Here is a 56,692-nt window from a genome sequence, read left to right on the forward strand (position 1 = left end):
TCCAGGATGCGCACCAGATGCGTCACCACGTCAATGGCCGTGCCCGGATCGTTGACGGCGGGAGAAAGCGCGCGCAGCGCGACTTGCGACATAACCGTCACTCCGTAAAGCGGATCCTGCGTGTAGGACCGTTCATGGCCGATGGTGAATGCCCTTGCGGCTTCTGCCACGACGTCCTCGTCCACGACGCCGTCGTCCTGTGTCAGCCTGATGCCGGCGATATGGCGGCCTGGTGCGACGAAAGCGCCCGGCCGTTCCAGCACGTAGATATCGGCATTCAACTTGCGGGACACCGCGTCCAGGGTCGCCATGTCGACAAAGCGCAGATAGCCGGACTCGGGCGGTTCGATGAGCTGCAGAACGCCCGGCATATCGCCGTCGAATTCGGTTCCGCCGAGAAAGGGTTCGGCGCGATAGTTGCGCATCGAGGTGACGGCCTGATCCTCGACCTGCTCGATCGTTCGGCTGACCTTGCCGAGACGACCGAGATAGTTGATCCAGCGCAGCAATGTGCCGATGATCAGCACGATGATGGCAATGGTGGCGATAAACAGAACCAGCCGGCCGCCGGTGCCGTAGAGTTTGGTGTTGAGCGCGATAAGGCCGACAAGGCTGAAGATGAACGAGCCGAGAAAGGTCGAAAGTGCCGACTGCGCGGTGCGGTCTTCCAGAAGCGTGCCGACCGCCCGCGGCGTGGCGCTGCTGGCCGCCGACGACGATGCCTGCACCACGGTGTTGAGCGAGAAGATCAGCACCGTCAGCATGCTCGAGGCGATGATCGACAGCAGCGATCCTACCGAATCGACGCCGATCGTGTCGCCGATATCCTCAGGAATATAGCGGTTCAGAAGAATACCCAGAAGCGCGGTGGCAATGCCGGCAACGCAATAGATCGCGGCCACAAACCACAATTGCCGCATGACCTGGGAGATGACCCATAACCGCCGGGACAGCTGAAGTTTCATAGCGCTCTTTCTGTCAGGACGGCATTTCCGCAGTTCAACTGGAACTGGTCGATCCCGCCTTCATCCCCGCCGGTATCGGTCCACGATGTCGGTTGTCCAACGCCGCTCATTGGTCTCGCGTTCCATTAGGGCGCGTGAACCTGATGGCGTCAACTCGCTGTATACAGTTTCGGTTCCCCTGAGACATTTTGGGGGACGTCGAAACCGCGCCCGAAAGTGATCGGCAATGTTTGCGCTCTGCTCAGCGTTCCGCCTTGCCTGCGACCTTCAGCGCGAAGGCGTATTCCAGCGCCTTTTCCTCCAGCCGCTGGAACCGCCCGGATGCCCCGCCATGGCCGGCGTCCATATTGGTTCTGAGCAGGACCGGCGCCGTGCCGGTGGTGGCCTCGCGCAGCTTTGCCACCCATTTCGCCGGCTCCCAGTAGGTCACGCGCGGATCGGTGAGCCCGGCAAGCGCCAGAATGGCGGGGTAGGGCTTCGGTCCCACATTGTCGTAGGGGCTGTAGCTGGCGATATAGTCATAGGCCTCCTCGGAGGCGATCGGGTTGCCCCATTCGTTCCATTCCGGCGGGGTGAGCGGCAGGCTATCGTCCAGCATCGTGGTCAGGACATCGACGAAAGGCACGGCGGCAATGATGCCGACGAATTTTTCGGGCGCCATGTTGGCGACGGCGCCCATCAGCATGCCGCCGGCCGAACCGCCTTCGGCCACGATCTTGCCATGGCTGGTGAAGCCTTCGGCGACCAGCGCGTCCGCGGCGGCGATGAAATCGGAGAAGGTGTTCTTCTTGTGCATCATCTTGCCGTTTTCGTACCAGGCAAAACCCTTGTCCTTGCCGCCACGGATATGGGCGATGGCATAGACGAAGCCGCGATCGACCAGCGACAGGCAATTGGTGGAAAACGAGGCCGGAATGGAGATGCCGTAAGCGCCGTAGCCGTAGAGCAGGCAGGGCGCGCTGCCGTCGAGCGGCGTATCCTTGCGATAGACGATGCTGACGGGCACCAGTTCGCCATCGGCGGCCTTCGCCTGGATACGGCGGGTGACATAGTCGTCCGGGTTATGGCCGGAAGGCACTTCCTGCGTCTTCAGCAAGGTCCGTTCGCGCGTCGCCATGTTGTAGTCATAGAGCTGGCTCGGCGTCGTCATCGAGGAATAGGAAAAGCGGATCGTGTCCGTGTCGTATTCGGCAGCGCCCTGCAGTCCGAGGGAATAGGCCTCCTCTTCGAAGGCGATGGCGTGTTCCTCCCCGGTTGCCCGGTCGCGGATGACGATGCGCGGCAGGCCCGCGAATCGCTCCAGCCAGACCAGATGCCGCGCGAAGGCCGTATGCGCCAGGATCAGCCGGCCCTCCTGATGCGGCACGACCTCCTTCCAGTTTGCCTTGCCGGGCGCGTTCACCGGGGCTTCCATGATCTTGAAATCCTTGGCCCCGCCGTCATTGGTGAGAATATAGAAGACATCGCCGCCCTCGGTGACGTCATATTCCACCATGGTCTCGCGCGCCGCCACCAGCGCGGGCTCGGCGTCGAGGTTCGAGGTCGGGATGATCCGGACCTCGGAGGTCTGGTGATCGTGGATGTCGATAGTGATGAAATCGTCGAGCAGCGAGCCGGCAATGCCGACGAAGAAGCCGGGATCGCTTTCCTCATAGACCAGTCGGTCGTCTTCCTGTTTCGTGCCGATCACGTGATGGAACACTTTCGAGGGGCGGTGGTTGTCGTCGACCTCGGTATAAAAGAAACTCTTGCCGTCGGGCGCCCAGACGCCACTGCCGCCAGTATTCTCGATCCTGTCCTCGATATCCTTGCCGGTTTCAAGATCGCGAACCTTCAGCGTGTAGAACTCCGATCCCTTGTCGTCATAGCTCCAGATCGCGCGGCTGTGATCCGTGGTCTGGTCGAAGCCCCCGAGATCGAAATAGGCCTTGCCCTTGGCCTCCAGATCGCCATCGAGCAGGGTTTCGCGGATGCTCTCGTCATTGAAATCGCCATCGCGCGGGATGCGGAAGAAATAGGGTTGTTCGGCTCCGGTGCGAAACGCCGTGCCATAGGCATAGGGACCCTCCTTCATCGGCACGGAACTGTCGTCCTCCTTGATACGCCCGCGCATCTCCGCAACCAGCTTTTTCTGCAGCGCTTCGGTGTCGGCCATCGCGGCCTTCATATAGGCGTTCTCGGCCTCCAGATGCGCGCGGATATCGGCTTCCAGGATCGTCGGGTCCTTGAACATCGCCTGCCAGTTGGCGGCCCTCAGCCAGGCGTAATCATCCGTGCGGGTCCTGCCGTGGCGGGTGTCTCTGAGGGCTTTTTTTATTGCCTTGGGAGCATCGGGCAGCGTCTTGAAGGGGGTCACGGGCAGGCCTTTCGGGTCATTCATGTCGGCGCAAGATAGGGGGGCTTAAGGACGACATCAAGCGCGGGTCTCAGACTTGCCGCATTCGGCTGCTCTGTGCTTACAATATACGATGCGCTTGCGGATGCCGATTTCCGGACGGAAGCGACAAAGACAGATTTCCATGAACGGAGACAGAGACTTGACCAAGGCCTTCCTTGCGCTGCTGACGCTGACGCTCGTTGCTACGCCCGCCCTCGCCATCAGCCAGCGGATCGAAAACGAGCTCGACCGGCTCGATCCCGAGGAAAAGCTTGAGCAACGCTGCGACGTGGAGGCGCTGAGCCGGATCGACGCGGCGCGCAAGGACATGACGCCCGACAAGGTGATTGCCTACACATTCGCGCCGACAAAGGTGAATGGCACGACGATCGATGCGCCGGGCGCGGCCGTGCGCTCGCATGGTCACTGGTACAAGCTCTCCTACCACTGCGCGACGGCAAGCGATGAGCTCGCGGTCAAATCCTTCAGCTTCAAGCTCGGCGAAGAAATCCCGCGCAGCGCCTGGGAGCGTCTTTACCTTTATCCGTAGGTCCGGTCGGCCTGAACGATCCGCAATTGCGCACATGAAAACGCCCACCGGGGGAGGAGGATCCGGTGGGCGTCATCGTGGTGATCGGCGATTTGGGAGGAGGAGGATCGCCGATCGTAATCGAAGGGGGCCGGGAGGAGGATAGCACCCTTCGAAAGCTCTGTCAGATCGCGTCCTTGCGGGCGACGCGACGGATATCAGCGCGGCTGATACCGAGGTCGGAAAGTTCGCGATTGCTCATGCGGCCAAGTTCGGCGACGGTTTCGCGATACTTGAGCCAGTTGTTGAACGAGCGTTGAATGTTCATGTTGCGGCTCCTTTCGTGTGTTCGGTGCGCTGTTGTTGATTGGATATATACAGAGCCTGCGGGGCATGAGGCAGGGGGTTAACAGCATTGCCCCTATGCAAAAAACGCAGGGCTCGGGAGGGGTGCCTCGAAAATGGGCATCCTGCCGAACGGGCAGGCACGAAACGGGCCGGTTGAAGGTGCAGGTCGCCCGCGCTCAGTCCTCCTCCACGAACACCTCCGCGCGGCGGCGATTGACCGAGGGGATCAGCACGATCACCAGGACGATCGCGGACACGATCAGCAGGCCCAGGCTGATGGGGCTGGTGAGGAACACGCTGGCATCGCCGCCCGAAAGCAGCATGGTGCGCCTCATATAGACTTCCATCATCGGCCCCAGCACGAAGCCGAGCAGAAGCGGCGCCGGCTCGCAGTCGAGCTTGCTCAGCGCATAGCCGGCAGCGCCCGACACCGACATGACGATCAGATCGAAGGGGTTTTCGTTGATCGAATAGACGCCGATGGCGGAAAAGCCGACGATTGCGGGATAGAGGAAATTGGCGCGCACGCTCAGAAGCTTCACCCACAGCCCGATCAGCGGCAGGTTGAGCACGACCAGCATCAGATTGCCGATCCACATCGAGACGATGACGCCCCAGAACAGCGAGGGCTGTTCGTTGATCAGGTTGGGGCCGGGGGTGATGCCCTGGATGATCAGGGCGCCAACCATCAACGCCATCAGCGGATTGGACGGGATGCCGAGCGTCAGCATCGGCACGAACGAGGTTTGCGCGCCGGCATTGTTGGCCGATTCGGGACCGGCGACGCCGGCGATCGCACCGCGGCCGAAGGTCTCCGGCCTTTTCGAGACCTGTTTCTCCACCATGTAGGAGGCGAATGACGACAGCATCGCGCCGCCGCCCGGCAATATGCCGAGAAACGATCCGAGAAACGTGCCGCGCAGGATCGGCATGCCGGCCTCGCGCAGGTCCCGGCGGCTCGGCAGCAGGGCCGAGATGTTGGTCTTGAGCGGTTCGCGCGGGGTTTCATCCTCCAGGCCCTTGAGGATTTCGGACAGGGCGTAGATGCCGACGCCGAAACCGAGGATCGGTATGCCTTCCGCCAGATCGAACATGCCGAAGGTGAAACGCGCCTGGCCGGTGTAGAGATCGGTTCCGACCGTGCCGAGAAGCAGGCCGAACACGATCATGATGATGCCCTTGAGCACCGATCCGTGGGCGAGCGCGATCGAGGCCACCAGTCCCAGCACCATCAGCGAAAAATAGTCGGGCGGCGTGAATTTCAGCGCAAGCATTGTCAGCGGGATCGCGAAGATGGCGATCAGCAGCGTCGCGAAACAGCCGGCGATGAACGAGCCGATCGCCGCCAGCGCCAATGCCGTGCCGGCCTTGCCCTGTCGCGCAAGCTGGTATCCATCGATAGCGGTCACCGCCGAGGATGCTTCCCCCGGCAGGTTGATCAGGATGGCGGTGGTGGACCCGCCATATTGCGCGCCGTAATAGATGCCGGCCAGCATGATCAGCGAGGCCTCCGGCGGAAAGCCGAAGGTCACCGGCAGAAGGATGGCAATCGTGCCGAGCGGCCCGATGCCGGGCAGAACGCCGATGGCGGTGCCGAGGAAAACCCCGAGGAAGCAGAACAGCAGGTTGATCGGCTGAAAGACCGTTTCCAGTCCGAGGGAGAGATGCGCGAAAAGGTCCATGGATCAACCCGTGAAGACCGAACCCCAAAGGGGGATGGTCATGCTCAGAAGATAATGAAAGACGAGGACGCAGAAGAGGCTGAAGGCGGCGGAAAGCAGTAGCGCCTGGCGCAATGTCGTCACCTGGCTTGCAAGGCAAGACACGAAAATTGACAGGAAAACAGCGATCAGCAGGCCGAAAGGTTCGATGGCGAAGCCGAAGATCATCGGGCAGGCGATGATGATCACGATCGCCCGCGGCGGCGCTATGGCAAAGGGCTCTGCGTCGGCGGGGGCGGGCAGAAACAGCACGATCAGGGCAAGCGCCGCAAGGATTGCCGACAGGACGACCGGAAAGAAGGCCGGTCCCATCCGGTCCAGCGTGCCCATGTTCATGGTCGTCAGCGCATAGCCGCCCATGGCTATGGAGATGATCAGAAATATGCCGGAGAAGATGATATTCTTCTGCCGCGCGCCGTAGTCTGCACTCATGTCGATCTCCCGCCTGCTGAACCTGCCGCCTTGCCGCACAGCCCCCAATCAATTGTCTCGCTCCGGAGGGCAGGGCCATCGCATATGACTTTGTCGCATAGCCCCCCAATCTTCTCGCCCCGGAGGGGAGAGATGTCGCGACAGCGACAGTGAGGGGGGAGACTATCACCGCGACCGCCCTCACGGATTGCTATGCCGCGCCACCCTCACTGCCCCTTTCGGGGCATCTCTCCCGCCAGCGGGAGAGAGCAATGGGAGCAAGCCGTCCGCCCGGCACGCTAGTTGTTGCGGATATTGTACTTCTTGATGATATCGCGCCAGGTGGCTTCCTCGCGTATCGCCATTTCCTGCAGTTCCTCCGGCGTCGACGAGGTGGCGCGCTGGTAGTTCTTGGCGAAGGCCGCCTGCGCTTCCTCGCTCGCCAGGAAGTTCGCGATCGCCTCGTTCATCTGCGCAATCACCGCGGGCGGCGTTCCCTTGGGCGCGAGAATGCCGGACCAGAGCGGCGCGACCAGATCGACGCCGGCCTCCTGGAAGGTCGGGACATCCCGGAAATCGGGGTTGCGCTCCGCGGACGCGATGCCGAGCGCCTTCATGGTGCCCGACTTCAGATGTTCGGTATAGGCCTCCGACAGGAAGTCGACCGAGATGTCGAGGCTGCCGGACAGGAGGTCGACGAGGGTCGGCGCGGTTCCCTGATAGGGCACGATCTTGAGATCGGCCTCGGCCTGTTCGCTCATCATCAGTTCGATCATGTGGCCGTAGGAGCCGATGCCCGGATTGCCGGCGCTGACCTCGCCCGGATGGGCCTTGGCGTATGCCAGAAGTTCGCCGAGATCGTCGGCGGGAAAATCCGCCCGCGCCACGACCACCATATCGCCATGGGTGATCTGGCTGACATAGTCGAAATCTTCCAATGGCGTATAGGGCAGGCCGGTATAGGTATTGGTGTAATTGGCGGTGGGGCCGGGAAAACCGACGACGAAGGTATAGCCGTCGGGCTTGGCGTGGGCGACCGAGGCCATGCCGATCGTACCGCCGGCGCCGGGCTTGTTGTCGACGATCACCGTCTGGCCAAGCTGTTCCTCGAGATCGGCGGCCATCATCCGCACCAGAAAATCAGGCCCCGCCGGAAACGGAAACACGATCCGGATCGGCTTGGCGTCCGGCCAGTCCGCGGCCAGCGCCGCGGTTGCCGGGCCGAGCGAGATGCACATCGCGCCGGCGGCGGCGATCGCGGTCCCGATGGTTTTAAACAATGTCGTCATGAGTTCCTCCCCTCAAACGCGATGCGGCTCTCCCAAACCGCATGATCCACGCTAGTCCGATCGGTCGCCGACAGCCAATTCGATCACGCTGCGTTTCAACGCGTGAAATGCCGGGCGCTCTTGCCTGCTGCGGATGGCGAAGCTTTTCGGCCTGTCGAAGCACCCGGATGCCCCCCTTCAATCATGACAAATCGGTCATCTTCTTGAACCGCCGCATGCGGCGCACCAGTTTAGCATTCTCTCCCGCGGTGAAAGCCGCATAGCCCGGTCGGCCGCAAGGTCAGGCCGGGTTTTTTTAGCTGCGTCGCCGGCGACCGATCGTGGCCAGCGTCGGCTCGGCGGCAAGCAGGCGTTTTGTATAAGCCTCATGCGGGGCATCGAGCAGTTGCGGCACAGGGCCCTCCTCCACCACGCGGCCGGTCTGCATCACCACAGCGCGGTCGCAGATCTCGTCGACAACGGCGATATTGTGGGTGATCAGCAGCACCGACAGGCCGTGTTCGGCGCGCATCTTGAGAATGAGCCGGAGGATCTGCGCCTGCACCGTCACGTCCAGCGCCGAGGTCGGCTCGTCGGCGACCAGCAGTTTCGGGCGGGTGATCAGCGCGCGGGCGATCGCGATCCGCTGCCGCTGGCCGCCGGAAAATTCATGGGGGTAGAGATCGATATCCCGCCCCTTCAGCCCGACCTCTTCCAGAAGTGCGGCCACCCGCATCCGCCTTGCCTTGCCGGTCGGGGCGTCGGGGTCAAGCGCCAGCGGTTCGGCGATGATGCGGCCGATCGTCTGGCGCGGGTCGAGCGCGCTGTAGGGGTCCTGAAACACCATCTGGAAGTGACGCCGCAGCTTGCGGAGATCGCGCGGTGATTGCGCGTAAAGGTCGGCGCCTTCGAACAGCACCCGGCCGCCACTCGGGCGGTCGAGCGCCATGATCAGCCGGGCAAGGGTCGATTTTCCGGACCCGCTCTCGCCGACAATGCCGAGGATTTCGCCCGACGCGAGGGTAATCGAGACATCGTCCAGCGCGGCGCGTTCGCCATAACGTCGCGTTAGCCCCTCGGTTTGAAGCAGCGGGGTCATGATCCGCCCTCCAGTCCAGCGCGGACCCTTCGGGGCAGGGATGCCAGCAGCGTCTTGGTATAGTCATGGGCGGGATGGCGCAGCACGTCTTCGGTTCCGCCCTCTTCCATCTTCTCGCCGTCATGCATCACCAGAACCCGATCGGACATGCGGGCGATGACGCCGATATCGTGGGAGATCAGGATCAGGCCGACGCCGAGTTCGGCGACGAGATCGTCAATAATGTCGAGGATTTCGGCCTGCACGGTGACATCAAGCGCGGTGGTCGGTTCGTCGGCGATCAGAAGCCGGGGTTTGAGCGCCAGCGCGATCGCGATGCCAACCCGCTGGCGCTCGCCGCCGGAAAGTTCGTGCGGATAGGAATTTATTCTTGCCTTCGCATCGCGGATGCGGACCATGTCCATCAGCCGCAGGGCTTCCAGTCTCGCTTCGGCCCGGGAGATCGGACGATGAAGCCGCAGCGCCTCGGCGATCTGGCTGCCGGCGGTCATTGCCGGGTTCAGCGCGGTCATCGGTTCCTGAAAGATCATCCCGATCTTTGCCCCGCGCAGTCGGGTGAGCCTGCGTTCCGGCAGCGCCAGCAGGTTTTCGCCATCGAGCAGGATTTCGCCCTCCGCCCGGGCCGTTCGCGGCAGCAGGCCGATCACCGCCAGCGCCAGCACCGATTTGCCCGATCCGCTTTCGCCGACAATGCCGAGCGTCTCACCCTTTGCCAGCGACAGATCGATGCCGTGCAATACTTCACGCTGCCCGCCGCGCCGGTCGGGGAAACTGACCCTGAGATTGCGGATATCGAGCATCATGACGCCTCGCGCGGATCGGTCAGCCGCCCGAGACCGTCGCCCAGAAGGTTGAGCCCGAGAACGGAGAAAGCGATCGCAAGGCCGGGGGCGAGCACCAGATGCGGCGCGCTCGCGAGATAGGTCTGGGCATCGGCCAGCATCCGCCCCCAGCTCGGCGTCGGCGGCGCGACGCCGAGACCTAGAAACGAGAGCCCGGCCTCGGTGAGGATCGCAAGCCCGGTCTGGATCGCGACCTGAACGATGATCTGGGCGGCGATATTGGGAAGTACATGTTCGAGCGTGATCCGCGTTCCAGTCTTGCCGGCCATGCGGGCGGCGAGAATGTAGTCGCGCGCCCAGACCTGCAGCGCCGCGCCCCGGCTGACGCGGGCAAACACCGGCACCATGAACAGCGCGATCGCGGTAATGGTGGTTACCGGTCCGCCGCCCAGCACCGCGGCCAGCAGCAGGGCCGACAGCACCGGCGGGAAGGCGAAGACGATATCGTTGACGCGCATGATCGCGGCCTCGGCCACGCCCCGGCGCGCCGCCGCCATGGTGCCCAACACGGTTCCGAATGTTCCGCCGATCGCGACCGCAGAAAATGCGATCGACAGCGAGGTCCATGCGCCGGCCATGATCATCGACAATTCGTCGCGGCCGAACTGGTCGGCGCCGAACAGCCTGCCGGGGCCGGGGCCCTTGAGGCGGGCGGGAATGTTGATCGCGGCGGGGTCCATCGGCGTCCAGAACCGGCTGAGGATCGCGGCGGTCACGAGAACGGCGGTGATGATGCCGCCAATGAGGAGAGGCAGGCGTCTCATCGCGTGGCCTTCAGGCGCGGATCGATCACCGCATAGAGCGTGTCGACCGCGAAATTGAGGCCCATGACGATGACGGCGAACAGCAGCGCGACATTCTGGATCACGATCAGGTCGCGCTGGGCGAGCGCCTGATAGGCAAGGGTGCCGAGGCCAGGCAGGGTGAAGACGTTTTCGACCAGCACGGTGCCGGCCATCAGCACCGATATCTGCATGCCGAGCATGGTGACGACCGGGATCAGCGCATTGGGCACGACGTGACGCCACAGCGCCCGCATCCGGCTTGCGCCCTTAGCGCGCGCCGTGCGCACGAAATCCTCGCGCGCCACCTCGATGACGGCGGTGCGCGTCACCCGCGTCAGCACCGCGGCCTGGGGGATGGCAAGCGCGATCGCGGGCAGCGTCAGCGCGGTGATGGCGGGCAGGAAACCAGCCTGCCAGCCCGGAAACCCGCCGGTCGGAAACCAGCCGAGCGTCAGCGCCACGCCGAGGATCAAGAGCAGGCCGATCCAGAAGCCGGGCACGGCAATGCCGATCTGGGAAAAGAATGTCGCGACGATATCCACCGGCCCGCCGGGTCTCTGGCCCGCGAAGACACCAAGCGGCAGGGCGATCGCCAGCGACAGCGCCACGGCGTAACCGGCAAGCGGCAGGGTGACGGCGAGGCGCTCGCCGATCAGTGCGGCAACCGGCGTCGAATAGGTGTAGGAAAGGCCGAGATCGCCATGCATGAGGCCGGCAAGCCAGTCGCCGTAGCGCAGGAGGAAGGGCTGGTCGAGGCCGAGTTCACTGCGCAGCGCCGCAAGCGTATCGGGGGCTGCCGATGTGCCGAGCATGATTTCCGCCGGATCGCCCGGAACCGCCGCCATCACCGCGAAGATGATGAAGGAGACGGCCAACAGGCTTGCGGCGAGAAAGACAAGATTGCCGGCGATGCGCCGCACCGCCGGACGGGTTTGCAACACGGTCTACTTGCTCCAGTGCACGCCGGTCATGTCGTTGGAGGGAACCGGCTCATTGACCCACAGCCCCTCGAGGTCCGCGTTCCAGACGCCGATCTTCGGCCAGGCATAGAGAAACAGCGCCGGCACGTCCTCGGCCAGGATTTCCTGCGCCTTTTTGTAACCCGCCAGCCGTTCCTCGGCGCTGGTCGCGTCGGCGATCGCCGTCATCGTCGCGTCGAAATCGGGATTGTCATAGTTGAAGTAATAGGGATCGCGGGCATAGATGCCGATGTCGAGCGGTTCGGCATGGCCGATGATTGTCATGTCGTAATTGGTGTCCTTGAACACGTCCTGCAGCCATTTCGCCGGAAATTCGGAGGATTCGATCGTCGCGGTCACGCCGATCTGGGCGAAATAGGCCTGCATGATTTCCGCCGCCCTTTCGGCATAGCCCCGGTTCGGCGCCTTGATGGTGAATTGCAGACCGTCGCCGTAGCCGGCCTCGGCCAAGAGCGCCTTCGCCTGTTCCGGATCATAGGGCAGCACGCCGGTGAGGTCCTCATAGCCGGCATCCGACGGCGAGAAATGGCTGCCGATCGGCGTGCCGTAGCCGGAATTGGTGGCATCGATGATCGCCTGCCGGTCGATCGCCATCATCAGCGCCCGGCGCACCCGGCGATCGTCAAAGGGCGGCTTGGCGTTGTTCATGCCGGCGACGACTTCCATGCCGGTGGTGCCGGGCACGACCTTGAAGGCGTCATTGGTCTCGAATGTGCTGACAAGTTCGGGGGCGGCGAATTCCGGTATGGCGTCCACCCCGCCGGAGGTCAGCGCGGCGGCCTGCGCCTGCGCATCGGCAATAAAGCGGAAGGTCACGGTTTCAAGCGCGGGTTTTTCGCCCCAGTAATTCGGGTTCCGGGTGAGGGTGACCTGGTTGCCCTTCTTCCATTCGCCGAACTCGAACGGCCCGGTGCCGACGGGATCGGTGGCATTGGTCGCCTCGCTGTCCGGCTCCACCATCACGGCGGCCGGGAAGCCGAGCCAGTAGAGAAGATCATAGGCGGGGCGGGAAAGGGTGAGCACCAGCGTGTGCGCGTCGGGCGCCTCGACGGTTTCGATCGCGCTGTAAAGCACCTTCTGCGGATTGACGCTGTCATCCGCGATGATGCGGTCGATCGAATATTTCGCGGTTTCGGCGGTGAATGGCTTGCCGTTGTGGAAGGTCACGCCCTCGCGCAGTTTGAACGTATAGGTGAGGCCGTCGTCAGAAACGTGCCATGCCTCGGCAAGCTGCGGGGCGATGTCGCCGTTCTCGTTCACCGTTGTCAGCCCCTCGAACAGGTTCTTCCAGACCACCTGGCCGATTGCGACCGGGGCAGCGGCCGTCGGGTCGAGCCCGGTCGGCTCGATCGCCATGCCGACAATGACGTCGCTGCGGGGTTCCGCAAGCGCCGGCGCGGCAATGAGGCCGGCGGCCAGCGCGGCTGCGGCGAGGGTTGTGAATGTGCGGGTCATGCGCTCCTCCAAGCGGTGTCAGGTGGGAGCGTCTATAGCGGGAAGGCGAGAGACGTGTAAATATTTCATGGAAATTTTGATTTTAGTGTAACGAATTTCGGTGCACTAATTTCGGTGCCATCTCGCTGTATTGGTCACTTGCGGGCTGACCACAACGACCGAAACTTTCGGCTGTGGAGTGGGGTGGCGCGCTGACGGACAGGCGCCGGCTGCCTCAGCGGAAATCGAAGGCCGAGAGCCCGGCGACCATTTCGTCGAGGCCGAGCGGACGGGTCACCGGCGGTTCGGCGCGCGACAGACAGCCGATCCGCTCGCAGAGCCGGCAGACCGGGCCGATGGGCGTGGCGGGCTGTTCCGCCGTCGCATAGGCCGTCGCGGCGGCATGCGCGTAGGGCAGGCCGACAAGCAGCGCGGTCAGATGCGGCCGTTCGCCGGATGCCGGCTCCGGCCCCTCCACCGTGCGCGACAGCGTCAGGAACTCCGCGCCATCCGGCATTGCGGCGCGCTGGACGATCAGCCGACCGGCCCGCGCGAAGGCGTCATAGACATCGAGCCTCGGACATTCGCCGCGAAAGCCGCCCTCGCCGATCCGCCGCAGGATGTTGCCGGCGACATCGATTTCCATCGCGAAGAACGGCAGGCCGGCATTGTCCGTCCGTTGCAGGCTGACGAGCCTTGTCGCGGCCTGGGCGAAGGATACGCCGAAGCGCCCGGCCAGAAGCGAGATATCGTACCGGTCCCTGCGGGCGGCCTCCACGAGCGGGCCGTAGGGCATCAGCAGCGCATGGGCGGCGTAGCGGGCAAGCTCGAACCGGGCGATCCGCCGCGCCTCGTCGCCGGTGAGCGCCAGCGTCTCGATCGCTTCCGCGATCTCGTCCCGGAAGGCGAGCAGCGCCGCCTCGATCGCGATCTCGCGCTGGCGGTCATGGGGCGAAAACCGGGCGGAAATGAACAGCCGCATGGTGTGGCGGTCGAAGCGGCGGCCGAGATTGACCAAGGCATGCGGCGGCAGCACGCGCACGGCGATGCCGTGCTTCGCGCGCAGCCAGTCCTTGAGCGCGGCCGACATTTCGTCGCCCGGCGCAAGCTCCGCATGCAGCGCCTCGGCGGCGCGGTCGAGCGCGTCGAAATACCATGGCCGCCGCGACAGCGCCTCGCGCACCTCGTCATGCGGCAGTCGCCGCCCCGTGAGGTGTGTCTGGCGGCCCTCCTCGGCGAGCAGCGCCGTCAGGTCGGAAAGGCGGGCGGCCTGTTCCTGATAGGCGCGGTAGAGCTTCATAATGCCGATCGCCGCATTGGGCGCGGCCTCGGCCACCTCGACCAATTCCTGGTCGCCGGGCAACTCGCCGGAGAGCAGAGGATCGGCGAACACCGCCTTGAGCTGGCCGATCGTCCCGCCGCTCTCTCCCTGCAGCGAGGCGATATCGACATCGTAGACGGCGGCGAGCTTCAGCAGCAATTGCACGGTCAGCGGTCGTTGGTTGCGCTCGATCAGGTTGAGATAGGAGGGCGAGATTGCCAGCGCCTCCGCCATCGCGGTCTGCGTCAGCTCCATTTGCTTGCGCAGCCTGCGGAGCCTGGGGCCTGCGAATATCTTGCTCTCGACCATCGCAAAATCCTTTTACAAAATTTACAGATTTACAATAGCGTTCTGTAAAACGGCCGACAGTATAACCCGATTTCGGGCCGATGAAAGCCTATTTCGTTGGATATAACGCCGAATTTTCGTTAAGTCTGTCACATCGATAAAGATTGTCTCGGGTCGAGGCAGAAATGAATATCGAAGTGAGGAGAAAATAATGTCGGAATTTTACAAACTTGTCGAAGGCGCGGCGGAAGGCCGTTTTGACGGGATCGAGCGTCCCTACAGCACCGAGGACGTGAAGCGTCTGCGTGGTTCCATGCCGATTCGCGCCACGCTTGCGGAGGAAGGCGCTAAGCGCCTGTGGTCGCTGATCCATGACGAGGATTTCGTCAATGCGCTCGGCGCGCTCTCGGGCAATCAGGCCATGCAGATGGTCCGCGCCGGGCTGAAGGCGATCTATCTTTCCGGCTGGCAGGTCGCCGCCGACGCCAATACCGCCTCGGCGATGTATCCCGACCAGTCGCTTTATCCGGCCAATGCCGGCCCCGAACTCGTCAAGCGCATCAACAAGACGCTGCAGCGCGCCGACCAGATCGAGGTTTCGGAAGGTCAGGGGCTTTCGGTCGATACCTGGTTCGCGCCGATCGTTGCCGATGCGGAGGCTGGTTTCGGCGGTCCGCTCAACGCCTTCGAGATCATGAAGGCCTATATCGAGGCCGGTGCCGCGGGCGTCCACTTCGAGGACCAGCTCGCCTCGGAAAAGAAATGCGGCCATCTCGGCGGCAAGGTGCTGATCCCGACATCGGCCCATATCCGCAACCTCACGGCGGCGCGGCTTGCCGCCGACGTCATGGGCGTGCCGACGCTGGTGATCGCCCGCACCGACGCGGAAGCCGCCAAGCTCCTGACCTCGGATATCGACGAGCGCGACCGGCCCTTCGTCGACTACGATGCCGGGCGCACGCCGGAAGGCTTCTATCAGGTCAGGAACGGGCTGGAATCCTGCATCGCCCGCGCGGTCGCCTATGCGCCCCATTGCGACCTGATCTGGTGCGAGACCTCGAAGCCGGATCTGGAGCAGGCGCGGCGCTTTGCGGAGGGTGTGCACAAGGAACATCCCGGCAAGCTTCTGGCCTATAACTGCTCGCCGTCCTTCAACTGGAAGAAGAACCTAGACGAGGCCGATATCGCCCGGTTCCAGCGCGAGCTTGGCGCCATGGGCTACAAGTTCCAGTTCATCACGCTGGCGGGCTTCCATCAGCTCAACTACGGCATGTTCGAGCTCGCCCGCGGCTACAAGGAACGCCAGATGGCGGCCTATAGCGAGCTTCAGCAGGCGGAATTCGCGGCGGAGCGCAACGGCTACACCGCGACCCGCCACCAGCGCGAAGTCGGCACCGGCTATTTCGATGCGGTGTCGATGGCGATCACCGGCGGCACCGGCTCCACCACCGCCATGGGAGAATCCACCGAAACAGCCCAGTTCGAGGCAGCAGAATAGGCAAGGGAGGACTACGCAATGACACCGAAACTCAACGTCAAGGAACGCGCCGAGGCGCAATCCGGCGAAATGTCCGCCGAGCAGCAGGCCGCCATCCGCATGGTCGCCAATGATCTCCACCGGCTGAACCAGGCGGTCATGCGCGCGGTCGATGCCGGCGTCTCGGTCGAGATCATCCGCTCGGCCCGCCACCACGGCGGCGGCAAGTGGGGCGACCTGCTGACGCCGATCATCATCGCCGGGGCCGCAGCCGCACCGGCGCCGGAGGAAAACCTCAGCGCCCATTGAAAGAGCAAATCGCGACAAGGCGCGTCCCTTTGACGAGGGGCGCGCTTTGGCGTTTCCGAAAGCAATTCGATCACCCAAAACCGCGCCCGCGTCAAAATCTGCGCATACGGGCTTTTTTCTGACTCAGTTTTGCTCCAATGAGACAGCATGAAATTTCACCGCAGTCTCAGCATAGCCGCCCTTTTCTGCCTCGCCGCCGCCTCGCAGGCCGGCGCCCATCCGCATGTCTTCGTCGATGCGCGGCTGGAAGTGGTGGCGGATGATGACGGCAATGTCACCGCGCTGCAGAATGTCTGGCGCTTCGATGAGTTCTTCACCTCCTCGGTCATCCTCGACTATGACGCCAATATGGACAATCAGCTGACCGGCAAGGAACTGACGGATATCGGCGATACCGTGCGCGAATCGCTCGCCGAATATGGCTATTACACGCAGATCAATGACAATGGCGAGGACGTGCCGCTGGCCGAACCCGACGTCATTCACGCCGACATGATGGACGGACAATTGCTGCTGATCTTCTCGGCAAAGCCTTCCAGGCCGATCAAGCTTTCCGGCCACCTTACCTTCGGCATTTACGATGCCAGCATGTATACGGCGATCGACTTTCAGCGCGACGAGGACCTTGCTATGATCGGCGATGCGTTCGGTCGCTGCAAAGCCGCGGTCGTGCGCCCCGATCCCGATGAGATCATCTCCCAAAACAGCGATGCGCTGACGGCGGCCTTCTTCAACGATCCGACCGACATGAGCAAGCTGTTCGCAACCCGCCTGGACCTCACATGCCCCGACTGACCCGCCCGATCGCGCTTGTCCTGCTCCTGGCGCTTCTGGCTTTTCTGATATTCGGCCTGAGCCAGAAGTCGTTCTCGGCCTCGCCGCTCGGCATCGGCTCGTCGGAGCCTTCGTTTTCTTCCTCCTTCGGCCCGCTGCAATCGGTGCTGATGACCATCAACCAGTATCAGCAGCAATTCTACCATGCGCTGACGGCGGCGCTGAAGGCGATGAAGGACGACCCGGTGAAGGTGCTGGGGCTTGTCGGCCTTTCCTTTGCCTATGGCGTGTTTCACGCGGTCGGCCCCGGCCACGGCAAGGCGGTGATATCGTCCTACCTGATCGCCAACGAGACCGAGCTCAGGCGCGGTATCTTCATTTCGCTTCTGGCTTCGCTGGCGCAGGGCGTGACGGCGATCCTGCTGGTTGGCACGGCCTATCTGTTTCTGCGCGGCACCGCCGTTTCGATGCGCGATGCCACGCTTTACATGGAGCGCGCCAGCTTTCTGCTGATCGCCGGTTTCGGCCTGTGGCTGCTCTATACCAAGACCCGTGCGATCTTCGGGGGCGCCGGCCATGGCGCTCATGATCATGACCATCATCATGAGCACGATCACGGTCACGCGCATCGCCATGACGACCATCATGTGCATGGTCCCGATTGCGGCTGCGGCCATGTGCATATGCCGGAACCCAAGGACCTCGGGGGCAAGGATTTCGACTGGAAGGGCGCCGGATCGGCGATCCTGGCGATCGGCATGCGGCCCTGCTCGGGCGCGCTGATCGTGCTGACCTTCGCATTGCTGAACGGGCTGATCCTCGGCGGTATCGCCTCGGTCTTCGCCATGGCGATCGGCACCGCGATCACCGTGTCGGTGCTGGCGATCATCGCCGTCTCGGCCAAGGGACTTGCCGTGCGCCTTGCCGGTCGCGGCGCCACGCGCGCGACCGTGATCGGCTACGGCATCGAGATCGCCGGCGCGCTTCTGGTCACGCTTCTGGGCCTGATGCTGTTTGCCGCCTCGATGACAGGCTGATCAGATCCCGGCTCCGAGGTTCTGGTAATTGCTCATGCCCTCGAGGAACTCCGCGACGAACGGCGTCGCGGGCCGGCGCAGCAATTCCTCCGCCGTGCCGAACTGTTCGATATGGCCTTCGGACATCACAGCGATCCGGTCGGCGATCTCGAAGGCTTCCTCCTGGTCATGGGTCACCAGAATGGCGGCAATCCCGACCTTTCTCTGCAGGTCGCGGAGCGCGCCGCGCAAGCCCTTGCGGATCTTGGTATCGAGTGCGCTGAAGGGCTCGTCGAGCAGCAGCAGCCGCGGTTCGATCGCAAGCGCGCGCGCCAGCGCCACGCGTTGGCGCTGGCCGCCGGAAAGCTGCGAGGGGTAGCGGTCGGAAAGATGGCCGATCTCCGCCATGTCGAGCAGATCGCGCACCCGCTTGCCGATCTCCTCGCGGGATGGCCGTGTGGCGCGCGGGCGCATCTTCAGCCCGAAGGCGGCGTTTTCGGCCACCGTCTTGGTTTCGAACAGCGCATAGCTCTGGAACACCATGCCGAAACGCCGCAGCCGCGCCTCCAGCCCGGTAATGTCCTCACCCTCCATCAGGAGCCGGCCCTCGTCGGCGAATTGCAGGCCGGCGATGATCCTGAGCAGCGTGGTCTTGCCGGAGCCCGAGGGACCGAGCAGCGCCACGAACTCGCCGGGACGGATATCGAGATCGACGCGGTCGAGCACCTTGTTGCTGCCGTAGGATTTCGAAACATTTTCGACTGTGAGGGCCATTGTCGGTCTTTCTCAGTGCGCTTGCGGGTGACGCGATTCGATCGCGGATCTCAGGATCAGCGTGATCACCGCGATCACCGTCAGAATGGTGGCGGCGGCAAAGGCGCCGGTCACGTTGTAATCGTCATAGAGGAGCTGCACCTGCAGCGGCAGCGTCATGGTCTCGCCGCGAATATTGCCGGAGACGACGCTGACGGCGCCGAACTCGCCGATGACGCGGGCATTCGCCAGGATCGCTCCATAAAGCAGCGCCCAGCGGATATTGGGCAGGGTCACGTGGAGGAAGGTCTGCCAGCCGTTGGCGCCAAGGGTCAGCGCTGCCTCCTCCTGGTCGCGGCCGGCAACCTCCATCAGCGGGATCACCTCGCGGGCGACGAAGGGGCAGGTGACGAACAGCGATACCAGCACGATACCGGTGAGGTTGAACATCAACTGGATGCCGTATTGATCGGCATAGCTGCCGACGAGCCCGGTGGAGCCATAGACCAGCAGATAGCAAAGGCCGGCAACGATCGGCGAGATCGAGAACGGCAGTTCGATGATCGTGATCAGCACCCGCCGGCCCGGAAAGCGGAACCGGGTCACGGCCCAGGCGGCGCATATGCCAAAGGCGATATTGACCGGCAGCGCGATCAGCGCCGTGATGACGGTGAGCTTGATCGCATGCAGCGTTTCAGGCTCGAGGAGGCCCGAGGCATAGACGCCGATGCCTTCGGAAAAGGCGCGGGCGAAGATCGCCACGCTCGGAAGGCCCATGATGAGAGCGGCAAAGGCGACGGCGACGAGCACCAGTGCCGCCCGCTTCAGGCTGCGTCTGCGCCTCAGAGCCTTGACTTGCGGATGGACCATGGCTCAGCCTCCCCTCGACATATGCCGCGCGGCGCGGTTCTGAGCGATATTGGCGAGGATCAGCACGAGGAGCGCCAGCGCCAGCACCGTGCCGGCGATCGCGCTTGCGGCCGGGAAATCATACTCATCGAGCCGGATCATGATCAGAAGCGAGGCAATCTCGGTCTTGAACGGCATGTTGCCGGCAATGAAGATCACAGCGCCGAACTCGCCGAGCGAACGGGCAAAGGCGAGCGACGCGCCCATGATGAAGCTCGGGAACACTTGCGGGAACACGATATGGCGGAACACCTGGAAATCGGTGGCGCCAAGCGTCTGAGCCGCCTCTTCCAGATCGAGGCTCAGGCTCTCCATCACCGGCTGCACCGTGCGCACGCCGAAGGGCACCGAGGTAAAGGTCATGGCGAGCGCGATGCCCCACCAGGTATAGGCGATCTTGATGCCGAAGTCCGACAACAGCATGCCCATCCAGCCATTGCGGTCGTAGAGCGCCACCAGCGCGATGCCGGCAACGGCCGTCGGCAGCGCGAAGGGCAGGTCGATCAGCGCGTCGAGCAGGCGCTTTCCGGGAAACTTGTAGCGCACGATCACCCAGGCGAGCAGCAGGCCGAAACAGGCGTTGAACACGGTGGCAAGGGCTGCCGCCGAGATCGTGACGCGGAAGGCCGCAAGCGTGCGCGGATTGGTGATGATGCGCCAGTAATCGGCAAAGCCGAGCTGGCCAAGCTGCCAGAACAGCGCCGACAGCGGCAGCAAGATGATCAGGGCGACAAAAAGCAGCGTGGTCCCGAGCGTCAGCCCGAAACCCGGCATGACGCTGCGGTTCGCGCGTCTGGTCGCTGTCGGCATGATGAACGTCATGATGGCCTTTTCGCGGTGATGCCGGAGGCTATAGCAATTCTTGTTGCAGGGGGCACGGGTTTTGTTGGCGGGATGCACTCCTCGCTGCGGGTGCTTGAGGCTTCAGCGGGACGGCTCGCCCTCACAACACGCCAATCTCCCCCCTTGAGGGGGAGATGCCCGGCAGGGCAGAGAGGGGTGAACCCTATCAGAAAACGCGGAGCTTGCGGCTTGTGCCCATTACCCCTCTCTGTCGCTTTCGCGACATCTCCCCCTCAAGGGGGGAGATTGGGGCGGCGAGGTTTGTGCTTGCCGCGACGCTAATGGGGTACGGGGACTTCGTGCCGGTTACCGAGCCGACTGGATCTGGTCCAGCACGCCGCCATCGGCGAAGTGGGTCTCGTTGGCCGCTTCCCAGCCGCCGAACACGTCTTCCACGGTGATCAGCTTCACGTCTGGGAACTTGTCGGCATATTCCGCCTTCACTTCCTCGTTGTGGACGCGGTTGTTGAACGAGGCGACGATTTCCTGGCCCTGCTTGGTGTAGAGGAATTCGAGATAGGCCTTGGAAACCTCTTCCGTGCCGCGCTCCTGGGCGACCTTGTCGACGACGGCGACCGGGAATTCGGCCAGCAGCGACATGGACGGCACGACGCGCTCATATTCATCCTCGCCGTATTCGGCGCGGATGTTCTCCACTTCCGCCTCGAAAGTGATCAGCACATCGCCGATGCCGCGTTCGATGAAGGTGGTGGTGGCGCCGCGGCCGCCGGTATCGAACACGGCGACATTGCCGAGAAAGTCGCCGACGAATTCCCGCGCCTTCTCGTCATCGCCGCCGAACTGGTCGAGCGCGTAGCCATAGGCCGCGAGATAGGTGTAGCGGCCATTGCCGGAGGTCTTCGGGTTCGGGAACACCAGTTCCACGCCTTCGGCGGCGAGATCGTCCCAGTCCTCGATGCCCTTCGGATTGCCCTTCCGCACCAGGAAGGCCGGCAGCGAGTAATAGGGCGAGGCATTGTTGGGCAGCGCCTGCTGCCAGTCGGCCGCGACGAAGCCGTTATCGGCAAGAATTTGCACGTCCAGCACCTGGTTGAAGGTCACGAGGTCGGCCTTCAGGCCCTGCAGGATCGCGCGCGCCTGCTTGGAGGAGCCGGCATGCGACTGTTTGATCTCGACATCGTCGCCGGTCTCGGCCTTCCAGTACTCAGCGAAGGCCGGGTTGATCGTGGCGTAGAGTTCGCGCGCGATGTCATAGGAAACATTGAGGATTTCCACCTGATCGGCCTTGGCCGGCGTGGTGAAGATCAAGGCGGCGCCGATTGCGGCGAGGAGTGTCTTCTTCATGAAATAAACCAATCTGCTGAATGGGAGGATCGTGAGGCGAAGATTATGAAAAGTGGCGAATTTGCGCCAAGAAATCCCTTCGCCGGAAGGCCGCTTCCTTGGAAAATTATGGTCGAGTTGCTGCCCGAAACCGGCTTTTGTTTTCGTGGAGCCCGGATCGGTCCGGCACTCCTCTCCTTAAAATTTGGTCCGCATACCGTGCGGTTTGACGAACGCGTGCTATAGATTCGAGGAACCCGTGACAAGGCCCTCTACTATCGCGAAGGAACAGTTTTATGAAAATCGGATTTATCGGCCTCGGCCTGATGGGACGCCCGATGGCGGCCAACCTGATGGACGCCGGCCACGAACTCTTCATCAACCGGGTGAAGCCAGTCTCGCAATTCCTCGTCGAAAAGGGCGCGACCGCCTGCGATACGCCGAAGGCGGTGGCCGAGGCCGCCGAGATCGTGATCACCATCGTGTCCGATACGCCGGATGTCGAAGCGGTGCTGTTCGGCGAGAACGGCGCGGTCCACGGCCTGTCCAAGGGCAAGATGGTGATCGACATGAGCACGATCTCGCCGGTGGCGACGCGGGACTTCGCCGATAAACTGGCCGCGATCGGCTGCGCCTATCTCGATGCGCCGGTCTCCGGCGGCGATATCGGCGCGAAAAACGCGACGCTGACGATCATGGTCGGCGGCTCGGACGAAGACTTCGCACGCGGCAAGCCGCTGTTCGAGGCGATGGGCAAGACCATCACCCATATCGGCCCGGTCGGCGATGGCCAGACCGCCAAACTCGCCAACCAGATCGTGGTCGGGCTGACGGTGGAAGCCGTTTCCGAGGCGCTGCTGTTTGCCAAGAAGGCCGGCGCGGACCCCGCCAAGGTGCGCGAGGCGCTGATGGGCGGCTTCGCCGGCTCGCCGATCCTGAAGATCCACGGCGAGCGGATGCTCAACCGCACCTTCGATCCCGGTTTCAGCATGCGGCTGCAGCGCAAGGACATGGCGCTCGTCGTCAACGCCGCCCGCGAGATCGGCCTGGCACTTCCCAATGCCGCCTCCACCGAGCAGCTGATGAACGCCGCGATCGCCCGCGGCGACGGCGAACTCGACAATTCCGCGCTGATCCGCACGCTCGAGGCAATGGCGGGGCTTAAAGACGAGGCGTGAGCGCAAGCAGCGTTCCGACAGTGCCGCTTGCTCCCAATATTCTCTCCCGCTGGCGGGAGAGATGCCCCGAAAGGGGCAGTGAGGGTGGCGCGGCGTTTCAAATTGTGATGGCGTTCGCGGTGATAGGCTCCCCCCTCACTGTCGCTGTCGCGACATCTCTCCCCTCCGGGGCGAGAGGATTGGGGGGCTTTGCGGCGAGGCTTGCGTGGTGATCCGGTAGCCGAGGAATTTATTCCTGTTCGAACTCGATCAGCGCACCCTGAAAATCCTTGGGATGGGCGAACAGGACAGGCTTGCCATGGGCGCCGGTCTTCGGTTTGCCGTCGCCGAGTACGCGGATGCCGCATTCGCCAAGCCTGGCCAAGGCATCGGCGATATCCTCCACCTCGAAACAGAGGTGATGGATGCCGCCGCTCGGGTTCTTGTCCAGAAATCCGGTGATCGGGGAGCCGTCGCCGAGCGGATGCAGCAGTTCGATCTTGGTGTTGTCGAGGGTGATGAACACCACCGTGACGCCATGCTCCGGCAGGTTCTGCGGCTCGGAAACCTTTGCGCCCAGCGCTTCATAGCATGCCGCTGCCTCTGCAAGGTCGGGCACGGCGATGGCGACGTGATTGAGACGGGTGATCATGCGGGCCTCTACCGGTTGCGTCTCTTGCCCTCGAGCAGGTCGAGCAGCGAATTGGCGGAATCGAGCACGTTGGTGCCGGGGCCGTAGACGGCGGCGACGCCGCTTTCCAGCAGGAAATCATAATCCTTGCGCGGAATGACCCCGCCGACGACAACGATCACCTCGTCGGCGCCGCGCTTCTTCAGCGCCTCGATCAGTTGCGGTGCGAGCGTCTTGTGGCCGGCGGCGAGCGACGACATGCCGACGATATCGACCTTCTCGCTGACCGCCAGATCGGCGGCCTCCTCCGGCGTCTGGAACAGCGGGCCGGCGACGACATCGAAGCCGATATCGCCATAGCCGGACGCGATCACCTTGGCACCACGGTCATGCCCGTCCTGGCCGAGCTTGGCGATCAGAACGCGCGGCGCTCTGCCCTTTGTCTCGGCATAGGCTTTCAGCCGATCGGTGATGACGGCATATTCAGGGTCGTCCTTGTAGGCCGCGCCATAGATGTTGCGCACCACCTTGGGCGTGGCGGCATAGCTGCCGAAAGCCTCGCGCATCGCATCGGAAATCTCGCCGACGGTGGCCCGCGCCCGCGCGGCCTCGACGGCCGCTTCCAGCAGGTTACCCTCGCCGGTTTTTGCCACTTCAGCAAGCCGGGCCAGCGCCCGGTCGCAGGCCTTGGGGTCACGTTGGCGGCGGGTCTGTTCGATCCTGCGAATCTGGGAGGCGCGCACCGCCGAATTGTCGATATCGAGCGTTTCGATCGGCTCCTCGTTTTCAAGCCGGAACTTGTTGACGCCGACGATCACCTCCTCGCCCCGGTCAACGGCGGCCTGGCGGCGGGTCGCGGCCTCCTCGATCATCTTTTTCGGCAGGCCGGCGTCGACGGCGGCGGTCATGCCGCCCTCCGCCTCGATCTTCTCCATCAGCGCCCAGGCCTTTTCAGCGAGTTCGCTGGTCAGGCTCTCGACATAATAGGAGCCGGCCAGCGGATCGACCACCTTGGTTACGCCGGTCTCGTTCTGGAGAATGAGCTGGGTATTGCGGGCGATGCGGGCGGAAAACTCGGTCGGCAGCGCCATCGCCTCGTCAAGCGCATTGGTGTGCAGCGACTGGGTGCCGCCGAGCGCCGCCGACATCGCCTCATAGGCGGTACGGATGACGTTGTTATAGGGATCCTGCTCCTGCAGCGAGACGCCGGAGGTCTGGCAATGAGTGCGTAGCATCAGCGAGGATGCCTTCTTCGGCGCGAATTCCTCCATGATCCGCGTCCACAAGAGGCGCGCGGCGCGCAGCTTGGCCGCCTCCATGAAGAAGTTCATGCCGATCGCGAAGAAGAAGGAAAGCCGGCCCGCAAACGCATCGACATCGAGGCCCTTGGCGAGAGCCGCGCGGACATATTCGCGCCCGTCGGCGAGCGTGAAGGCAAGCTCCTGCACCAGCGTCGCGCCCGCCTCCTGAATGTGGTAGCCGGAAATCGAGATCGAGTTGAATTTCGGCATTTCCTGCGCGGTATATTCAATGATGTCGGCGATGATCCGCATCGAGGGCTCGGGCGGATAGATATAGGTGTTGCGGACCATGAACTCCTTGAGGATGTCGTTCTGGATGGTGCCGCTCAGTTTTTCGCGGGGAACGCCCTGTTCCTCGCCGGCGACGATGAAATTCGCAAGGATCGGGATCACCGCGCCGTTCATGGTCATCGACACCGAGATGGTCTCCAGCGGAATGCCGTCGAACAGGATCTTCATGTCCTCGACCGAATCGATCGCAACGCCCGCCTTGCCGACATCGCCCACCACGCGCGGATGATCGCTGTCATAGCCGCGATGGGTGGCGAGATCGAAGGCGACCGAAACGCCCTGCTGGCCGGCCGCGAGATTGCGGCGGTAGAAGGCATTGCTCTCCTCCGCCGTCGAGAAGCCGGCATATTGGCGGATGGTCCAGGGCCGTCCGGCATACATGGTGGCGCGCGGGCCGCGCACGAAGGGGGCGAAGCCCGGCAGGCTTCCGATATGGTCGATGTCCTCAAGGTCTTCCGCCGTGTAGAGCGGCTTGACCGCGATCCCCTCCGGCGTGTTCCAGGTCAGCTCCTCGACCGGCTTCTTGGCTTCCTTTTCGGCGAGCGCCTTCCAGTCCGCGATGGTCTTGTCGTTCGCCATGGTCAATTCCTCCCGCCGGTCATCATTCAAATTCCATGATCATTTCATCGACGGCAAGGCTCTGGCCGGTTTCGACGGCAACGGCCTTCACCACGCCGCGTCTTTCCGCACGCAGGATGTTTTCCATCTTCATCGCCTCGACGGTGGCAAGCGCCTGGCCGGCCTCGACCGTATCGCCCGTTGCGACCGACAGCGCGGTGATCACGCCCGGCATCGGGCAGAGCAGCATTTTCGAGGTGTCCGGCGGCATTTTGTGCGGCATCAATTTCGCCAGCGCCGCCACATGCGGTGAGCGGACCCTTGCCGTGACATCCATGCCGCGCCAGCGCAGGCGGATCGCCGGGCCCTTCAGATCGACTTTGATGCCGGCGGCGCGGCCGTCGACATCGAAGCGCGCATGGCTCATCCCCGGCTGCCAGTCGCTGGCAACGCTTGTCGTCTTGCCATCGGCAAAGGTGATCGTGGCAATGCTTCCGGTCGCGAGCGTCAGCGTGAAGGCGTGGCCGGCAAGCGTGACCACCCAGTCGGCGCCGACAGACCGGCGGTGATTGTCGATGGTGCCGGAGATATGGGCCGCCCGGTCCTGAATCCGGTAATTGATCAGTGCCGCGATCGCCGCCAGCATCCGGGCGGCATGGTCGTCCGGTTCGACGCCGGCAAAACCGTCGGGAAACTCTTCCGCAATATAGGCTGTCGTCAATTTTCCCGACCGGAACCGGTCCTGCCGCATGACCGCGGAAAGAAACGGCAGATTGTGGCCGATGCCCTCGACCTCGAAATTGTCGAGCGCGTCGCTCATCGCATCGATCGCGCTGGCGCGGTCGGGGGCGTGGGTGCAGAGCTTGGCGATCATCGGGTCGTAATACATCGAGATCTCGCCGCCCTCGGTGACGCCGGTATCGTTTCGCACCACCGATCCATCGGGGTAGGCGCCCTCTTGCGGCGGCCGATAGCGCGTCAGCCGGCCGATCGAGGGCAGGAAGTTGCGGTAGGGGTCTTCGGCGTAAAGCCGGCTTTCGATCGCCCAGCCCTTGAGCTGAACATCGTTCTGCCCGAAGGACAGCGCCTCGCCGCCGGCGACACGGATCATCTGCTCGACCAGATCGAGGCCGGTGACGAGTTCGGTCACCGGATGCTCCACCTGAAGCCGGGTATTCATCTCGAGGAAGTAGAACTTGTTTTGCCTGCCGTCGACGATGAACTCCACCGTGCCGGCGGAGTGGTAGCCAACGGCCTTGGCCAGCGCCACGGCCTGCTCGCCCATGGCCTTGCGGGTCGCTTCATCGAGAAATGGCGAAGGCGCTTCCTCGATCACCTTCTGGTTGCGGCGCTGGATCGAGCATTCGCGCTCGCCGAGATAGAGACAGTTGCCATGCTTGTCGCCCAGCACCTGGATTTCGATATGGCGCGGCTCGGTGACGAATTTCTCGATGAAGATGCGGTCGTCGCCAAAGGCATTCTTCGCTTCATTCTTGGAGGACTGGAAACCCTCGCGCGCCTCGTCTGCGTTCCAGGCAATGCGCATGCCCTTGCCGCCGCCGCCGGCCGAGGCCTTGATCATCACCGGATAGCCGATATCGTCGGAAATCTTCACCGCCTCGTCGGCATCAGCGATCAGCCCCATATGGCCGGGCACGGTGGAAACGCCGGCCTCGGCCGCAAGCTTCTTCGAGGTAATCTTGTCGCCCATCGCCTCGATCGCGCCGACGGGAGGACCGATGAAGGCGACGCCTTCCTTCTCGAGGGCTGCGGCAAAGACCGGATTTTCGGACAGAAAGCCGTAGCCCGGATGCACCGCATCCGCGCCGGTCTCACGGATCGCCTCGATGATATTGTCGATGACGTTATAGGACTGGTTGGAGGGGGCGGGGCCGATATGCACGGCCTCGTCGGCCATTTTCACATGCAGCGCATCGCGGTCGGCGTCGGAATAGACCGCGACCGTTTGAATGCCCATGGTCTTCGCGGTCTTGATGACCCGGCAGGCGATTTCGCCACGATTGGCGATAAGGATTTTCTTGAGCGACACCGTCAAACCTCCAGATGATCTTCGAACGATTCCGGGAAACTGGCCCGCGCCACCGGCTCGTTGATCACCAGCATGGCTTCATAGGACTGCGGATCGAAATCCTGCTCGACCGCGACCACCTCGCGACCGAACAGCAGCGACAGGCGCGCCGCGTCGAGATTGCCGCGCTCGAACGGCTGATCGCCGAAATGGTGCCAGAGCGCGTGCAGAAAAGCCGCATCGACGAGGTGCTCCTTCGAGCCATGGCGGGCCTTGCGCGGCAGGGCCTTGATCGGCGTCACGCGTTTGGGATTGGCGCGGCGGATGACGAACTGGATGCCGGTGCCCGGCATGCCGGAGGGAAATCCGCGATGCTTCGTCATGTCAGGCAGTTTGGCCATTCCAGTCTCCTTCAGCCGCGCCATCGGGCCTTACAAATTGCACCTTACAGTATGCCGTCGAAATCAGAGGCGGCGTGACGTTCCTTGAGCGCCGGCTCGCCGGACGGCTTGTTGACGATCGAGCCGCGCTTGATCGCGGGGCGTTCCGCCAATTTCCGGGTCCAGCGCTGGACATGCTCATATTCATGGACGGACAGGAATTCTCCGGCGTCGTTATAAGCGCCGTGCTGGGCAAGGCGTCCGTACCAGGGCCAGATCGCCATATCGGCGATGGAATATTGGCTGCCCGCGATGAACTCGTTTTGCGCAAGCTGGCGGTTCAGCACATCCATCTGGCGCTTGACCTCCATGGCGTAGCGATCGATGGCATACTGGATCTTGATCGGCGCATAGGCATAGAAATGCCCGAACCCGCCGCCGAGAAAGGGTGCTGAGCCCATCTGCCAGAACAGCCAGTTGAAGGTTTCGGCCCTGGCGCGGGGATCCTCCGGCAGGAAAGCGCCGAATTTTTCCGCCAGATAGGTCATGATCGAGCCGCTCTCGAACAGGCGGATGGGGTCGCCGCCATCCTTCGGCGCATGGTCCATCATCGCCGGGATCTTGGAATTCGGATTGACGCCGACAAAGCCGGAGCCGAACTGGTCGCCATCGCCGATCTTGATCATCCAGGCGTCATATTCGGCGCCGCTGTGGCCGGCTTCGAGCAGTTCCTCAAGCAGGATCGTCACCTTCTGGCCGTTGGGCGTGCCGAGGGAATAGAGCTGCAGGGGATGCTTGCCGACCGGCAATTCCTTGTCATGGGTGGGGCCGGCGGTTGGCCGGTTGATGCTGGCGAAGGCGCCGCCATTGCCTGGTTCCCACGTCCAGACCTTGGGCGGGACGTAACCGGCGGGCAGGTTGTTTTCGGGCGGAAACTTGTTCTCGGTCATGGGATTGTGTCCTCTGTGGTGGCCGCGCTCAATGCGAAGGCGCGGCGGGCACTCTATATAGGCCCCGCCGCCGCGACATTCTGCCCCTATAACGGCCCTATAACGGCATTGTGTCGTGCTTCTTCCAGTGCGTGTCCGCCCGCTTGTTGCGCAGCGACGCGAAGGCGCGGGCGATGCGGCGGCGGGAGGAATGCGGCATGATCACCTCGTCGATGAAGCCGCGTTCGGCGGCGACGAAGGGGTTGGCGAAGCGTTCCTCGTATTCGGCGACCTTCGCGGCGATCTTCTCGGCATCGGCCAGGTCGGCGCGGTGGAGGATTTCTGTCGCGCCCTTCGCGCCCATCACCGCGATTTCGGCCGTCGGCCATGCATAATTGATATCCGCGCCGATATGCTTCGAGGCCATCACGTCATAGGCCCCGCCATAGGCCTTGCGGGTGATCAGCGTCACCATCGGCACGGTCGCCTGGGCATAGGCAAACAGCAGTTTCGCGCCGTGCTTGATGACACCGCCATATTCCTGGCCGGTGCCGGGCAGGAAGCCCGGCACGTCGACCAGCGTTAAAAGCGGAATGTTGAAGGCATCGCAGAAACGCACGAAGCGGGCGGCCTTGCGTGAACTATCGATATCGAGACAGCCGGCCAGCACCATCGGCTGGTTGGCGACGACGCCCACGGTCTGGCCCTCGATCCGCAGGAAACCGGTGATGACGTTTCTGGCATAGGCTTCCTGAAGTTCGAAGAAATCGCCCTCATCGGCAAGCGCGAGGATCAGTTCCTTCATGTCGTAGGGCTTGTTGGAACTGTCGGGGATCAGCGTGTCGAGGCGTTTCTCGATCCGGCCCGGATCGTCATGGAACGGGCGCACCGGCGGCTTTTCGCGGTTGTTGAGCGGCAGGAAATCGAACAGCAGCCGGACCTGTTCCAGCGTTTCGATATCGTTCTCGTAAGCCCCGTCGGCGACCGAGGATTTCTTGGTGTGGGTATCCGCGCCGCCGAGTTCTTCGGCTGTGACCACCTCGTTGGTGACGGTCTTGACCACATCCGGGCCGGTGACGAACATGAAGGAACTGTCGCGCACCATGAAGATGAAATCGGTCATCGCCGGGGAATAGACCGCGCCGCCCGCGCAGGGGCCCATGATCACCGAAATCTGCGGGATCACGCCGGAGGCCTCGACATTGCGGCGGAACACTTCGGCATAGCCGGCAAGCGATGCGACGCCTTCCTGAATGCGCGCGCCGCCCGAATCATTGAGGCCGATCACGGGCGCGCCGTTCTTCACTGCCATGTCCATGATCTTGCAGATCTTCTGGGCATGGGTTTCAGACAGCGAGCCGCCAAGCACCGTGAAATCCTGCGAGAACACATAGACCTGGCGGCCATTGATCGTGCCCCAGCCGGTGACCACGCCATCGCCCGGCACTTTCTGTCCGGCCATGCCGAAATCGACGCAGCGATGGGTGACATACATGTCGTATTCCTCGAACGAGCCCTCGTCGAACAGCACGTCGATGCGCTCGCGCGCCGTCAGCTTGCCCTTGGCGTGCTGGGCGTCGATGCGTCGCTGACCGCCGCCAAGGCGGGCTTCCGCACGGCGGCTTTCCAATTGTTCCAGAACTGTTCGCATGCCTCTTCCCCATTACCGGACGAACCGTGGTCCTATCTCAAAGCCGGACCGCAGAATATGTTTGAACGCGTGAGTTTGTTAAATTATAAAATGGCAAAACTGAAATTGCGAAATTGCGAACATGGCCACCGGAAAACTCTTCATCGGACGCAAGGTGCGTGAACTCAGGCTCCAGGGCAACATGACCCAGAGCCAGTGCGCCGAACGGCTGGGCATTTCGACCAGCTATCTCAACCAGATCGAGAACAACCAGCGCCCGGTCTCCGCCGCAGTGCTTCTGGCGCTCGCCGAGAAATTCCAGCTCGATCTGAGCGACCTTTCGTCGGGGGAGGGCGACCGGCTGCTCTCGGCGCTGACGGAAGCGCTGACGGATCCGGTGTTCGAGAACTATACGCCCGGTCTTCAGGAGCTGAAACTCGTGGTCCAGAACGCGCCCGGCTTCGCCCACGCGCTGGTCGCCGCCCATCAGGCCTACCGGCGGATGAACGAGCAGCTTGCCGGCTTCGACGACACGATCGCGCGCGCGAGCCCACTGGAGGCAACGCCTTACGAGGAAGTGCGCGACTTCTTCCACTTCGTGGACAACTACCTCCACGATCTCGATATCGCCGCCGAAAAGCTGGCCGCGGAAATCGGCATCGGCGAGGCGGACGACGCAGCGCTTCTCGCCGCCCATCTGGAAAGGGCGCACGGCGTCCGGGTGCTGCGGATCGGGCCGGAAAGCGCGCTGATCCGGCAATATGATCCCAAGCAGCGCACGCTGGCGGTCAACGCCTCGGTTCCGCAATCGACCCGCAACTTTCAGATGGCGCTGCAGATCGGGCAGTTGCATGCCGCCGATCTGATCGACCGGATCGCGGCGGAGGCCGGGTTCCGGTCGCCCGAGGCGGTCGATATCTGCCGGGCGGGGCTGCAGAATTATTTCGCCGGCGCGCTGATGATGCCCTATCGCAAATTCCTCACCGCCGCCCATGAACTGCGCCACGATATCGAACTGCTCTCGGCCCGGTTCGGCTCCTCGCTGGAGCAGGTCTGTCACCGGCTTTCCACGCTGCAGCGCCCCGGGCAAAAGGGCGTACCGATCTTCTTTGCAAGGGTTGACCGCGCGGGCAACATCACCAAGCGCCACAGCGCCGCCAAGCTGCAATTCGCCCGCTTCGGCGCGGCCTGTCCGCTCTGGAACGTGCACCAGGCCTTCGAACAGCCTGACCGGATCATCCGCCAGCTTGCCGAAACGCCCGATGGCGCGCGCTATCTCTGTCTGGCGACCCAGATCACCAAGGGCGGCGGCGGCTTCTTTGCGCCGAAGCCCACCTATGCGATCGCGCTCGGCTGCGAGGTCTCCTATGCCGGCGCCTTCGTCTATGCCGACGATCTCGACGCCGACAACCGCGCCGCCTTCAGCCCGATCGGCATTTCCTGCCGGATCTGCGAGCGCACCAAATGCCCGAGCCGCGCCGTGCCGCCGCTGAAACGCAAGATCGCCGTCGACCAGAACCAGCGGCATTTCCTGCCGTACGAATTGATGTGAAGGCGCGGTTATCGCGCCGTTTTTGCTCCGGTTTCGGTGCAGTTGTTCGGGAACCATTTCGTCAGGAAATCGACGAAGGTGCGCACTTTCTGCGGCAGATAGCGGCGGTGGGGGTAGATCGCATAGATCGCCGCGCTGGTCGGCAGTTGATCGTCGAAAAGGGTGACGAGTTCTCCCGATGCAATTGCTTCGGTGGCAATAAAATCGGGCACCAGCGCCACGCCCAACCCGGCGATCGCACCGCGCATGGTGGTGATCGGCGAATTCACCGAAACCGGCCCGTGGATCGGCACGGTGTAGACGGTGCCGTCCTCGGGGTTGCGGAACCTGAGCGAGCCGTGGGACTTCGGATTTGTGTCGACCAGGAACGGCACATGCGCCAGGTCGGCGGGTTTTTCCAGCGGCCGATCGAGCGTGGCAAGCCATGCCGGCGAGACGCAGACGAGCGACCGGAAATCCGAAAGCTTGCGGGCAATCAGCGCGGAGTCCTCGAGGCTGGTGATCCGGATCGCGACATCATAGCCTTCCTCGACGAGGTCGACGAACCGGTCCTCGGCCACGATCTCCAGCGAAAGATCGGGATGGGCGGCGGTGAAATCGAGCAGCGACCGGCCGACCGGGGCATCGATGAAGGTGCGGGGCACCGAAACCTTGAGCTTGCCGCGCAGGTCGGAATTATTGGCGCGCACCGTATCGGAGAGGTTGTCGACGTCCTGGACGATGTCGATCACGCGGCGATGATAAAGCTGTCCGGCTTCCGTCAGCGAGAACTGGCGCGTCGTGCGGTTCAGCAGCAGCACGCCGAGATCGTCCTCCAGCTCGCGCACATATTTCGAAAGCAGCGCCTTGGAACGGCCGGTCTTGCGGGCGGCGGCGGAAAAGCCCTCGGCCTCGACCACGTCGATGAAGGCCCGCATTCTCGTCAAAGTGTCCATTGCCGCTCCTTGAAAGGGCTTGCGAAAAAATTACTGAAGTTTTGTCAATCAGATAGCATCTTCAACGGGATACAGGGGAAGATTTTGGGGTTGCCCCACTTGATTTTCAAGTGAGATTTTCATATCTCTCCGCTTGCCCAAAGTCGCGCGTGCCTGTGGGTGTCCGCCGAACTCTCGAATGGTGAGGGTCACGGTAAGGTACCTGGAACTAACCCCTCCAGTCGCTTCCCGGCCAACCGGTCAAGCGAGGACATCTTGAAGCAACGACGGTGCGGGCCTTTCTGGTGTCTCCCGGATTTCCATCCCCGGGGTACTAAAGAGGCACATACCTTCATTGCCGGAAGTGCGGCGGGTCAATCCCCCAATCCAAGGCAGACAAAGCCGGATCATCCTTGCTTGCAGGGCTGATTCAAACTTGAGCGTTCGCCGCAACCGTTCCCCGGGGTCTCCACCGGCCGGGTTCGTGCGCGGATCGATGCGCCCTTTGTCATCCGGAAAAATTCCGGATCAGAATGCTTCAGAAGGGGTTAGAACAATGACCACCGAACGTATCGCCGAATTCTTCCGCACCCGCCGTCCCGATGGCCCCTGCCTGGTCGTGGACCGCGAAGTCGTGCGCGACAACTACACCGCCTTCCGCCGCGCGCTGCCAAACAGCGACATCTTCTACGCGGTCAAGGCCAACCCGGCCCCGCAAATCCTCGAACTGCTCGCGGGCCTCGGCTCCAACTTCGATTGCGCGTCCGTCGCCGAAATCGAAATGGCGCTCGAAGCCGGAGCGACCCCGGATCGCATCTCCTTCGGCAACACCATCAAGAAGGAACGCGACATCGCCCGCGCCCATGCGCTCGGCGTCAACCTGTTTGCCGTCGATTGCCATGAGGAAGTCGAGAAGATTTCCCGTGCAGCCCCCGGCGCGCGCGTTTTCTGCCGCGTTCTGACCGATGGCGAAGGCGCCGAATGGCCGCTGTCGCGCAAGTTCGGCTGCGTTCCTGCCATGGCCGTCGACGTGCTGGTCTATGCCCATCAGCTGGGTCTCGCAAGCTACGGCGTATCCTTCCATGTCGGCTCGCAGATGACCAAGGTCGAAGCCTGGGACGCAGCGCTTTCCGACGCCAAACGGGTGTTCGCGCAGCTTGCCAAGCAGGGCATCCACCTGCAGATGGTCAACATGGGCGGCGGTTTCCCGACCAAGTATCTGCGCGACGTCCCGACGGCGGAAGCCTACGGCCAGGCGATCTTCGCGGCGCTGTCCCGCCATTTCGGCAACCAGCTCCCGCGCACGATCATCGAACCGGGCCGCGGCATGGTCGGCAATGCCGGCGTCATCAAGTCGGAAGTGGTGCTGATCTCGAAGAAGTCCGACGATGACAAGCATCGCTGGGTGTTCCTCGACATCGGCAAGTTCGGCGGTCTCGCCGAAACCATGGACGAGGCGATCCGCTACCCGATCCGCACGGAGCGGGACGATGACGAGATGGAGCCCTGCGTTCTCGCCGGCCCGACCTGCGACAGCGCCGATGTGATGTACGAGAAGAACATGTATCCGCTGCCGATCTCGCTGACGATCGGCGACGAGGTTCTGATCGAAGGCACCGGCGCCTACACCACGACCTATGCGTCGGTGGCGTTCAACGGCTTCGAGCCGCTGAAATCCTACGTCATCTGAGGATTTCCCTTGCACATCGGTGCGGCTTGAGGAGAGCCGCACCGGGATAACCGACCGGGGCCACGCCCCGGCCATCCTGTTGCACCGTAATTTTGGGGGATAATCCGATGGCCCCGGTTCTCGCTGAAATCGCTGTTCAGTCCTTCGTTATTGCCGAAGAGGCCTCTTTCGACGTGTCCGCCCGCGAGGCGCTGCTTGATCGCGCCATGGGTCCGATGCGCAAGAAGAAATCGTCGGAGAAAATCCGCCGCAACCGCCTGCCGGCCGATGGCCTGGCCCTTGTTGCCCGCGGTGACGCCGGCACGCTGATCGGCACTGTGCGCCTGTGGCACGTAGATGCCGGCATTGGCGCCGATGGCCGTGGCGTGCCCGCGCTACTGCTCGGCCCGCTCGCCGTCGAGCCCGGCCTGTCCGGCAAGGGCGTTGGCGGTGCGCTGATGCGCGCCGCGATCGCCGAAGCCGCCGCGCGCGGCCACGGCGCGATCCTGCTGGTCGGCGATCCGGAATATTACGCCCGCTTCGGCTTTTCGGCCGACAAGGCGGAACTTCTGGTCATGCCCGGCCCGTTCGAGCGTCGCCGCTTTCTCGGGCTCGAGCTCCAGGCGGACTACCTGAGCGGCGCCACTGGCGTTCTCGTGGCCTCGGGCCGGAAACTCCCGTCCGCAAGGGTCAAACCCTTCCGCCGCGCCGCCTGAGGTTCCTTCACGACAAAAAGCTCCGCTGGTTTCCGATCAGCGGAGCTTTTTTGCGTTTGGCCGGGACTGCCTTCGCCGAAATCGGTGCGCAGCACCAGCCCATCGGCCTCCAGCGAGCCATGCAGCCCCAATTTCCCCCTCAAGGGGGCAGATTGATGGGAGCGGGCGGCGAGGTGGCACAAAAAAACCCGGCCGCCGGGCCGGGTTCGTTCATTCGATTCAGCGATTGCTCAGCCTGCCGCGCGGGTCTTTTCGAAGCGCTTGCGTTCGTTGGAGTCGAGATACATCTTGCGCAGGCGGATCGACTTCGGGGTGACTTCCATCAGTTCGTCGTCCTGGATCCAGGAGAGCGCGCGGTCGAGGGTCATGCGGATCGGCGGGGTCAGCTTCACCGCCTCGTCCTTGCCGGCCGAGCGGATATTGGTGAGCTGCTTGCCCTTCAGTACGTTGACCTCGAGGTCGTTGTCGCGGGTGTGGATGCCGACGATCATGCCGGCATAGACCTTGTCGCCCGGCTCGATGATCATCGGACCGCGGTCTTCCAGGTTGAACATCGCATAGGCGACGGCCTCGCCGGACTGGTTCGACAGCAGGACGCCCTGGCTGCGGCCGCCGATCTCGCCCTTGAAGGGCTGGTAGTCGTGGAACAGGCGGTTCATGATCGCCGTGCCGCGGGTATCGGTCAGAAGCTCCGACTGGTAGCCGATCAGGCCACGGGTGGGCGCGAAGAAGCGCAGGCGCACGCGGTCGCCGCCCGACGGGCGCAGCTCGACCATCTCGCCCTTGCGCTCGGCCATCTTCTGGACGACGACGCCGGAATGTTCCTCATCGACGTCGATGACGACTTCCTCGACCGGCTCCATCAACTGGCCGGTTTCCGCGTCCTTGTGCATCACCACGCGCGGACGCGAAACGGCGATCTCGAAGCCTTCGCGGCGCATGGTCTCGATCAGCACTGCGAGCTGAAGTTCGCCGCGGCCGGAGACGTAGAAACTGTCCTTGCCTTCGGCTTCCTCGATCTTCAGCGCGACATTGCCTTCGGCTTCCTTGAACAGGCGGTCGCGGATGACGCGGCTCGTCACCTTGTCGCCTTCGGTGCCGGCAAGCGGGCTGTCGTTGACGATGAAAGACATCGTCACCGTCGGCGGGTCGATCGGCTGGGCGGTCAGCGGCGTGGTGACCGACGGATCGCAGAAGGTGTCGGCAACCGTGCCCTTGGAAAGGCCGGCGATCGCGACGATGTCGCCCGCCTGGGCTTCCTCAATCGGCTGACGCTCGATGCCGCGGAAGGCGAGGATCTTGGAGACGCGGCCGGTCTCGACGGTCTTGCCGTCCTGGCTCAGCACCTTGACCGCCTGGTTCGGCTTGATCGAGCCGGAATGGATGCGGCCGGTGATGATGCGGCCGAGATAGGGGTTGGCTTCCAGAAGCGTGCCGATCATCGAGAACGCGCCCTCGGCAACCTTCGGCGCCGGTACGTGGTCGACAACGAGATCGAGAAGCGGGCCGAGGCCCTGATCCTTCGGACCTTCCGGCGAGGTGTTCATCCAGCCGGCGCGGCCGGAGCCATAGAGAATGTGGAAGTCGAGCTGCTCGTCGGTGGCGTCGAGTGCGGCGAACAGGTCGAAGACCTCGTTGACGACTTCATCGGCGCGGGCGTCCGGGCGGTCGATCTTGTTGATCGCGACAATCGGGCGAAGACCGACCTTCAGTGCCTTGCCGACCACGAATTTGGTCTGCGGCATCGGGCCCTCGGCGGCGTCGACCAGAACGATCGCGCCATCCACCATCGACAGGATGCGCTCGACCTCGCCGCCGAAGTCGGCGTGGCCGGGGGTGTCGACGATGTTGATGCGGGTGTCCTTCCAGACGACCGAGGTCGCCTTGGCGAGGATGGTGATACCGCGCTCTTTTTCGAGGTCGTTTGAGTCCATCACGCGCTCGTCAACGCGCTGGTTTTCGCGGAATGCGCCGGACTGTTTCAGAAGCTCGTCAACAAGGGTCGTCTTGCCATGGTCAACGTGCGCGATGATCGCGATGTTGCGAAGTGCCATATTTTTAGATCTCTGGGGCTGGGGCGCAGTCAATGTTCTGGGGAGGAGCGCCCGGTACTCATGGGGGCGCTCTTACACATATTTTGACGAAAACGAAAGAGAATGTTTTGTGGCAGCCCCTTCGGCCCCGGCGTTATTTGCCGGAAAGGGGCGGTTTTGCATCAGGGCGGGGCGTGCTAGCCGGCGGCGACCGGCTCGCATTCGCCAAGCCGGCTCTCCAGAAGATCGAAAAGCGCGCCGCCGGTCTGGGGGCGTCCGTCGCGGGATTTGAAGGGGATGCGGATGCCGTCTTTCGGCTTGAACACCGGCAGATGGCCTTTCGGCGCGTCCTCCGGCGAAAACGACATGGCGTCATAGGTGAGCCATTGGCCGTCCCTGCGCCACCCGACGGCCTCAACGAAAGCGACGAGCCGATCCGGATTTTCAGACAGTCGCCCGCTACCCGAGTCATCTAGCGGAAGGTTATCCAGCACCTCGCGCTGGGCGGAAAGGCCGAACTTGCCGCCGGAGGCTTCGGAAAACAGCCGATCCATATAGATGATGTCGGCGCAGGGCAGGTTTTCGACGTCATCCTTGCCGAGCCAGCCGTCATTGGTGCGGTTGGCGAGGATCAGCGTGATTTCGGAGGCCTCGGTATTGGCGGCGCGGAAATCGCCGCTGGCAAGCGCGGCCCTCATTGCCTCGTAGCGGTGGGCCGGGTCATGCGCGCCGGTGCCGTCGAGAAAGGTCAGCGCGCTGACCACGATGGCAGCGATGACGGCGCAGATGGCAAGAAGGGTCTTGTTCCTGAAAAGCCTGTTCATCGTCCGCTCCTATTTCCAGCCCAGCAGAAGGGCGCCCTGATAGAAGGCGAAAGCCACCAGCCACGCATAGACCAGCGAAACGATCAGCGAGAACACCATGAACAGCGTCGAGCGGCTTTCCGCCCGCACGGTCGCGACCGTCGTCAGGCAGGGCGTGTAGAGCAGGCAGAACAGGCAGAAGGAATAGGCCGCCGCCGGCGACACGGTGGTCGCGATCTGGTGGGCGACGAGGCCGGAGGACATGGCGTAGATGGTCGACAGCGAGCCGATCACCACCTCCTTGGCGATGAAGCCGAAGATCAGCGCCAGCGTCAGATAGGGATTGATGCCGATCGGTGCCATGACCGGCTGCAGCAGTTCGCCGAGCTTTCCGCCCCAGGTGTCGAGCCCGGTGGCGTTGGTCGGGAAATTGGTGAGGAACCAGACGGCGACCGTGCCGATGACGATGAAGTTCGTCGCCCGATGCAGGAATTCCCTGAGTTCGCCATAACCCCGAAGCCAGACCTGGCGGAGCGTCGGCACGCGGTAGGGCGGCAGTTCAAGCACGAACGGCTCCGTGTTCTTGAACTGCTTCGAGCGCGAGAAGATCGCGGCGGCGATAAACGCGGCGACGAAGGAGATGACGTAGAAGGAGAACAGCACCAGCGGCCCCTGCGCCGGCGGGAAGACCGCCGCGATGATGAACACGAACACCGCAAGCCGCGCCGAACAGAGCGAGAAGGGGATGATCAGCATGGTCAGCAGCCGGAGCGGCTGCGATCGCATCACCCGCGTTCCCATCAGCGCCGGCACGTTGCAGCCGAAGCCCATCATCTGCATCACGAAGGAACGCCCGTCGAGGCCGATGCGGCGCATCCACGTGTCCATCAGATAGGCGGCGCGGGAGAGGTAGCCGCTGTCTTCCACCGCCGCCATGCAGAAGAAGAACAGCATGATCAGCGGCACGAAGGAGGCGACGGTGGCGACGCCGAGCCAGATGCCGTTGATGACGAAATTCTGCAGCCAGCTCGGTCCAAGGCCGAGCACCGGATCGAGGATGCGGTTCTGGATCCAGTCGGTGATGGCGCCGACCCAGTCCTGCGAGGGCAGGCCGATGGTCCAGACGATGTAGAAGACAAACAGCATCACCGCGAAGAACAGCGGCAGGCCGAAGACGGGGTGCAGCAGGAAGCGATCGAGCTTCTGCGTCATCGTGACCGGCGGGTTCTCGGGATAGACGACGGCGCCGGACAGCGTTTCGGCCAGCGTCTCCTCGCTCATCAGCGTAGCGCGCAATTCTTCATAGTCTGCAAGAACAGGGGCCATGTCGACGCGCGCGGCGAGGGCGGCATCGACGCTGGCGATCGCTTCGGGATAGCCCTCGCCATATTTCGCGCTGATCAGGTGGACGGGCAGGCCGAGCCGCGCCGACAGCGCTTCGGTGTCGATGACGATGCCGTTCTTGCGGGCCTCGTCCGCCATATTCAGCATCACGACGGCCGGCAGGCCAAGCTGCCTGACCTGAAGCGGCATCAGGATCTGCCGGTCGATCTGGCTGGCGTTGATGACGATGATGACAAGGTCGACCGGGTAGGTCTTCAGAAAGTCGGCGACGACCGTCTCATCCTCGGAAAAGCCCTCCAGGTCGTAAATCCCGGGAAGGTCGACGAATTCCAGTTCGCGGCCGGAGAGCTTCACCCGCGCATTGGACAGCGAAACCGTGATCCCCGGCCAGTTGCCGACATAGGCGCTCGCGCCGGTGATGCGGTTATAAAGCATCGACTTGCCGGTATTCGGCTGGCCGATCATGGCGATGCGCGGAATGTCGTTGCGGTCGAAATTGGCGTCAGCGGGTGCGCAATGGCTCATCGAAAATCCCGTTCCCGATCGGGCAGGCGGAGGGCCTTGCCCGGCGTTTTCATTTCAGCGACTGACCCGTGAGCCTTTGCGGCCTCTGTCGGTATTGAGGCCCGCGTCGATGGCGCGGGCCGGATTGTTTTCAGATCTTGCGAACCTTGACGAGTTCGGCTTCGGAACGACGAATGGCGATTTCGGTCGCCTTGCCGGCGCGCACAACCAAAGGGCCGCCGAACCAGCCGCGACGCACCATGGAAACCTGATGGCTGTTGGAAAGCCCGAGCGCCCTGAGGCGCACGGAAAGTCCGTTTTCGAACTGTCCGGCCTCGACGATCTCGACAATGCCGCTCTCGCCGGGCTGGAGGCTTTCCAGCGAGACGATGCGACCTTCGAGCGCTGTTTCAATGACCGGATCGTCCATGACTATTCGGCTCCGCCGATCCTGGAGATTTCCTGGTCGATGAAATAGAGCGCGTGCGGGCCTTCGCCGATCAGGTCGATCTTGGCAAGGATGTCGGAGAACTGGGTCTCCTCCTCGCGCTGCTCACGCACGAACCATTGCAGGAATTCGAAGGTGGCGTGGTCGCCTTCCTCTTCGGCGCGCGTTGTGGCGGCGTAGATGTTGCGGGTCACCTTCTTCTCGGTTTCGAGAATCGCCGCAAACAGCTCGCGCGGGGTCTGCGCCTGGATTTCCGGGGCCTGCATGTCGGCGATTTTCACCGCGAAGTCCAGGTCAAAGAGATAGGCCAGAAACCGGCGCATATGATCCAGCTCCTCGGTCGCCTGCGCCAGAAGAAAGGCCTGGCAACCGGCCATATTGCGCTGGTTGCACCAGGCGGCAGCCTGGAAATAGAAGCGGGCGGCTTCCATTTCGCCATTCAATAGCTCGTTGAGCTGTGGCGCGAGCGCTCCCGAATTGGTGACTGTCATGGGGTTTCCTTTCCTGCGATGGGGTATTTGTGGCACACGTTCAGCTTGTAATCAATATACATGACTAAAATCTGAAGCTTTTATCAAGGCGCTGTAATTTCGTCAGAAACGGCAAAGCACGGATCGAAGCTGGATGATTAAAGTGCGTTTAAACTTACATTTATGCCGGGTTTACGCCAGCGACCAGCCGGGTCAGGCGGGTAACGCTATCCGCCCAAACTGCGGATGAAAAAAGGCCGGGTGGAAAAATACACCCGGCCTCTGCAAAGTTGATCTTCTGAAATTGGCCGGACGCGCACGAAGGCACGGTGGCGCAATGGGCCGACGGAATGGCGATTCCCGTCCCGATCCGCCTGGCGTCACAATCTGTAGGCGCGTTTGACCAGATTGTAGGTGAGGTCGCGGGCGACTTCCGGCGCCTCGTCCTCGTCCAGCCGGCCGGTGGTCACCAGCGTCGCCAGATAGGCGCAGTCGACGCGGCGGGCAACATCATGGCGGGCGGGGATCGAGCAGAAGGCGCGGGTATCGTCGTTGAAGCCGACGGTGTTGTAGAAGCCAGCCGTCTCGGTCGTCATCTCGCGGTAGCGGCGCATGCCCTCCGGGCTGTCATGGAACCACCATGCCGGACCGAGCTTCAGCGAGGGATAGGCGCCGGCAAGCGGCGCGAGTTCGCGGGTGTAGACGGTCTCGTCCAGCGTGAACAGGATGATGCTGAGCGCCGGGTCCATGCCGACGGCGTTCAGCAGCGGGCGCAGCGCCTCGACATAGCTGGTCTGGACCGGAATATCGAAGCCGACATTGCGTCCGTGCCGGGCCATCATCGTGCTGGAATGGTTGCGGAAGGAGCCGGGGTGGATCTGCAGAACCAGTCCATCCTCGATGCTCATCCGGGCCATCTCGGTCAGCATATGGCCGCGGAAGGCGTCCGCTTCATCCGCGCTGCACGCGCCCTTCAGCGCCTTTTCAAACAGCGCGGTGGCTTCGGCCTTCGGCAGGTCCTCGGTGCGGGCGGTGGCGTGGCCGTGATCGGTGCTGGTCGCGCCGAATTTCCTGAAATAGGCCCGCCGCATGCGATGGGCGTCGAGATACTGGTCGTAGTTCGTGGTATCGAGCCCGGTGATCGCGCCGAGTTTTTCCACATTTTCGGCAAAGCCCTCGAAATCGGGATCAACCACCGGGTCGGGGCGATAGGCGGTGATCACGCGCCCGCCGGTCCAGCCGCTTTCGCGGATTTGCCGATGCCATTTCAGATCGTCGAGCGGGTCTTCGGTGGTTGCGATCACCTCGATGTTGAACCGCTCGAACAGGGCGCGCGGGCGGAATTCCGGTCGCTTCAGGCAATCGTCGATGTGATCGTAGAATTCATCCGCCGTGTCGGGTCCCAGCCGCTTGGTCAGGCCGAAGACATGCTCGAAGGCGTGTTCCAGCCAGCCCCGGCTGGGCGTGCCCCGGAACAGGTAGAAATTTTCCGCGAACAGTCGCCAGATCGCCCGGCTGTCGGTCTCGCTCGTCCCGCCGTCGATGCGGGCAACGCCGAGTTTTTCCGGCGGAATGCCCTGCGAGCACAGCATGCGGAAAACGTAGTGGTCGGGCACCACGAACAGTTGCGCGGGATCCGGAAACGGTTCGTTTTCGGCATACCAGCGCGGATCGGTATGACCGTGCGGGCTGATGATCGGCAGCCTGCTCACTTCGCGATAAAGCGCGCGCGCCAGGTCCCGCGCCTTCGGTTCCAGCGGGAAAAGCCGGTCAGTGTCAAGCATTTGCGGCTCCTTGGCCCATTGCAATTCGTCTTAAAACTAATATGTTAGTATGCAAGAATTGTCAACGGAGGCCGCATGGTGGCCAATATCGAGCAGCCCCGGCAGACGGTGACCGACCTGATCTATGACAGGCTCTACCGCCAGGTCATCGAGAACGAGCTACCGCCCGGCACGAAGCTTTCGGAAGCCGAGGTCGCGCGCACGCTCGGCGTGTCGCGCCAGCCGGTGCGCGATGCCTTTTACCGGCTGTCGCAGCAGGGTTTTCTGCTGGTGCGGCCGCAGCGCGCCACGCTCGTCGCGCCCATTTCGGTGGAGGCGGTGATGCAGGCGCTGTTCATCCGCACGGCGCTGGAGGTGGCGACCGTTATGGCCGCCGCGGAGCAGGGAACGGACGAGGATTTCGACAGGCTCGACGCATTGCTCGAGGAGCAAGGCAGGGCGGTGCAAGCCGATGACCGGATGGGCTTCCATCGTCTCGATGACGAACTTCACCGCCAGATCTGCGCGCTGGCTGGCCATGAATACGCCTGGACGCTGATCCGCGAGCATAAGGCCCATATGGATCGCATTCGTCTCCTCTCGCTGTCCTTCACCGCCCATGATGCGCTTGCCGAGCACCGCGCCATCGTCGGCGCGATCAAGGCGCGGGACGCCGATGCCGCCGTTGCGGCCATTCGCCATCACCTTTCCCGGATCGCCGGCAGCATCACGCGCATCCACCAGACCAATCCCGGTTTCTTCGATCAGGAACAGATATGAAAAACATTCTCAGCATCGGCGAATGCATGGTCGAGATGGCTCCGCGCGCCGATGGCGCCTATACGCGCGGCTTCGCCGGCGACACGTTCAACGCCGCCTGGTATCTGGCGAAGCTTTTGCCCGAAGGCGCCACGGTCGACTATTTCACCGCCGTCGGCACGGATGCCGTCTCCGGCGAGATGCTCGATTTCATGGAGCGGTCAGGCGTCGGAACCGGCTGCATCCGCCGGATCGAGGAGCGCACGGTCGGCCTCTACATGATCGCGCTGAAGGATGGCGAACGCTCGTTTTCCTACTGGCGCGGTCAGTCCGCCGCCAAACGGCTCGCCGCCGATCGCGCGGCGCTTGAGGCGGCCGTGCGGGGCAGGGACCTTGTCCTGTTTTCCGGCATCACCATGGCGATTGTCGACGAGGCCGATCGCGGCACGCTGCTGGACGTGCTTGCCGAGGCGCGAAAGGTAGGCGCGGTGATCGCCTTCGATCCCAATATGCGCCTCCGTCTCTGGCCCTCGCGCGCGGCGATGGCGGAGACCATCATGCAGGCCGCGGCGATCAGCGACATGGTGCTGCCTTCGTTTGACGAGGATGGCTCGGTGTTCGGCGACGACACTCCTGAGGCGACGATCGCCCGCTATCGCGCGCGCAGCGCGGAGACGGTGGTGGTCAAGAACGGCGTCGATATGATTCATGCCCGGTCCGGAACGGAGGGCGCGATCAGCTTCCAGCCGACGCCGGCCGAAAACGTGGTCGACACCACGGCGGCGGGCGACAGCTTCAATGCCGGTTTGATCGCGGCGCTGGCGCGGGGCGAAAGCCTTGTCGATGCCATCGCCCGGGCCGCGGCTCTTTCTTCCCGCGTCATTGCAGCGCGCGGCGCGCTCGTGGACGACGCGGTTGGGTGAGCGGCGGGTCTGCGTTCAGGTGGCCGCCTTTACGGGACCTTGGCCGCCGTCACCTCGACCTCGACCAGAAACTCGGCGCGGGTGAAGCCGGAGACGATCAGCAGCGTGGAGACGGGCAGGGGATCGGAAATGAACCGGTCGCGCACGTCCATATAGGCGGGGAAATCCTCGCGCATCGTCACATAGCCATTGATGCGGATCACGTCCTCGAAGCCCATATCGGCCTCCGCGAGGATCTTGCCGATCGCCTCGAAACAGAGCTCGGCCTGTCCCTTGACCGAACGCGGGATCACCTCGTCCGCGCCGATGCCGAGTTGGCCGGAGGTGACCAGCAGCCCCGCGCCGGGCGGCACGTAAAGCCCGTGGCTGTAATTTCCGAAGGGTTTGCGCACGCCGTTAGGGTTGATGCTCTTTTTCATGAAACCGCCTCCGAGACCTGCCATGAGCCGTTATTGTACTGATGCCCGACCGTCAGGCCGGGCATGCGATCTTTCGTCATCCGCGCCGCCGAACGGCCATGCGCGTCGCGCTCCAATGTAGCGGTTTCGCGGGGAATTTTAAGCCGTGTAGCCGCGTATCCCCTTGATTTCCAGAAAATCTTCCATGCCCCAGTCGGCAAACTCTCGGCCATTGCCGGATTGCTTATAGCCGCCGAAGGGAATGGCGGTGTCCCAGTCCGGATCGTTGATCGTGACATTGCCGGCGCGAAGCCGCGCCGCGACCTTGCGGGCATGGTCGAGATCGCTGGACTGGACATAGGCGGCAAGGCCAAAGGGCGTGTCGTTGGCGATCGCGATCGCCTCCTCCTCGCTCTGATAGGACAGCACCGACAGCACCGGGCCGAAGACTTCCTCGCGGGCAATCGTCATGGCGTTGTCGACATGGCCGAAAACGGTGGGTTTTACGTAGTAGCCGTGATTGATGCCATCCGGGCGGCCGGGGCCGCCGACGGCAACGGTCGCGCCCTCGGATATCGCCGTTTCGATAAGCCCCTGGATCTTGTCATATTGCTGGCGGCTGACGACCGGGCCGAGATCGGTGTCTTCCGCGCGCGGATCGCCAACCTTGAGCGTGAGCGCCGCCTTTCTGGCAATCTCCAGCGCTTCGTCACGCCTTGCGGCGGGCACGAGCATGCGCGTCGGCGCGTCGCAGGACTGGCCGGAATTCTGGAAGCAGGAGCGCACGCCGCCGGCCACCGCCTTTTCGAAATCGGCATCCTCCAGCACGATGTTCGGCGATTTGCCGCCAAGCTCCTGGCAGACGCGCTTGACCGTGTCCGCGGCGGTCTTCGCGACGATGATGCCGGCCCGGGTGGAGCCGGTGAAGGAGACCATGTCGACTTCTTTGTGGCCGGCCATGACCTGGCCGACATCCGGGCCGGTGCCGTTGACGAGATTGAAGACGCCGGGCGGAACGCCGGCCTCCTCCATGATCTCGGCGAAGATGATGGCCGAGAGCGGCGCGATTTCGGAGGGCTTCAGCACCACGGTGCAGCCGGTGGCGAGCGCCGGGGCGACCTTGGCCGCGATCTGGTTCAGCGGCCAGTTCCACGGCGTGATCAGGGCGCAGACGCCGATCGGCTCACGCACGATCAGCCCCTTGTTGCGCTCCTCGGAGAACTCGAAATTCTCCAGCGCCTTGCGGGTGTTGCTGATATGGGAAGCGCCGACGGGAACCTGGGCGCTGCGCGCGAGCTTCAGCGGCGCGCCCATTTCGCTCATGACAGCCTCGACCAGATCGTCGGCGCGCGCCCGGTAGCATTCCAGCACCCGTTCCATAAGCGCCAGGCGCTCCTCGCGCGTGGTGAGCGAGAAGCTCTCGAAGGCGCGCCGCGCGGCAGCCACCGCCTTGTCGACATCCGATGCCTGTCCGAGCGCGATCGCGGTGACGACCTCCTCGGTCGCCGGATTGATGACGTCGAGCGTTTCCCGCCCGTCCGGTTCGACCCAGGCGCCGTCGATGAAGAATTTTCTGTGGTGGGACATCGGTATCTCCGTAAATTGCGTGCTGCGCCATCGCGCCGTCTATAGCGCATAAATGTGTTGAAGGTCACGGCTCGGCAAGCGCCGCCTCCTCAACTTTCTCCGGGATCTTTCGGCAATTGCCAGTCGATCGGCTCGATGCCCTGTTCGAGCAGGAACTGGTTGGCCTTGGAAAACGGGCGGCTGCCGAAAAAGCCGTTATGGGCGGAAAGCGGCGAGGGGTGCGGGGATTTCAGCACCAGATGCCGGCTTCTATCGACAAAGCTCGCCTTCTTCTGGGCATAGGCGCCCCACAGGATGAACACGACATGCGGGCACTCGTCGTTCACGACGCGGATCACGGCGTCGGTGAACTCCTCCCAGCCCTTGCCGCGATGGGAGGCGGCGGCGGCCTGGCGCACGGTCAGCACCGAGTTCAAAAGCAATACGCCCTGCTTCGCCCAATGCTCCAGAAAGCCGTGATCGACCTTCTGAAATCCGACATCGGCGGCCAGCTCCTTGTAGATATTGACCAGCGAGGGCGGCGTGCGCACGCCCGGACGCACTGAAAAGCAGAGCCCGTGCGCCTGTCCCGGCCCGTGATAGGGATCCTGCCCGAGAATGACGACCTTCACCCGCTCGAGCGGGGTCAGATCGAGCGCGCGAAAATATTCCTCGCCTTTGGGAAAGACGACCTGCCCGTTTTTCTTCTCATCGACAAGAAAGGATCTGAGGCCCGCCATGTAGGCGCTTTCGAATTCCGGTTGAAGCTTTTCCTTCCAGCCCGGCTCGAGTTTGATTTCGCCCATGCTTCGCTATCTCCCGTTGGTGTCCTGCCTGCGACAATTGTCGCACTTGTATAGCAACGGCGCCTCACCAATTCCAATAGAGGCAGAAGGAGGCCCCGACATGCAAACCACAGCTTTTGTTGCAACGATATTCGACGGCAAGTCCAACCCGAACAAGGTGACCGTCGCCTTCACCATGGCGCTCAACGCGCTTAAGAAGGGGCACAGCGCCACGATCATCCTGATGGTCGAGGCCGTGGAACTGGGCAAGCCCGGTGCGACCGACGGCATCGATATCGGCGCGCCGTTCGAGCCGGTGTCCGACCTGCTTGAGAAATACCGCGCGGCCGGCGGCAAGATCGCGATCTGTGGCGCCTGCATGAAGCATAACGGCATGAGCGCGGAAGAGATGGACCCCGCCTACGAGATCATCACCGCGCCCGACGTCATTGATCTTCTGATGAACGCCGAGGGATCGCTGCAAATCACCTGAGGGGGTGCGGCATCCGCAAACGCGAGCCTGCGCGACAGGGGACCTGCCGCCAGCGCCGGCAAATAAAGTCGCGGGCGGCGACGTTCCGGCGTTGACCGGCGCTTTGGCACAGGCCAAACTGCCGGGCGTGATCACATCGCGCCAAGAACAATCCTGACAGGGGGTTTCGAAATGCTCAACTTCAAGACAACGGTGTTCGCCACCGCGGCGATCGCCGCTTTTGCCGGCTTTGCCGCACCGGTCGTCGCCCAGGACACCAAGACCGTCGCCATCACCTATATCGTCGAACACCCCGCCCTTGACGCCGTGCGCGAAGGCATTGTCGAGAGCCTTGCCGAAAAGGGCTACAAGGAAGGCGAGAACCTGAAGGTCGTCGCTCGCTCCGCCCAGGGCAACATGACCACGCAGAGCCAGATCGCCGATGAATTCGCCGGCATCGCGCCGGACGTCGCGGTCGGCATTTCGACGCCATCGGCCCAGGCGCTGAAGAATTCCATGGGCGACACCCCCGTCGTCTTCGCCGCCGTCACCGACCCCGTCGCCGCCGGCCTGATCGAGAACCCTGAAAAGCCGGAATCCAACATCACCGGCACCTCCGACAAGCAGCCGCCGAAGCCGGCGCTGGAGCTGATCCAGAAGCTCGTTCCGGACGTCAAGACCATCGGCGTGATCTACAATCCGGGCGAAGCCAACTCGGTCGTGCAGGTCGATGACATCAAGGCTGGCGCCGCCGAACTCGGCCTGACCGTCGTCGAAAGCCCCGCCGCCCAGTCCACCATGGTGCCGGATGCGGCCCGCAACCTCGTCGGCAAGGCCGACGCCATCCTGCTGCCGACCGACAATTCGGTGATCTCGGTTCTGGAAGCGATCGTGACCGTTGGCGAGCGCGCCAAGCTGCCCGTCTTCACCACCGACACCGATTCCGTCGAGCGCGGCGCGGTCGCGGCCCTCGGCTTCAACTATGCCGAAATGGGCACGGTCACCGGCGATATGATCGCCCAGATCCTTGAAGGCACGCCCGTCGCCGATATTCCGGTCGTCGTTCCCGGCAATCAGGACCTGTTCCTGAACCTCAAGGCGGCCAAGGCCATGGGCATCGAGGTTCCGGCCGACGTCGTTGACAGCGCCAAGAAGGTCATCGAGTAAACATGACGCTTTTCGCACTTGCCGGCGCGTTTGAGACCGGCCTGCTCTTCGCCCTCGTGGCGTTGAGCATCTTCATGTCATTCCGCGTTCTGGACTTTCCGGACCTGACGGTGGATGGGAGTTTTCCCCTTGGCGCGGCGGTTTCCGCCGCCGCCATCATCCACGGCATCGATCCCTTCATCGCGACGTTTTTCGGCCTGATGGCGGGTGCGGCCGCCGGCTTCGTCACCGGTCTCCTGAATGTCCGCTTCGGCATCATGAACCTGCTTGCCGGCATCCTGTCGATGGTGGCGCTGTTTTCGATCAATCTTCGGATCATGGGACGGCCGAACCTGCCGGTCTATGGCCAGGACACGGTTTTTTCCCGCTTCGAAGACCTCGTGGGCGCGGGGCTCTGGAGCAACACGATCCTGCTGCTGATCATCGCCATCGGCGCCAAATTCATTATCGACTGGTTCCTGAAGACCGAAATCGGCCTCGGCCTGCGCGCCTCGGGCGAAAACCCGGCCATGGCGGAAGCCCAGGGCATCCGCAACGGCGCGATGACGCTGCTCGGCATGTCGATCGCCAATGCGCTCTGCGCGCTCGCGGGCTCGCTGTTTGCGCAGATGCAGGGGGTGGCGGACGTCACCATGGGCGTCGGCACCATCGTCACCGGCCTTGCGGCGCTGATCATCGGCGAGGCCATTCTCGGCCGTCGCACCGTGTTTCTGGCAACGCTCGGCTGCGTCATCGGCGCGGTCGTCTACCGCCTGTTCATCGCCTTTGCGCTGTCGGCGGGCTTCATCGGCATCAAGCCGCAGGACCTGAACCTGATCACCGCCATTGTCGTCGCTGTCGCCGTGGTGCTGTCCCAGAGCCGCGGCAAGAAGGGGCGCAAGTCGATGTTCAATTTTCGCCTCGTGCGCGGCGCGCAGCAACCGGATGAGGGGCAGGACTGATGCTGAAACTTTCCGACATCCACATCACCTTCAATGCCGGAACCGCGACTGAAGTGCGGGCACTGCGCGGTATCTCGCTCGATATCGCCGAGGGCGAGTTCGTCACGGTGATCGGCTCCAATGGCGCCGGCAAATCGACGCTGCTGTCGACCGTTGTCGGCACGGCAAAGCCCGATACCGGTTCCATCCATCTCGCAGGCAATGATGTTACCAACTGGCCGGCAGCCAGGCGCGCAAGCCTTGTCGGCCGGGTGTTTCAGGAGCCGCGTCTCGGCACCTGCTCATCGCTGTCGATCGAGGAGAATCTGGCGCTCGCCGCCGCGCGCGGCAAGAAGCGGGGTCTGGGCCTGGCGCTTGGCAAACGCGGCCAGAAGAAGCTTTTCGCCGAACATCTGGAAAAGCTCGGCCTCGGCCTCGAGCACCGCATGGCAACGCCGATCGGCGCGCTGTCGGGCGGCCAGCGCCAGGCCGTCAGCCTGCTGATGGCGACGCTGCTGCCGATGAAGATCCTGGTTCTCGACGAACATACCGCCGCGCTGGACCCCTCGGCCGCCCACAAGGTGCTGACGCTTTCGGCCGAGATCGCCGGCGAAAGCCGGCTGACGACGCTGATGGTGACCCATTCGATGAAGGATGCGCTGGCCTATGGCTCCCGCACCCTGATGATGAATGCCGGCCAGATCGTACTCGACATTGCCGGCGAGGAGCGCTCGAAGCTGAAGGTCTCGGACCTGCTAGAGCGATTTGGCCGCGCGGCCGGTACCGAGATCGACGACGATCAGTTGATGCTGACCTGATCAGCCGCCGCTATAAAGCGACAGCGCCCAGACCTTCGCCGACCGGACGTCGCCGTGGCGGAGCCGCATGGAATGGATCGGATCGAAGCCGGCGATGCGCTTGGTGCCGGTCCAGCGGCCATTATCGGCAAAAACTTCGACCGAACCGATATCGAGGAACACCCGGATATGGCTCGGCTTCGCGCCGGGCGCGATATAGCGCGGCGTCGGGTTTTCGGCATCGTCGCGGTAGACCAGGCTCAGGCCTTCCTCATCCAGCGTAATCACGATCTCGATATTGTTGTGATAGAGATCAAGCTCGAAGCTCGGGCCATCGAGATCGATCACGATTTCGGCCTGACCGGTTTCGAGGCTCACCAGTTCTCCGGCCGCAAGCGCGGTTTCATCAACCAGATGGTCGCGCAGGCTTTCCACGCCCTCGATCGGCGGCGTCAGAAGCGTGTCGTCGGCGGCGTCGTAGACGAGGTTGCGCGGCAGCGTCATTGCGGTCGGGAAATCGATTTCGGGGGCGGCATCGGCCCAGTTTGCGAGCCAGCCGATGCCCACAGGCGTGCCCTGGTCGAGAAAGGCCTGGAAGGCGTAATTGTCGGTGACGAAATCGAGTTCCTGCTCGAAATGCGGCGTGAATGTCGTCCCGTCGAATTTGCCGACGGTCGCTGTGGTCAGGTTTTTGCGGCCGGTTTCCTCGTGATGGCTGTGCATCAGGCCGCAGATCAGCACCCAATGGGTGGAAGGATCGCCCGCCGGACCGTCAAGCGGCAGCAGGCAGGGACATTCGATCACCTGCGTGTTGAACCGGCCCTCCGAATGCAGCACCGAGACGAATTCCCAGCCGCCGGCCGCCGTCACGTCGGCGGTCTGGTAGAGCAGGACGACGCCTTCCTCGCCCTTGCGGCTGCCGAGCAGCATCTTCCAGTAGCCGTCCGGCCCGCGGAAGACGTAAGGATCGCGGAAATCGAGGGTCAGGCCCTCAAGCTCGGGCCGTTTGTCGATCAGCGGCTTGGCCGCGCCGGCGAAGATCAGCGATTGCGAGGTCGCCACCATCTGGATTTCGCGCTCGGGATCGCGCTCGATAACGCTTTCGGTGAAGAACACGCGGACGCCGGCGGAGTTTTCCAGCGGAATGGCGGAGCCGGAGAAGGCGCCGCCGCGCTTGTCCGGCTTGGCGGTCAGCTCCTCGGAGGGAAACAGGAAGATCGGCAGATGCCGCCAGTGCAGGAAATCCTCCGAGACCGCATGGCCCCAATGCATCGTGTTCCATTTCAGTCCGTGCGAATAATGCTGGTAGAACAGATGCGCCGAGCCGTTGAACCGCCCGAAGCCGTTCGGATCGTTCATCCAGCCGAAAGGCGGACGGAAGTGATAGGAGCCGGGCGCGGGCGCCGGCGCATTGGCGGCATGGGTGCGTAAGACGGTGATGCCTTCTTCCAGCACCTTGGCATCGGTGAACCAGTAGGCGACCGAAATCGTGGTCGTTTCGGGATCATAGGCGCATTCGAGTTCACCGCCATGGGGAACGAAGAACATCCGGAATTCGTATTCCTCGGAATTCTGCACGTAAACATTGCCGAAGACATTGTCGTTCAGGGAAAGCCGCAATTCTGCTGGCGCATGCGGGTGCACGGCCTTCAACCAGACATGAAGCACGGCATTGACCGGCACATTGCCGCGCAGCTTGCGAAGGCGGGTTTCGTCGGCGGTGGTCAATTCGTGCATGCTCAATCGGCTCCGTTCAAGCGCTACCGGAATACCCAACGCTCTGCCGCGCGGAACAGCCCGGAATGACAGATATGCGCATCGTGACGAAAACCGGCTGCACGCATGCGCTATCCCGCAGGCCCGAAGCGCTGCAGGATAGCTTTAGACCTAATGCACTGAGACGGGATGTAAAGAGCGTGAGGGCTAGAAAGCCTCCATCTCGCTCTTCACCTTATCGAGAAACCGGGCGCGGGTTTCCTCGGTGCAGTTGTTCATGTCGTAATGGGCCATGAAGCGCACCGGGGCGCCGATCTTGATCTGGGCGCGCAGCACGCGCTTGATCATCTTCTTCGGTGGATTGCCGGCCAGGAAGGCCCGCATCGGCGTCGCGCCATAGGTGAAGACGGCGGCCGCCTTGGTGATGTGGCGCAGCGTCGGTTTCAGCTTGCCGTCCTCCAGAGCGAAGCTGACGCCCGGCAGCCAGACGCGGTCGAAATAGCCCTTCAGCATCGCCGGATAGCCGAAATTCCAGATCGGCGTGACGATCACCAGCGCCTCCGCCTTCTGCAGGCGCTCGACATAGGAGGCGACCGGCGCGGTGTTTTCCGGATAATCGTGATAGCCGATCCGCTCCTCGCGGGTCAGCACCGGCTGGAAGTTTTCGGCGTAAAGATCGCAGTCATCGACATCGTGCCCGGCCTTGGTCAGGCTTTCGACAACCTGCCGGTGGAGGGCCGCGCCATAGCTGGTCTCGACCGGGTGGGAAAAGAGCACGAGGACCCGCATCTCATTCCGCTCCCGCTTCGGCGAGCCCCTTGAACAGGAAGTTCTTGCCGGCCTTGAAGTCGAAATCCGGATTTTCCCAGGCGATCATCTTGCCGGGGTTCATCAGGCCCTTGGGGTCGGTTTCCTTCTTGAAGGCAAGCTGCAGCTCATCGGTCTGCTTCATGCCGCCTTCTTCCAGCGTATAGCGGTGCGGGTTGAAGATCGGGCAGCCATGGGCCTCGTGGATCTTGATGATCTCCTCCAGCCGCTCCGGCGTGGTGTAGCGCACCAGCGGCAGGCCGGAACATTGGATTGCGCCGTCGAAGCGCAGGAATTCCAGATGTCCGATCACCTCGTCGCCGAAAAGCTCGGTCATCTCGCGCACCTTCTCGACATGGTCGGGGCCGGGATACTGCACCTGCAGATAGGTGAAGGCGTCGGGCTCCATCTTCAGCGCGCGCAGCGTGGTGTGGTTCCAGCCAAGCTCATAGGCGCGCGGAATGCCGCGCAGGCTCTCCACTTCATCGGAACGGAAGCGGATTTCGCCCTTCATCAGCTTCACCAGCGCCTCGAAGGGCGCGAGCGCATGGGGCGCTACCATGACCACGGTGACGGCCTCGCCCTCCTTCAGCCACGGCTTGTGGCGGGTGAAATATTCGTAAGGGACGGGGGCTGCGATCGGAGCGATTTCCTTGACCAGAATCCCGGAGGATTTCGCCAGCCGGTCGGAAAACCGCACGGCGTCCATGAAGCTCTCATGGCCGACGATCACGTCCACCCAGTCATAGGCGGGCGCCAGCGGCATCTCGACCTCGGTGATGATGCCGTTGGTGCCGTAGGCGTGGGAGACTTTCAGGAGATCGCGCGCCGTCAGTTCCATCACGCGCGGTTCTTCCTCCAGCGTGACGATCCTGAGACGCAGCACATTGCCGAGGTCGCGCAGCCCGCCCCAATGGACCGAGCCGACGCCGCCGGAACCGCCGGCGATGAAGCCGCCAAGGGTGGCCTGGCCGGTGGTGGAGGGGTGGAAGCGCAGTTCCTGGCCGGATTTCTCCTTCAGCTCGCGGTCGAGCTGGGCGCAGATGATGCCGGGTTCGGTGATGACGCGGCCGGGATGGATTTCCTTGATCCGGTTCATTTTCGTCATGTCCAGCACGATGCCGCCCGACAGCGGCATGCACTGGCCGTAATTGCCGGTGCCGCCGCCGCGCGCCGTGACCGGCACATCATGGCGGAAGGCGACCTTCAGCACCTTGATCACCTCTTCCTCGCTTGCGGGCGAGACGATCAGGTCGCCGGTGACGTTTTCGAGCTGGGCCTTGAGGATCGGCGAATACCAGTAGAAATCCCGGCTCTTGCGGGAGACGAGGTTGGGGTTGTCCTCGATGGCGATGCCCTCGAGTTCGGCCTTGATCTGTTGATAGTCCGGCATGTTCACTTATCCATCAGCGGGTCAAGTTCGCGATAATCCGGCAGGCTGCGGTCGATGCCCATGCCATTCCGCATCACGATGCGGTCAGCCTGCGGACGGGAAAGAAACTCGCTCCAGCGCCGCGCGCTGAAAAGCACCAGATTGGCGGGCCCGCCCTTTGCAATCACGCCGCGCTCCGCCCGGCCGAGGATTTCGGCGGGGGTGCGGGTGATGATGCGCGGCGTGTCATCCAGCGGATGGTCGAGCTGGAGAATGCGCACCGCCTCGCGGATCACCTCGACGGGGTCGAGGTCGCCGTAAGCATAGAACGGGTCGCGGGTATTGTCGGAGGCGACGGCGGTCTTGATGCCGGCGGCCGTCAGTTCCTTGAACAGAGTGACGCCGCGCCAGCGCGGAGTCACGCCTTGATGGCGGTCCTGAAGATACATGTTGCACATCGGCAGCGAGACGACCGCGATTTCGGCCTCGGCCACGCGCTCGATGGTGCGCCGCGCCGTGTCCTCATCCTGTCTGGCGAGCGAACAGCAATGGCCGACGGTGACCGCGCCTTCGAATTTATTGCGAAGCTTGGCCTCGGCGATGCGGCCAAGCGTCAGCACCTCGCGGTCCTCGGTCTCGTCGACATGGAGGTCGATATCGAGCCCGGCCTCGCCTGCCGCTTGAAACAACCGGTCGAGCCTTGCGTCGAGATCGGGCAGCATCTGGGTGACGCCGCCGATCAGGCCGTTGCGGCGTTTCAGCAGGGCCACCAGATCATCAAAGAACGGCTCGAAAATCATGTCGATCGCAAACAGCGCCACGGCCTGAAGCTCGATCCGATCCGCCCATTTCTCGCGGATATCGGAAAACACCTCGAAGGAAATCTCGTGCTGCGGCGGCAGGCTGTCGATATGGGTGCGCAGCAGGCCGGTGCCGTGGGCATAGGCGCATTTCAGCGAGAACTCCATCCGGGCGGCGATATCGTCCGCCGACCAGTTGGCCTCCCGATCGGCGCGGACGTTTTCGAGCGCGCCCATGAAGGTGCCGTCGGGATTGCGGCGGCGCTCCCAGATATGGCCTTTGTCGATATGGGTGTGCATGTCGGTGAAGATCGGCCAGACCATGCCGCCCCGAAGGTCGGCGGCGGGCAGGGCGGCGGGTGCCGCGCCGGGCGCGGTGATCGCGCCGATCCTGCCGTTTTCGATGGTGATATCGGCGGTGACCAGCCCCTCGCGCGCATCAAAACCCGTCGCTTTGGCGAGGCTGATGGCGGGGAGGGTGGCGTTTGCGAGAACGAAGGCCGGGGCTTCCGGAAGCGTCAAAAAGCCGGACATCAGTTTTCCCTCTTCAGGCTGCTTTCATGCCAGCGGTGCAGGAACAGCCAGGCGATGAAGGATGTCAGCGCGAAGATCGCGACGCCGAGGCAGGCGAGCATGAACAGGGCTGCGAACAGGCGCGGTATGTTGAGGCGGTACTGCGATTCCAGCAGTCGGAAAGCAAGGCCGGAGCCGGCCCCGGCGGAGCCCGCCGCGAACTCGGCAACCACCGCCGCAATCAGCGCCAGTCCGCCGCCGATCCGAAGCCCGGTCATGAAATAGGGCAGCGAGGCCGGCAGTTTCAGGTGGATCAGCGTCTGCCAGCGCGAGGCGCCGTAGAGTTCGAACAGGTTGAGCAGATTGTGGTCGACGCTTTTCAGCCCCTGCGCCATGTTGGAGAGGATCGGGAAGAAGGCCACCAGAAAGGCGCAGATCAGCAGCGCTACCTGTGTTGTCGGCGTGTAGATGAGGATCAGCGGCGCGATCGCGACGATCGGCGTCACCTGCAGGATCACTGTGATCGGGTAGAGTGCGGTCTCGATCCAGCGCGACTGCACCATGACCACGGCAAGCCCGACGCCGCCGACCAGCGCGAGCCCTAGCGAGATGAAGGTGATCTTGGTGGTGACCCACAAGGCAGGCGCAAGCGTGCCCCAGTCCTCGAAGAAGGCTTCCGCCACCAACGCCGGGCCGGGCAGGATATAATGCGGGGTCTGGTAGATGATCACGATCGCCTGCCAGATCGCGATCAGCAGCACGATCACCGCGATCGGGATAACGATCCTGAGAATGGTCTCGCCATTGCGGGCGAAGAAGCCGGGGCGGGCGTAGGTCTGTTC

At 63.2% G+C, this 56,692-nt stretch carries 52 protein-coding genes (2 of these 52 cut by a window edge); 15 read left to right on the forward strand and 37 right to left on the reverse strand.

Annotation, left to right across the window (positions count from 1 at the left end; all coding sequences use genetic code 11):
• Nucleotides 1–965: the 5' portion of a DUF2254 domain-containing protein gene (locus Mame_RS06915; RefSeq protein ID WP_018064989.1), read on the reverse strand. Its footprint begins 343 nt before the window's first position; only the first 965 of its 1,308 coding nucleotides appear in the window; the start codon lies at nt 963–965; its stop codon lies off the left edge, out of view.
• Nucleotides 966–1,206: 241 nt separating this feature from the next.
• Nucleotides 1,207–3,321: a S9 family peptidase gene (locus tag Mame_RS06920; protein ID WP_026173507.1), complete on the reverse strand. Its 2,115-nt coding sequence runs from the start codon at nt 3,319–3,321 to the stop codon at nt 1,207–1,209.
• A 181-nt stretch (nt 3,322–3,502) separates the two neighbouring features.
• Here Mame_RS06920 and Mame_RS06925 point away from each other — a divergent pair, with 181 nt between their 5' ends.
• Nucleotides 3,503–3,892, forward strand: a complete 390-nt coding sequence (locus Mame_RS06925) for a DUF930 domain-containing protein (protein ID WP_018064991.1) — start codon at nt 3,503–3,505, stop codon at nt 3,890–3,892.
• Nucleotides 3,893–4,055: 163 nt separating this feature from the next.
• Here Mame_RS06925 and Mame_RS06930 read toward each other — a convergent pair whose 3' ends face one another.
• The 10 genes from Mame_RS06930 to Mame_RS06975 form a co-directional block, all read right to left on the reverse strand.
• Nucleotides 4,056–4,199, reverse strand: coding sequence for a DUF1127 domain-containing protein (locus Mame_RS06930; RefSeq protein WP_018064992.1), 144 nt, complete (start codon nt 4,197–4,199; stop codon nt 4,056–4,058).
• Between the two features lie 196 nt (nt 4,200–4,395).
• Nucleotides 4,396–5,901: a tripartite tricarboxylate transporter permease gene (locus Mame_RS06935; RefSeq protein WP_018064993.1), complete on the reverse strand. Its 1,506-nt coding sequence runs from the start codon at nt 5,899–5,901 to the stop codon at nt 4,396–4,398.
• Between the two features lie 3 nt (nt 5,902–5,904).
• On the reverse strand, nt 5,905–6,372 hold the full coding sequence (locus Mame_RS06940) for a tripartite tricarboxylate transporter TctB family protein (RefSeq protein WP_018064994.1): 468 nt from the start codon (nt 6,370–6,372) through the stop codon (nt 5,905–5,907).
• Nucleotides 6,373–6,650: 278 nt separating this feature from the next.
• A complete protein-coding gene (locus Mame_RS06945; RefSeq protein ID WP_018064995.1) occupies nt 6,651–7,640 on the reverse strand; it encodes a Bug family tripartite tricarboxylate transporter substrate binding protein in 990 nt (329 codons plus the stop codon).
• 295 nt (nt 7,641–7,935) lie between these two features.
• A complete protein-coding gene (locus Mame_RS06950) occupies nt 7,936–8,718 on the reverse strand; it encodes an ABC transporter ATP-binding protein (protein ID WP_018064996.1) in 783 nt (260 codons plus the stop codon).
• Complete coding sequence (locus Mame_RS06955) at nt 8,715–9,521, reverse strand: ABC transporter ATP-binding protein (RefSeq protein ID WP_018064997.1); 807 nt, start codon at nt 9,519–9,521, stop codon at nt 8,715–8,717. Before Mame_RS06955 ends, Mame_RS06950 begins: the two co-directional genes overlap by 4 nt.
• Nucleotides 9,518–10,324 (reverse strand): ABC transporter permease, encoded by an 807-nt coding sequence (locus Mame_RS06960; protein ID WP_018064998.1) that lies wholly within the window; start codon nt 10,322–10,324, stop codon nt 9,518–9,520. The genes Mame_RS06955 and Mame_RS06960 overlap by 4 nt, the downstream gene beginning before the upstream one ends.
• A complete protein-coding gene (locus Mame_RS06965; RefSeq protein ID WP_018064999.1) occupies nt 10,321–11,283 on the reverse strand; it encodes an ABC transporter permease in 963 nt (320 codons plus the stop codon). Before Mame_RS06965 ends, Mame_RS06960 begins: the two co-directional genes overlap by 4 nt.
• Nucleotides 11,284–11,289: 6 nt before the next feature.
• The gene (locus tag Mame_RS06970) at nt 11,290–12,780 is read right to left on the reverse strand and encodes an ABC transporter substrate-binding protein (protein WP_018065000.1); all 1,491 of its coding nucleotides are present in this window, start codon (nt 12,778–12,780) and stop codon (nt 11,290–11,292) included.
• A 214-nt stretch (nt 12,781–12,994) separates the two neighbouring features.
• Nucleotides 12,995–14,389: a helix-turn-helix domain-containing protein gene (locus tag Mame_RS06975; RefSeq protein WP_018065001.1), complete on the reverse strand. Its 1,395-nt coding sequence runs from the start codon at nt 14,387–14,389 to the stop codon at nt 12,995–12,997.
• A gap of 190 nt (nt 14,390–14,579) precedes the next feature.
• Here Mame_RS06975 and aceA point away from each other — a divergent pair, with 190 nt between their 5' ends.
• From aceA to Mame_RS06995, 4 genes are all read left to right on the forward strand, one after another.
• On the forward strand, nt 14,580–15,866 hold the full coding sequence (gene aceA / locus Mame_RS06980) for an isocitrate lyase (RefSeq protein WP_018065002.1): 1,287 nt from the start codon (nt 14,580–14,582) through the stop codon (nt 15,864–15,866).
• An 18-nt stretch (nt 15,867–15,884) separates the two neighbouring features.
• A complete protein-coding gene (locus tag Mame_RS06985) occupies nt 15,885–16,154 on the forward strand; it encodes an SMc00767 family acetate metabolism repressor (RefSeq protein ID WP_018065003.1) in 270 nt (89 codons plus the stop codon).
• 147 nt (nt 16,155–16,301) lie between these two features.
• Complete coding sequence (locus Mame_RS06990) at nt 16,302–16,949, forward strand: DUF1007 family protein (RefSeq protein WP_018065004.1); 648 nt, start codon at nt 16,302–16,304, stop codon at nt 16,947–16,949.
• The gene (locus tag Mame_RS06995) at nt 16,937–17,965 is read left to right on the forward strand and encodes a nickel/cobalt transporter (protein ID WP_018065005.1); all 1,029 of its coding nucleotides are present in this window, start codon (nt 16,937–16,939) and stop codon (nt 17,963–17,965) included. The genes Mame_RS06990 and Mame_RS06995 overlap by 13 nt, the downstream gene beginning before the upstream one ends.
• On the opposite strand, the gene Mame_RS07000 is transcribed toward Mame_RS06995, so the two are convergent.
• The 4 genes from Mame_RS07000 to cysP form a co-directional block, all read right to left on the reverse strand.
• On the reverse strand, nt 17,966–18,718 hold the full coding sequence (locus tag Mame_RS07000) for an ABC transporter ATP-binding protein (RefSeq protein ID WP_018065006.1): 753 nt from the start codon (nt 18,716–18,718) through the stop codon (nt 17,966–17,968).
• A gap of 12 nt (nt 18,719–18,730) precedes the next feature.
• Complete coding sequence (cysW, locus tag Mame_RS07005) at nt 18,731–19,567, reverse strand: sulfate ABC transporter permease subunit CysW (RefSeq protein ID WP_018065007.1); 837 nt, start codon at nt 19,565–19,567, stop codon at nt 18,731–18,733.
• Nucleotides 19,568–19,570: 3 nt separating this feature from the next.
• Nucleotides 19,571–20,428, reverse strand: a complete 858-nt coding sequence (cysT, locus tag Mame_RS07010) for a sulfate ABC transporter permease subunit CysT (RefSeq protein WP_018065008.1) — start codon at nt 20,426–20,428, stop codon at nt 19,571–19,573.
• A gap of 327 nt (nt 20,429–20,755) precedes the next feature.
• The gene (gene cysP, locus Mame_RS07015; RefSeq protein ID WP_018065009.1) at nt 20,756–21,754 is read right to left on the reverse strand and encodes a thiosulfate ABC transporter substrate-binding protein CysP; all 999 of its coding nucleotides are present in this window, start codon (nt 21,752–21,754) and stop codon (nt 20,756–20,758) included.
• A gap of 275 nt (nt 21,755–22,029) precedes the next feature.
• Here cysP and Mame_RS07020 point away from each other — a divergent pair, with 275 nt between their 5' ends.
• Nucleotides 22,030–22,911 carry a 2-hydroxy-3-oxopropionate reductase gene (locus Mame_RS07020; RefSeq protein ID WP_018065010.1) on the forward strand — a complete coding sequence of 294 codons (882 nt, stop codon included), beginning with the start codon at nt 22,030–22,032 and terminating at the stop codon, nt 22,909–22,911.
• Nucleotides 22,912–23,140: 229 nt separating this feature from the next.
• Here the strand turns inward: Mame_RS07020 and mce are convergent, their stop codons facing one another.
• The 6 genes from mce to Mame_RS07050 form a co-directional block, all read right to left on the reverse strand.
• Nucleotides 23,141–23,542: a methylmalonyl-CoA epimerase gene (mce, locus tag Mame_RS07025; protein ID WP_018065011.1), complete on the reverse strand. Its 402-nt coding sequence runs from the start codon at nt 23,540–23,542 to the stop codon at nt 23,141–23,143.
• 8 nt (nt 23,543–23,550) lie between these two features.
• Entirely contained in the window at nt 23,551–25,692 is a 2,142-nt protein-coding gene (scpA, locus tag Mame_RS07030) for a methylmalonyl-CoA mutase (RefSeq protein ID WP_026173512.1), read from the reverse strand.
• Nucleotides 25,693–25,714: 22 nt separating this feature from the next.
• A complete protein-coding gene (locus tag Mame_RS07035; RefSeq protein ID WP_018065013.1) occupies nt 25,715–27,727 on the reverse strand; it encodes an acetyl-CoA carboxylase biotin carboxylase subunit in 2,013 nt (670 codons plus the stop codon).
• Nucleotides 27,724–28,101 (reverse strand): hypothetical protein, encoded by a 378-nt coding sequence (locus tag Mame_RS07040; RefSeq protein WP_018065014.1) that lies wholly within the window; start codon nt 28,099–28,101, stop codon nt 27,724–27,726. Before Mame_RS07040 ends, Mame_RS07035 begins: the two co-directional genes overlap by 4 nt.
• Before the next feature lie 44 nt (nt 28,102–28,145).
• Entirely contained in the window at nt 28,146–29,030 is an 885-nt protein-coding gene (yghU, locus tag Mame_RS07045; RefSeq protein WP_018065015.1) for a glutathione-dependent disulfide-bond oxidoreductase, read from the reverse strand.
• A gap of 97 nt (nt 29,031–29,127) precedes the next feature.
• On the reverse strand, nt 29,128–30,660 hold the full coding sequence (locus tag Mame_RS07050) for an acyl-CoA carboxylase subunit beta (RefSeq protein WP_026173513.1): 1,533 nt from the start codon (nt 30,658–30,660) through the stop codon (nt 29,128–29,130).
• A 121-nt stretch (nt 30,661–30,781) separates the two neighbouring features.
• On the opposite strand from Mame_RS07050, the gene Mame_RS07055 reads away from it, so the two are divergent.
• A complete protein-coding gene (locus tag Mame_RS07055; protein ID WP_018065017.1) occupies nt 30,782–32,191 on the forward strand; it encodes a helix-turn-helix domain-containing protein in 1,410 nt (469 codons plus the stop codon).
• A gap of 8 nt (nt 32,192–32,199) precedes the next feature.
• On the opposite strand, the gene Mame_RS07060 is transcribed toward Mame_RS07055, so the two are convergent.
• Nucleotides 32,200–33,126, reverse strand: coding sequence for a LysR family transcriptional regulator (locus Mame_RS07060; protein ID WP_033410204.1), 927 nt, complete (start codon nt 33,124–33,126; stop codon nt 32,200–32,202).
• 535 nt (nt 33,127–33,661) lie between these two features.
• Here Mame_RS07060 and odc2 point away from each other — a divergent pair.
• Together odc2 and Mame_RS07070 are read left to right on the forward strand one after the other, a co-directional pair.
• Nucleotides 33,662–34,795 (forward strand): ornithine/lysine decarboxylase, encoded by a 1,134-nt coding sequence (odc2, locus tag Mame_RS07065; protein WP_018065019.1) that lies wholly within the window; start codon nt 33,662–33,664, stop codon nt 34,793–34,795.
• 107 nt (nt 34,796–34,902) lie between these two features.
• Nucleotides 34,903–35,490 carry a GNAT family N-acetyltransferase gene (locus Mame_RS07070; protein ID WP_018065020.1) on the forward strand — a complete coding sequence of 196 codons (588 nt, stop codon included), beginning with the start codon at nt 34,903–34,905 and terminating at the stop codon, nt 35,488–35,490.
• A gap of 230 nt (nt 35,491–35,720) precedes the next feature.
• On the opposite strand, the gene typA is transcribed toward Mame_RS07070, so the two are convergent.
• From typA to uxaC, 6 genes are all read right to left on the reverse strand, one after another.
• A complete protein-coding gene (typA, locus tag Mame_RS07075; protein WP_018065021.1) occupies nt 35,721–37,544 on the reverse strand; it encodes a translational GTPase TypA in 1,824 nt (607 codons plus the stop codon).
• Between the two features lie 176 nt (nt 37,545–37,720).
• A complete protein-coding gene (locus tag Mame_RS07080; protein ID WP_018065022.1) occupies nt 37,721–38,347 on the reverse strand; it encodes a GUN4 domain-containing protein in 627 nt (208 codons plus the stop codon).
• 9 nt (nt 38,348–38,356) lie between these two features.
• On the reverse strand, nt 38,357–40,195 hold the full coding sequence (gene feoB, locus Mame_RS07085) for a ferrous iron transport protein B (RefSeq protein WP_018065023.1): 1,839 nt from the start codon (nt 40,193–40,195) through the stop codon (nt 38,357–38,359).
• 130 nt (nt 40,196–40,325) lie between these two features.
• Entirely contained in the window at nt 40,326–40,604 is a 279-nt protein-coding gene (locus Mame_RS07090) for a FeoA family protein (RefSeq protein WP_018065024.1), read from the reverse strand.
• A 2-nt stretch (nt 40,605–40,606) separates the two neighbouring features.
• On the reverse strand, nt 40,607–41,113 hold the full coding sequence (locus Mame_RS07095; RefSeq protein WP_018065025.1) for a ferritin: 507 nt from the start codon (nt 41,111–41,113) through the stop codon (nt 40,607–40,609).
• 359 nt (nt 41,114–41,472) lie between these two features.
• A complete protein-coding gene (uxaC, locus tag Mame_RS07100; RefSeq protein WP_018065026.1) occupies nt 41,473–42,876 on the reverse strand; it encodes a glucuronate isomerase in 1,404 nt (467 codons plus the stop codon).
• A 75-nt stretch (nt 42,877–42,951) separates the two neighbouring features.
• Between uxaC and Mame_RS07105 the strand changes: the two genes are divergently transcribed.
• Together Mame_RS07105 and Mame_RS07110 are read left to right on the forward strand one after the other, a co-directional pair.
• Complete coding sequence (locus Mame_RS07105; protein ID WP_018065027.1) at nt 42,952–43,635, forward strand: GntR family transcriptional regulator; 684 nt, start codon at nt 42,952–42,954, stop codon at nt 43,633–43,635.
• The gene (locus Mame_RS07110) at nt 43,632–44,537 is read left to right on the forward strand and encodes a sugar kinase (RefSeq protein WP_018065028.1); all 906 of its coding nucleotides are present in this window, start codon (nt 43,632–43,634) and stop codon (nt 44,535–44,537) included. The genes Mame_RS07105 and Mame_RS07110 overlap by 4 nt, the downstream gene beginning before the upstream one ends.
• Before the next feature lie 29 nt (nt 44,538–44,566).
• On the opposite strand, the gene Mame_RS07115 is transcribed toward Mame_RS07110, so the two are convergent.
• The 3 genes from Mame_RS07115 to ung form a co-directional block, all read right to left on the reverse strand.
• Nucleotides 44,567–44,956, reverse strand: coding sequence for a RidA family protein (locus tag Mame_RS07115; protein WP_018065029.1), 390 nt, complete (start codon nt 44,954–44,956; stop codon nt 44,567–44,569).
• Nucleotides 44,957–45,094: 138 nt separating this feature from the next.
• Nucleotides 45,095–46,522 (reverse strand): aldehyde dehydrogenase family protein, encoded by a 1,428-nt coding sequence (locus Mame_RS07120; protein ID WP_018065031.1) that lies wholly within the window; start codon nt 46,520–46,522, stop codon nt 45,095–45,097.
• An 89-nt stretch (nt 46,523–46,611) separates the two neighbouring features.
• Nucleotides 46,612–47,307, reverse strand: coding sequence for a uracil-DNA glycosylase (gene ung, locus Mame_RS07125; protein WP_018065032.1), 696 nt, complete (start codon nt 47,305–47,307; stop codon nt 46,612–46,614).
• A gap of 100 nt (nt 47,308–47,407) precedes the next feature.
• Between ung and Mame_RS07130 the strand changes: the two genes are divergently transcribed.
• From Mame_RS07130 to Mame_RS07145, 4 genes are all read left to right on the forward strand, one after another.
• On the forward strand, nt 47,408–47,779 hold the full coding sequence (locus Mame_RS07130) for a DsrE family protein (RefSeq protein WP_018065033.1): 372 nt from the start codon (nt 47,408–47,410) through the stop codon (nt 47,777–47,779).
• Between the two features lie 171 nt (nt 47,780–47,950).
• Nucleotides 47,951–48,925 (forward strand): ABC transporter substrate-binding protein, encoded by a 975-nt coding sequence (locus Mame_RS07135; protein ID WP_018065034.1) that lies wholly within the window; start codon nt 47,951–47,953, stop codon nt 48,923–48,925.
• Nucleotides 48,926–48,927: 2 nt separating this feature from the next.
• Nucleotides 48,928–49,866: an ABC transporter permease gene (locus Mame_RS07140; RefSeq protein WP_018065035.1), complete on the forward strand. Its 939-nt coding sequence runs from the start codon at nt 48,928–48,930 to the stop codon at nt 49,864–49,866.
• Nucleotides 49,866–50,663, forward strand: coding sequence for an ABC transporter ATP-binding protein (locus tag Mame_RS07145; protein WP_018065036.1), 798 nt, complete (start codon nt 49,866–49,868; stop codon nt 50,661–50,663). The genes Mame_RS07140 and Mame_RS07145 overlap by 1 nt, the downstream gene beginning before the upstream one ends.
• Here Mame_RS07145 and Mame_RS07150 read toward each other — a convergent pair whose 3' ends face one another.
• The 5 genes from Mame_RS07150 to Mame_RS07170 form a co-directional block, all read right to left on the reverse strand.
• Nucleotides 50,664–52,379 (reverse strand): GH32 C-terminal domain-containing protein, encoded by a 1,716-nt coding sequence (locus Mame_RS07150; protein WP_018065037.1) that lies wholly within the window; start codon nt 52,377–52,379, stop codon nt 50,664–50,666. It abuts the gene before it with no gap.
• A 186-nt stretch (nt 52,380–52,565) separates the two neighbouring features.
• Nucleotides 52,566–53,147: an NAD(P)H-dependent oxidoreductase gene (locus Mame_RS07155; protein WP_018065038.1), complete on the reverse strand. Its 582-nt coding sequence runs from the start codon at nt 53,145–53,147 to the stop codon at nt 52,566–52,568.
• Between the two features lies 1 nt (nt 53,148).
• Nucleotides 53,149–54,558, reverse strand: a complete 1,410-nt coding sequence (locus Mame_RS07160) for an FAD-binding oxidoreductase (RefSeq protein WP_018065039.1) — start codon at nt 54,556–54,558, stop codon at nt 53,149–53,151.
• A gap of 2 nt (nt 54,559–54,560) precedes the next feature.
• The gene (locus tag Mame_RS07165; RefSeq protein WP_018065040.1) at nt 54,561–55,871 is read right to left on the reverse strand and encodes a cytosine deaminase; all 1,311 of its coding nucleotides are present in this window, start codon (nt 55,869–55,871) and stop codon (nt 54,561–54,563) included.
• A protein-coding gene (locus Mame_RS07170) for an ABC transporter permease (RefSeq protein ID WP_018065041.1) crosses the window boundary here: on the reverse strand, nt 55,871–56,692 show its 3' portion. It continues 18 nt past the right edge of the window; only the last 822 of its 840 coding nucleotides appear in the window; its start codon lies beyond the right edge, outside the window — the gene reads right to left on this strand; its stop codon occupies nt 55,871–55,873. Before Mame_RS07170 ends, Mame_RS07165 begins: the two co-directional genes overlap by 1 nt.

It is taken from the genome of Martelella mediterranea DSM 17316 (genome assembly GCF_002043005.1).
Lineage (GTDB): Bacteria > Pseudomonadota > Alphaproteobacteria > Rhizobiales > Rhizobiaceae > Martelella > Martelella mediterranea.

Bases quoted from the DNA above. Each gene is read 5' to 3' on its own strand.
- Mame_RS06945 (WP_018064995.1), bottom strand. From the start codon at position 7,640: ATGACGACATTGTTTAAAACCATCGGGACCGCGATCGCCGCCGCCGGC.
- Mame_RS07155 (WP_018065038.1), bottom strand. From the start codon at position 53,147: ATGCGGGTCCTCGTGCTCTTTTCCCACCCGGTCGAGACCAGCTATGGC.
- Mame_RS07050 (WP_026173513.1), bottom strand. From the start codon at position 30,660: ATGCGAACAGTTCTGGAACAATTGGAAAGCCGCCGTGCGGAAGCCCGC.
- Mame_RS07145 (WP_018065036.1), top strand. From the start codon at position 49,866: ATGCTGAAACTTTCCGACATCCACATCACCTTCAATGCCGGAACCGCG.
- Mame_RS06960 (WP_018064998.1), bottom strand. From the start codon at position 10,324: ATGAGACGCCTGCCTCTCCTCATTGGCGGCATCATCACCGCCGTTCTC.
- Mame_RS07095 (WP_018065025.1), bottom strand. From the start codon at position 41,113: ATGACAGTCACCAATTCGGGAGCGCTCGCGCCACAGCTCAACGAGCTA.
- mce (WP_018065011.1), bottom strand. From the start codon at position 23,542: ATGATCACCCGTCTCAATCACGTCGCCATCGCCGTGCCCGACCTTGCA.
- Mame_RS07080 (WP_018065022.1), bottom strand. From the start codon at position 38,347: ATGAACAGGCTTTTCAGGAACAAGACCCTTCTTGCCATCTGCGCCGTC.
- Mame_RS06975 (WP_018065001.1), bottom strand. From the start codon at position 14,389: ATGGTCGAGAGCAAGATATTCGCAGGCCCCAGGCTCCGCAGGCTGCGC.
- odc2 (WP_018065019.1), top strand. From the start codon at position 33,662: ATGACCACCGAACGTATCGCCGAATTCTTCCGCACCCGCCGTCCCGAT.
- Mame_RS07070 (WP_018065020.1), top strand. From the start codon at position 34,903: ATGGCCCCGGTTCTCGCTGAAATCGCTGTTCAGTCCTTCGTTATTGCC.
- Mame_RS07040 (WP_018065014.1), bottom strand. From the start codon at position 28,101: ATGGCCAAACTGCCTGACATGACGAAGCATCGCGGATTTCCCTCCGGC.
- Mame_RS07160 (WP_018065039.1), bottom strand. From the start codon at position 54,558: ATGCCGGACTATCAACAGATCAAGGCCGAACTCGAGGGCATCGCCATC.
- Mame_RS07165 (WP_018065040.1), bottom strand. From the start codon at position 55,871: ATGTCCGGCTTTTTGACGCTTCCGGAAGCCCCGGCCTTCGTTCTCGCA.
- Mame_RS07130 (WP_018065033.1), top strand. From the start codon at position 47,408: ATGCAAACCACAGCTTTTGTTGCAACGATATTCGACGGCAAGTCCAAC.
- ung (WP_018065032.1), bottom strand. From the start codon at position 47,307: ATGGGCGAAATCAAACTCGAGCCGGGCTGGAAGGAAAAGCTTCAACCG.
- yghU (WP_018065015.1), bottom strand. From the start codon at position 29,030: ATGACCGAGAACAAGTTTCCGCCCGAAAACAACCTGCCCGCCGGTTAC.
- Mame_RS07110 (WP_018065028.1), top strand. From the start codon at position 43,632: ATGAAAAACATTCTCAGCATCGGCGAATGCATGGTCGAGATGGCTCCG.
- typA (WP_018065021.1), bottom strand. From the start codon at position 37,544: ATGGCACTTCGCAACATCGCGATCATCGCGCACGTTGACCATGGCAAG.
- Mame_RS06970 (WP_018065000.1), bottom strand. From the start codon at position 12,780: ATGACCCGCACATTCACAACCCTCGCCGCAGCCGCGCTGGCCGCCGGC.
- scpA (WP_026173512.1), bottom strand. From the start codon at position 25,692: ATGGCGAACGACAAGACCATCGCGGACTGGAAGGCGCTCGCCGAAAAG.
- Mame_RS06995 (WP_018065005.1), top strand. From the start codon at position 16,937: ATGCCCCGACTGACCCGCCCGATCGCGCTTGTCCTGCTCCTGGCGCTT.
- Mame_RS07120 (WP_018065031.1), bottom strand. From the start codon at position 46,522: ATGTCCCACCACAGAAAATTCTTCATCGACGGCGCCTGGGTCGAACCG.
- Mame_RS07000 (WP_018065006.1), bottom strand. From the start codon at position 18,718: ATGGCCCTCACAGTCGAAAATGTTTCGAAATCCTACGGCAGCAACAAG.
- Mame_RS06950 (WP_018064996.1), bottom strand. From the start codon at position 8,718: ATGACCCCGCTGCTTCAAACCGAGGGGCTAACGCGACGTTATGGCGAA.
- Mame_RS06990 (WP_018065004.1), top strand. From the start codon at position 16,302: ATGAAATTTCACCGCAGTCTCAGCATAGCCGCCCTTTTCTGCCTCGCC.
- Mame_RS07105 (WP_018065027.1), top strand. From the start codon at position 42,952: ATGGTGGCCAATATCGAGCAGCCCCGGCAGACGGTGACCGACCTGATC.
- Mame_RS06955 (WP_018064997.1), bottom strand. From the start codon at position 9,521: ATGATGCTCGATATCCGCAATCTCAGGGTCAGTTTCCCCGACCGGCGC.
- aceA (WP_018065002.1), top strand. From the start codon at position 14,580: ATGTCGGAATTTTACAAACTTGTCGAAGGCGCGGCGGAAGGCCGTTTT.
- Mame_RS07060 (WP_033410204.1), bottom strand. From the start codon at position 33,126: ATGGACACTTTGACGAGAATGCGGGCCTTCATCGACGTGGTCGAGGCC.
- Mame_RS07055 (WP_018065017.1), top strand. From the start codon at position 30,782: ATGGCCACCGGAAAACTCTTCATCGGACGCAAGGTGCGTGAACTCAGG.
- feoB (WP_018065023.1), bottom strand. From the start codon at position 40,195: ATGAGCCATTGCGCACCCGCTGACGCCAATTTCGACCGCAACGACATT.
- Mame_RS06985 (WP_018065003.1), top strand. From the start codon at position 15,885: ATGACACCGAAACTCAACGTCAAGGAACGCGCCGAGGCGCAATCCGGC.
- Mame_RS06930 (WP_018064992.1), bottom strand. From the start codon at position 4,199: ATGAACATTCAACGCTCGTTCAACAACTGGCTCAAGTATCGCGAAACC.
- cysP (WP_018065009.1), bottom strand. From the start codon at position 21,754: ATGAAGAAGACACTCCTCGCCGCAATCGGCGCCGCCTTGATCTTCACC.
- cysW (WP_018065007.1), bottom strand. From the start codon at position 19,567: ATGGTCCATCCGCAAGTCAAGGCTCTGAGGCGCAGACGCAGCCTGAAG.
- Mame_RS06940 (WP_018064994.1), bottom strand. From the start codon at position 6,372: ATGAGTGCAGACTACGGCGCGCGGCAGAAGAATATCATCTTCTCCGGC.
- Mame_RS07090 (WP_018065024.1), bottom strand. From the start codon at position 40,604: ATGGACGATCCGGTCATTGAAACAGCGCTCGAAGGTCGCATCGTCTCG.
- uxaC (WP_018065026.1), bottom strand. From the start codon at position 42,876: ATGCTTGACACTGACCGGCTTTTCCCGCTGGAACCGAAGGCGCGGGAC.
- Mame_RS07020 (WP_018065010.1), top strand. From the start codon at position 22,030: ATGAAAATCGGATTTATCGGCCTCGGCCTGATGGGACGCCCGATGGCG.
- Mame_RS06935 (WP_018064993.1), bottom strand. From the start codon at position 5,901: ATGGACCTTTTCGCGCATCTCTCCCTCGGACTGGAAACGGTCTTTCAG.
- Mame_RS07150 (WP_018065037.1), bottom strand. From the start codon at position 52,379: ATGCACGAATTGACCACCGCCGACGAAACCCGCCTTCGCAAGCTGCGC.
- Mame_RS07135 (WP_018065034.1), top strand. From the start codon at position 47,951: ATGCTCAACTTCAAGACAACGGTGTTCGCCACCGCGGCGATCGCCGCT.
- Mame_RS07140 (WP_018065035.1), top strand. From the start codon at position 48,928: ATGACGCTTTTCGCACTTGCCGGCGCGTTTGAGACCGGCCTGCTCTTC.
- Mame_RS07115 (WP_018065029.1), bottom strand. From the start codon at position 44,956: ATGAAAAAGAGCATCAACCCTAACGGCGTGCGCAAACCCTTCGGAAAT.
- cysT (WP_018065008.1), bottom strand. From the start codon at position 20,428: ATGACGTTCATCATGCCGACAGCGACCAGACGCGCGAACCGCAGCGTC.